We start from the raw sequence: 55,232 nt of genomic DNA, 5'->3' as shown, positions 1-55,232 counted from the left end.
CGGCCGAGGCCCCGACCGCGGTGAACGACAGGGCGGCGACGTCGACGGCGGCTGCGAGCAGGAGACGCAGGCGATGGCAGGCGATCGCGGCGTCCGCCAGGGTGGCTGCCCCTGAGCTGATGAACGGCAAGGCGTCGCCCGAGGTGAGGGGATAGCGGGGAGCCGGCGCCGCCTCGCTGACTCCTCCGGCCTGCACGGCGCGGCCTGCCCGGCCCTGCCGGTCACCGTGCGCCGGGGTTTCCTCGCGCTCTCCCGGCGTGGGCTCGTGGTGCCACGGGAGTTCGCCGAGGAGGCACAGCGCGGTGGTGGCCAGGGCCGTGAGGTCGCCGGTGCCGATGGCGCCGTACGTGCGGATCGGCGGCGTGAAGCCGTGGTTCACCGCGTCGGCCAGCACCGGCAGCACGGCCGGATCGATGCCGGAGCCGCCCGCGAGCAGTTGGTTGAGGCGGACGACGAGCATCGCCCGGGCGCGGGCGGGCTCGACCGGCGGCCCGGCGCCGCACGCGTGGCTGCGCAGCAGGCCCAGGCCGGGGGCCTCGATCGTGACGTTCTTGCCGGCGCCGACGCCGGTGCTGCGGCCGTACACCGGACCCGTCAGCTCCTGGGCGGTGACCCACGCGGCACGGGCCCGATCGAGGGAGGCGATCGTGACCCGGGCCCGGCCGTACGCGGCCTCGTGGACCTGCGCGCAGGTCAGCCCGGCGCCGTCGAGCAGCACCATGGCAAGGTCAGTCGTTGTCGGGGATGAACAGCCCCAGCAGCCAGCTCACCACGCTGACGATGATCGCGCCCCAGAACGCGGCCGGGTAGAAGTTGTCGACTTGGAAGGGGATGTCGAACTGGCCCGCGATCCAACTGGTCAGCAGCAGCATCGCCGCGTTGATCACGAGCAGGAACAGGCCGAGCGTCAAGACGATGATCGCGCAGCCCAGTGCCTTGACGATGGGCTTGACGATCGCGTTGACGATGCCGAAGATCAGCGCCACGAGGAGCAGGACGCCCCAGTAGGTGGCGGAGTTGGAGGGGGCGTTGACGTCGATGCCGTCGATGACTTGCACGGCCACCCAGAGCGCCACTGCAGCCGCGAGGGTTCTGATGATGAATCTCACGCTGGTTGATCCTCCCACTTCAGATCGGCGCCGCGGTAGAGGCGCAGTCAGAACGATGCCCGCTCGTCACTGTTCGTAGTCGCCGGTTATCGCCACCCGAACGCGGGGAAGAGGCGTGCAGGGGAGGGAGCGAGATGGACACGAACGGGCTCGAGTCGTTGCCGGCGAACGAGTTGCACGATCGTGCGGTGCGGTACGCCGTACGCCATGGCGACCTGGGGTTCCTTTGGGACTTGCTGAGGGTGATCCCGGCCGCCGAGGCCGCCACCGGTCACGAGACCGACGCCGACCTCACCAAGGTGTCCGCGTTGCTGAGCGACGCCATAGCGGCGGGGGAGGGCGAGTTGGGGGAGGCGCTGCGCCCCGTCTATATCGAATACCTGCGTAAACATCCTGACGCCTAGCCCGCCATGCGGGCCTCCGCGCCGCTGTACACCGCGAAGCCGGGCGTGCTGATCTCCTGGCCGTCACGGCCCACGATCAGCGTCTGGTACGGGGTGGACGCGGCGAGGTCGGCCGCGTAGCGGCGGGCCAGAAGCGGGCCCATGGCGTAGATCGCCGTGGCGTACGCGTCGGCCAGGCCCAGGTCGGGGCCGATCACGGTGACGGAGCCGAGGCCTTCCTGGACCTCACCCGTGCGCGGGTTGACGATGGGCACGCCGCCCGAGGTGGCGATGCCGAGGTCGTGGGCGAAGACGACCTTGCGGACGATGTCCCTGCGCGGGTCCCGGACGCCGATGCGCCAGCGTTTGCCGGGGGCGGCCGAGCCGCGTACCCGGATGTCGTTGCCGGCGGTGATGCGGTGGTCACCCGCGCCCGCGTTGGACAGGGCACGCGACAGCCGCTCCAGCGCCCATCCCTTGATGTATCCCGACGGGTCGATCACACCGTTGATGCGGGGTTCGAACCACCCGTCCGTGGCCTCGCTGAGCTCCTCGCAGCGGTGCAGGACCTCGATGAGCTCCGGGATCTGCTTGATCGTCTGGCCGCGGTTGAGCCGGCCGATCTGGCTGTCTTCCTTGACCGGGCTGAAGGTGTCGTCCACCCACCTCAACCAGGCGAATGCGTCGTCCAGCAGGGGCGTCAGCTCGCGTGCCGGGAGGGCGGTGCGGATGTCCACGCTGACGGGCATGCCCATGATCATTTCGACACGTGCGCTTCCGGGGAAAGTCGTCACCTTGCCTCCTTGTCCGCAGACCACCGTTGCAGACGATGCGTAATGTGGAGCTAAACCCTTTGCCGGAACTTGAAACAAATTTGTGACTTCGGGATGGCAAGGCGTGACAATGCGCCGCTGACGTACCGGTTGAACTGCCGCGGACCGGCCACCACCACGTCGCGCTCGGCGATGTCGGGAATCTCGCGACTCAGGCCGGAAGCGCTCAGTCGCTCCTTCGCCCTGGGGTCGTGCTCCTTGCCGACGACGAGGATGAGGCCGTACCTGGCCTCCAGGTCCCGGAGCTCATCGGTGGGGTGCTCGGTGCGGTAGATCGCGACCGTGTCCGTGGCGCCGGACAGGCGGGCGCGCAGCGCGGCCGGGTCCATGTCCGTCGCGATCAGCAGGGAACCTCTGGTCGTGTGCGGGACCTGGTGGCTCCAGACCGCCATCACGGCCGCGGCCGCGTACAGGATGAGGGAGCCCGCACGGCTGAGGTCCGTCACGTACGCGGTCGAGCTGAACTGGTGTGCCACCAGCAGCGCCCCCGCCAGGTAACCGCCGAGCCGCAGCCGCTGCCGCGCCTCCTCGGTGCGGAGATAGTCGGCGGCCTTGACGGTGACGATGCCGAGCGCCACCAGCAATGCTGCGGCGGCGTAGGCGGTCGGGGTCCACGGGTAGCCGAAGCCCGGCTGGATCGCGCCGAACTCCGCTACCGCGACACCGCTCCAGAAGAGGATCGGGCCGTGATGCGTATTCGCCTGGCTTGCCATGCTGACCACCTTCCTGAAGGAACATGAAAGGTTGCTGAGTAAGGTCTGAAACATGGCTAATGTGCGAGTTGAGCGGACCGACGATGGCGGGTTCCGGGCTGTGAACGGCCGCGGCGCCGAGGTGAAGATCGGCGGTGCGAAGGACGACGGCGTCTTCTCGCCGGTGGAGTTGTTGCTGGCGGCGGTGGGCGGCTGCAACATCGTGACCGTGGAGCCGCTCACCGCCCAGCGGGGGCACCGGCTGCTGCGGCTGGCGATGACCGTCGAGTCCGAGAAGGTGGAATCGAACAAGCTGGGTCCGGTGACGGTCACGTACGACGTCGAAGTGCCGTCGGAGAAGGCCGATGAGGTGTTCCGTGCCGTGGCGGAGCGCGTGCACGAGAAGTACTGCACGGTGAGCAGGTCACTGAGCGATGGCACCGAGGTCAAGCTGGAGCTGTCCCAGCCAGACGAAACAGAGTCGGATTAAACAGATATTCGACCCCGTTATGACGCGACCGTTGCATTCGTCTCGGTAACGTTGTAGCAGGTCAGGAGCACCGCGACTGACCGAGGACCTTCACCGAAGCGGACGCGGAGGGGGACCGCGGGCCGCTAGTGCGGGACCGCCGACGTTTTTGGGGGAAGACGTCGGCCTGGACCGCCGTCGGATCGGGCCGGGCAGCTTTGGGGGAACTGCCCGGCCCGATCTATGCGTATCCTCCGGTTCCGTGAAGAGAATTCTCATTGACTGCGACCCCGGCATTGACGACGCGCTCGCGCTGGCCCTGGCCGCCGGATCCCGTGACACCCTTGACGTGGTGGGCGTCACCACGGTGGGCGGCAACGTCGACCTCCCTCTGACCACGGCGAACGCGCTGGCGCTCAGGGAGTTCCTTGACCTCGGCGACGTGCCCGTCACGCCCGGCAGCGCGGGCGCACTGCTGCGGCACACGGTACGCGCCACCGCCGTCCACGGCGTCACCGGACTCGGCAACGCGGTGTTGCCCGCGCCGCGGCGCGGCCCGTCCGAGGGGCACGCGGTCGACTTCATCGTGGACACGCTGCGGGCCGCGCCCGGCGAGATCACGCTGGTGGCGGTGGGGCCGCTGACGAACGTCGCCCTCGCCGTCCGGCGTGACCCGCGCGTCGTCGAGTGGGCCCGCGACCTGGTCATCATGGGCGGCTCGTACTCGCGTGGCAACCACAACCCGGCCGCCGAGTTCAACATCCTGGCCGACCCGGAGGCGGCCGCGATCGTCTTCGACGCCGGGTGGACGGTCAAGCAGCTGGGGCTCGACGTGACGCTGTCCGCCGTGGTGACCTCGGACGTGCTGGACCGCATGCGGCCGCTCGGGCGGCTGGGTGCCGAGCTGCTGGTGCCGGCCGCGCAGTCGTACATGGCCGTGACGGCCGAGGGCGGGCCGGCCATTCACGACGCGTGCGCGGTGGCGTACGTGCTTGATCCTTCCCTCTTCACGTGCGTTCCGGCCGTGGTGAACGTGGAGACGAACGGGACCTACACGCGCGGGATGACCGTGACGGACTTCGAGGTCGGGGACCGGCAGGCGAACGCGCTGGTGGCGACCTCGCTGGACGTGAAGAGGTTCTGGGATCTGGTTTTGGGAGCGTATGAGCGGCTGGCCGCCCGGCTCGATTGATGGACGGGGCACTGGCTGGTGGCTGATACAGTTACACCTGTTGCGCCGCTAGCTCAGTTGGTCAGAGCAGCTGACTCTTAATCAGCGGGTCCGGGGTTCGAGTCCCTGGCGGCGCACCATCTCGGGCACTCTCCACACTGTGGAGGGTGCCCGAAGTCGTTTCCAAGGCCCGCCCGAGGCCCTTCAGCGTTGCGTGCACGCTGCGGCCCTGGGCGGTCGCCTCCAGCTCGAAGACGCTGACGGAGGTCGGCGGGTAGCCGATGAGCTCGATGGCGCGGCTGACCCGGGGCGGGCCGTCCAACTGCGCGGCCGCATCCCACAGGTAGACGGCGCCCCACACCTGGCGGGCGGAGTTGGAGAACCACGCCTTCAACGGCATGCCGTCCACCTCGGTGTACGCGTCGACCGCGTAGTCCCGCAGGTAGTCGCGCAGGCTTTCGACGGTTTGGGCGGAGCGGCTGAGGTCCCAGGCAATGATGGACAGGTACATGCGTCCTCACGGGAAGGGGTGGGGATGGGGATTGATCTCGCTCGGATCGAGCGGGCGGTCCCGGTAGCCGAGCCGCCACGGCACCTCGCGCAACCGGGGCAGCCCGTCGGTCCTGCGATGGTCGTGGCCGAACGTCATGGGCAGAGTGCCCGGGATGATGACCTTCGTGCAGGCCAGCCGGGCGGTCCGGTGCTCCGGCGTGGTCTGGTCCACCACGATGACGTCCAGGCCGGTGTCCAGGTAACGGCTGACCGCTTCCATAAGGTCGTCGGTGAGGTCGTGGTTGCCGAACCCGGTCGTCCGGCCGACGTCCTCCAGCCGGCGCGACGGCGCGGTCCCGAGCAGGAAGCCGAAGCGAGAGAAGGCGTCGGCGCAGCCGTACAGAGTCGCATGGTCGGCCATCGCACGCACCCGTGACGGGTCCTCCACCATGCGCCGGGCCTCCTCCCGCTGCTCCGGATAGCGGCGGACGAGATCGGCGAGAACCGAGCTGAGCTCGCTCAGCGCGTTCTCCAGCGCACGCTCCGGCGACAGGGGCGACCTGCCGCTGATCCATTTCTCCAGCTCGTCGAAGAGGGCTGGGCTCGCCTGCGAGAGCGCGCGCAGGAAGGCGGGATCCTCCGCGGCCTTGCGTAACTCGTCCAGCTTGCCGCCTGTCTCCTCCGACAGTGTGCGCGGCAGGTCGGCGGTCAGCAGCCGGTGGGCCTCCCAGCGGGTCGCCCACTCGCCGACACCCTCCCTGAGAGTCTCCGGCAGCAGCGCCGCCATCCGCTCGTTCCACTCTCCTGCGCTCGGCCTGCGGCACTGGTGCAACGCACGACGCAGCCCCACGAGCGCGGGTCTGGCCGGTCGGCCGGCCGCGCCGATGACGTCGTACAGCGCGGCCGAGAGCTCCGCGCCACGGACCGCGAGCCAACGCCGCGACTCGGCCAGCTCGTCCAGGACGGCCGACGTCGCGTCGAAACGGAGGCGCGCCAGCGTGGACGCCGGCAGCCCGGCCGTCCGCACCACGAGCACGGGCTCGACCTGAGCACCGCTGGACAGCCTGAGGTCGGCGGTCATGGTGTTCCCTTCGACGTCGGTACGGGGATGCGCGGGAGGGGCGCCGCCGGGGTCACTCCGGCGGCGCCGCGTCACCCGATCAGCTGCTGCAGCTGCAGCTGCACAGGGCACTGCAGGTGCAGGAGCCGCACAGCGAAGCGCCGATCTCGGCCATGCCGTGACCGGCCGTCAGCGACTCCACGGTGAGGCCGCTGTCCGCGAGGTCGAACACGTCCACCGGCAGGTTCTCGAGGCTGAAGTCGAGCCCTTGGGAGACACTCACTTGTTGCTCCTTCCGTCGGGAATGGTGTGCGTGACGAAGGTGCGCCGCCCGTCTCGTGTGCCGCTCGAGACCGGCTGACACGGCGATCACAGGCGCACCGGCTCGAGGACGGGCGCCTCCGGCCGCCGCGCTGGATGGAGGACCCTCAACAGCGGTCCCGACATGGCCGTCGTCACCAACGCCATGAGGACCATGAGCGAGTACAGGTCCTGGTCGAGCAGGTGGAGCTGCAGCCCGACGCTCAGGATGATCAACTCAGTGAGCCCTCGGGTGTTCATCAGCGTGGCCAGCGCGGCGGACTGCCGTGACGGCAACCCGTGGACGCGCGCGCCGAGGAACGCCCCCATGAACTTCCCACCGATCGCCACCATCAGGATCAGGCCGAGCTCGACCAGGCCCGGCACGCCGATCCTGGACAGGTCCACGCTGAGCCCGCCCACGACGAAGAAGATCGGCAGCAGGATCACCGCGGTGAACTGCCCCACCCCCTCAAGGATCTCCTGCCGTATCCGCTCCGTCCCCTGCCGTGGTACGACGGCCCCGAAGAGGAACGCGCCGAAGACGGCGTGCAGGCCGATCCACTCGGTCAGAGACGCCGACAGCAGCAGGCCGACGAGAACGACGCTGAGCCTGACCGGGGTGAGCCCGCCCTTTGCGGCCAGCCGCCCCAGCAGCGGGCGCACCGCCGCGAACATGACCACGAGGTACGGCGCCACGAGCAGCAGCCGCCACGGGTCGTCGCCCGTGTTGACCAGGGCCGCGATGACGGCGAGCATCGTCCAGGCCAGTACGTCGTCCGCCGCCGCACAGGTCAGGGCCAGCGCACCCAGCGCCGTCCGGTGCATGTTCCGGTCCTTGAGTATCCGGGCCAGGACAGGAAAGGCGGTCACCGACATGGCGGCGCCCATGAAGAGGGCGAAGGCCAGCCGATCAGGGCCTGGATGGCGGTCGGCCAGCTGCACGGCCAGCGCCGCACCCAGCCCGAACGGCACCAGGATCGAACCGATCGACACGGTGGCCGCCACTCCGGCCTTGCCCCGGAGGCCACCGTGGTCCACCTCCAGCCCGACCAGGAACATGAACACCACCACTCCCACGCTCGCCAGGCCGGCGAGGAACGGGCGAATGTCCGTGGGGAAGAGCGTCTGCGACACCACGCCGCCGAAGAGCGTAGGTCCGAGCAGGATCCCGGCGAAGACCTCGCCGATCACCGCCGGCTGATCGAAACGCCTGGCCAGCATGCCGAGCAGGCAGGACAGAGTGATGATCGCCGCTATGCCGCAGAGCAGCGCGGTCAAGGAATGCATCGCTTCTCTCCAAACGTCGGGCTCCTGGCGCAGGGTCGTCCCGGTGGCTCGAGACCGGCTTGACGTGGGCTGGGGCGTCGTCGTCCTCCGAGCCGGGTTCGAGCCGGTCTCCAGCAGCCGTGGTGAGACTGGCCGCACCGCTGATGGAGACCCACAGGAGGTCACGGTGCATCGCACGCTGATAGTGGCGAGACTGAAGACGGACGATCCTGGACAGATCGCCGACGTCTTCGCCGAATCCGACTCGACCGGCCTGCCGCACATGATCGGTGTGTCACGCCGTTCGCTGTTCGCCTTCCACGACCTGTACTTCCACCTGGTGGAGGCCGACGACGACATCTCGCCGCGTCTCTACCAGGCCCGTAGCCACCCGCTGTACCAGGACATCAACACCAAGCTCACCGAGTTCGTCTCGCCGTATGACCCCGGCTGGAAGGAGCCGAAGGACGCCATGGCGACCTCGTTCTACGTGTGGACCGCGGAAGAGGGGAGAGTCCAGTGACCGCCGCACCGCTGGTGAGCGTGGAGGACGTCGAGGCCAACCGCCGGCGCGGCGGGGACATCAGGGTGACGCTCAGCCCGAAGACCGTCGGCTGCACGTCGGGGTTCGGCGGCGTGCTGCGGCTGGGCCCCGGCGAGTTCGTCACCGAGCATTACCACCCCCACTCGGAGGAGTTCCTCCATGTGATCTCCGGGGAGCTGGAGATGGACATGGACGGGCAGCCGGTGAAACTGCGCGGTGGAGATTCGCTGCTCGTGCCGATCGGCGTCCGCCACCGGCTGCGCAACGTCGCCACGGAGACCGCTCAGGTGGTCTTCCACCTGTCCCCGCTGGCGCCCAGGCCCGAGCTGGGACACGTCGACACCGAGACGCTGCCCCGGCCGGACCTGGCCAATCCGGCCGTCGGAGGGGTGTGATGGGCGTCGCCATCACCGGGATCGGCACGGTGGCGCCCGGCGGGGTCGGGCGGGAGGCCTTCTGGGACCTGCTCACGGCCGGGCGTACCGCCACGCGCAGGATCTCGTTGTTCGACCCCTCGGGGTTCCGCTCCCAGATCGCCGCCGAGGTGGACTTCGACCCGCGGGCGGCCGGGCTGACCGGGCGGGAGATTCGCCGGATGGACCGGGCAGCGCAGTTCGCCGTGGTCTGTGCGCGCGAGGCGATCGCCGACAGCGGCGTGGACCTGGCCGCCTGCGACCCGGGCCGGGTGGCGGTGAGCGTCGGCAGCGCGGTCGGCTGCACCATGGGCCTCGAGACCGAGTACGCGGTGCTCTCCGACGAGGGACGCGAGTGGCTGGTGGACCACCGGCACGGCGTCCCGCACCTGTACGGCTACATGGTCCCCAGCACGCTGGCTGTGGAGGTCGCGTGGGAGACCGGGGCCGAGGGTCCGACGGCGTTGATCTCCACGGGCTGCACGTCCGGGCTTGACGCGGTGGGCCACGGGGTCGAGCTGATCAGAGAGGGCTCGGCGGACATCGTCATCGCCGGGGCGACCGATGCCCCGATCTCGCCCATCACCTCGGCGTGCTTCGACGCGATCAAGGCTACGTCGCCGGACAACGACGACCCCGAGCACGCCTCCAAGCCCTTCGACGCCCGCAGGAACGGGTTCGTCCTCGGCGAGGGGGCCGCGATCATGGTGCTGGAGGACGCCGAGCGGGCGCGGCGTCGTGGCGCGAGTATCTACGCCGAGATCGTCGGGTTCGCCAGCCGGAGCAACGCGTTCCACATGACCGGGCTCAAGCCGGACGGCAGGGAGATGGCCGAGGCCATCAGGGTCGCCCTGGACCAGGGCCGGGTCGATCCCTCCGAGATCGACTACATCAACGCGCACGGTTCGGGGACCAAGCAGAACGACAGGCACGAGACGGCAGCGTTCAAGCGCAGCCTGGGCGCCAGGGCGTACGAAGTGCCGGTGAGCTCGATCAAGTCGATGATCGGCCACTCGCTCGGCGCCATCGGCTCGATCGAGGTGGCCGCATGCGCGCTGGCGCTCAAGCGGCAGGTCGTCCCGCCCACCGCGAACCTGCGTGACGCCGACCCCGAGTGCGACCTGGACTATGTGCCCGTCACCGCGCGCGAGCACGCGATGGACGCCGTGCTCAGCGTGGGCAGCGGGTTCGGCGGCTTCCAGAGCGCCATGGTGCTCGCCCGGGCGTGAGCCGGCTCAGTCGTGGGTCCACGCCTCCGGCCAGCGCTCGGCCAGCTCCGACAGGTCGTCGGGCACGGTCATGGGCTCCTGAGGCTGGGGCACGGTGTACAGCGTCTCGCCGTACACCGCCAGTGCTCGCAGCAGCCGGCCGCCCGCCCGGGCCGCCCACCTACGCAATGACATGATCCGAACCCTCCGTGGCTCGCGGTCGTCCTTCACGGAGGATGCCCGCCGCCACTCGACGGCCGGTCGAGGGAACCCTTCCGAGCCGCTCTCCAGCGGCATCCGAGCCGCCGTCACCACAGTGAGTCACGGGCGAGGACTCGCCCACCGGATGACACCGGCCGGCCCGCCCTGGGCGGTCGAGATTCTCGATGGTCAGGAGTGCCAAAGATGGAACAGTGGAGTGGCGCGATGGGTCCAGGGGGCCGGACTCCTCTGGACGAGTTGCTCGAAACGCTCACGCAGCAGGAGTCGGCCGGCGTCAAGGCCTGGCTCGGCAGCGGCCCCAGCTGGCCGGGCGCGCCGGCGGGGGTGTCCCCCAAGGCGCTGACCGAGCATCACGAGAAGGTCGAGGGAGACCGGTTCCGGCCGTCCGACGACGACCCCCGCGCCATCAGGAGCGTCGGTGTGATCGGCGGCGGCACCGCCGGATACATGACGGCGCTCGCACTGAAGACGAAGCGGCCCTGGCTCGACGTCACCCTTGTCGAGTCGAAGGAGATTCCGATCATCGGCGTGGGCGAGGCCACGGTCTCGTACATGGTGATGTTCATGCACCACTTCCTCGGCATCGACCCGATGGAGCTCTACCGCAAGGTGGAGCCGACGTGGAAGCTCGGCATCAAGTTCGACTGGGGGCCCGACCCGGACGGGTTCATGGCCACCTTCGACTGGCACCACCACTCGATCGGCGCGCTCGGGGCGCTGGAAGAGGACAACACGGTCAACGGCTTCACCGTGCAGTCGCTGATGATGATGGCCGACCGCGCCGCCGTCTACAAGATCGGCGACAAGAACGTGTCGCTGATGAAGTACCTGCCCTTCGCCTACCATCTCGACAACGCCCGCTTCGTGGCCTTCCTCACCGAGCTGGCCGCCGAGCGGGGCGTCAAGCACGTCGAGGCGCGGCTCGAGGACGTCGTGCTCAATGGTGAGGAGTGGGTCGACCACGTACGCACCTCGGACGGCCGGCAGCTCAGCTACGACTTCTACGTCGACTGCACCGGCTTCCGCTCCATGCTGCTGGGCAAGGCGCTCGGCACGGGTTTCCACAGCTACGCGGACACCCTGTTCACGGACTCGGCCGTGACCGGGAACCTGGAGCACGGCGGCCACCTCAAGCCGTACACCACCGCCACCACCATGAACGCGGGCTGGACGTGGAACATCCCCACCCCGCAGAGCGACCACCTCGGCTACGTCTACGCCTCCGGCGCCCTGTCGGACGAAGAGGCCGCCAAGGAACTGACGGAGAAGTTCCCGGGCATCGAGGGGCTGCGGCAGGTGCGCTTCCGCAGTGGCAGGCACGACAAGGCCTGGCGCGGCAACGTGATGGCGATCGGCAACTCCTACGCCTTCGTGGAGCCGCTGGAGTCCACCGGCCTGCTGATGATCGCCCTCGCCGTGCAGACGCTGACGAGCGTGCTGCCCGCCTCCTGGGAAGACCAGGCGGTCAGGGAGGTGGTCAACCGCGGGCTCGGGCAGCGCTGGGACGCGATCCGCTGGTTCCTGGGCATCCACTACAAGTTCAACACCAGGCTCGACACGGAGTTCTGGAAGGACGTACGCGACCGGTGCGACGTCTCCGGCTTCCAGCCGCTGATGGAGCTTTACCAGAACGGCGCGCCGCTCACCCGGCGCGACCCGTACATCCTGGACCTCGCCCTTGGCGCGGCGCCCACGTTCTTCGGGCTGGCCGGGATCGACAACATCCTGCTGGGCCAGAAGGTCCCCGCCCGACTGCTCAAGCGGGCCGAGCCGATCGAGGACTGGCGGGCCCGCAGGAAGGCCGCCGACGCGCTGGTCGCCAAGGCGATGACGCAGGCCGAGGCGCTGCACGCCTTCACGACCGACCCTGAACTGAACACCCAGCTTCTCAACGACTTCGACAGCTGGGCGGGCCGCCACATCGCCGGCTACATCGGAATGCTCTGACCCGTCGTGACGCACGGCCCCGGCGTGGCCCCGCGCGCCGGGCCATCACGGCACCAGGAGGTGCGCTGTGATCGATTCTTCCGCCCAGTCCGCCGTGCGCGCCGGCTCCACGGTCACGCCGGCGGAATTCCGCTCGCTGATGGCGGGCTTCCCCACTGGCGTCGCGATCCTGACGACGTTCGGCCCCGATGGCGAGGCCAGGGGGATGACTTGCTCGTCCGTCTGCAGCGTGACGCTCACCCCGCCGGTCCTGCTGGTGTGCGTTCGTTGCGGGAGCCCCACCCTGGAGGCGATCACGCAGCGGGGGGCGTTCGCGGTCAACCTCCTGCATGAGGGCGCGGCGGACACCGCCGGGCTGTTCGCCTCGGGCGACCCGGACCGGTTTGACCGGATCCACTGGCAGGCCGGATCCGAGGCCGCCGGACCCCACCTGGTCGACGACGCGCACGCGGTCGCGCACTGCCGCGTCGCCGGCACGCAGACGGTCGGCGACCACGTGATCGTGCTGGGTGAGGCCTACCTCATCCGGCAGGCCACCCAGCCGGAACCGCTGCTGTACGGACTGCGCCGCTACGCAGCGTGGCCGGCCACGGTCAGCGCGGAACGCTGAGCGTACGGAAGACGCCGCCCCGGTCAGCAGGTGACCGGGGCGGCGTCTTCGCGTTCAGGAGTAGGAGGCCACCGTGTGCAGCAGTTCGTACGGCCGCCCGCGCCCACGGTCCTGGTAGGTCCTGAGCGGTGCGGTCGAGTCCCGGTGGCTGGGACCCTGCTCCCACGCGGTGAAGGCGTCCATGCTCTCCCACTCGCTCATGACCGCGAACACGTCGGGTTCGACGGCCGAGCGCAGCAGTGCGTTGCCGAGGAGCCCGGGAGTGCCCGACAAAGTCCTGCTGACCTGGTGGTAGGCCGCTTCGACGGCCTCCACGTCGGCCTCGCCCACCCGGCACCAGAGCAGCACCCGGACCATCAGATACCCCCGTCCACGACGATGGTCTCCCCGGTGACGAACCGCGATGCGTCGCCCGCGAGGAAGAGCACCACTCCGGCCACCTCGCCGGGCGTGCCGGGCCGCCCGAGGGCGATGAGATGCCGGTAGCGGCTCAGCGCGGCCTCGTCGGCCTCCGCGGTCTCGACCGGGCCGGGCGCGACCAGGTTGACCCGGATGCCCGCGGGCCCCAGCTCCTTGGCCAGAGAGCGGGTCAGACCGATCATCCCGGCCTTGGCCGCGGTGTAGTGCGCCCGCCCGGGTAGCCCGCGCAGCGCGGCCGCGGCTCCGATGTTGACGACCGAGGCGCCCCGGCCGAGCAGCGGCAGGGCCTTCTGGGTGACCAGGAAGCAGCCGGTGAGGCTGGTGTCCACCACCCTTCGCCAGTCCTCCATGGAGAGCTCCGCGAACGGCGTGTGGGTGATCGCGCCGGCGTTGTTGACGATCACGTCGAGACCGCCGAGCTCCGACCGGGCGACGTCGACCAGCCGATCCACGTCGCCGGGGTCGGTGACGTCGGCTGCGACCAGGTGGTGTTCGCCACCCAGCTCTTTGAGCTCCAAGCGCAACGACTCGGCGTCGTGCCCCTCGCGGCGGAAGCAGGTCACCGTGGTGGCGCCGGCGCCGGCCAGGGCGAGAACCGTGGCCCGCCCGATCCCCTTCGTGCCGCCGGTGAGCAGGACTCTCTTTCCGTGCATGATCAGGCCCTCGCGCATTCGATGACGGCCCACTGGCCGGGGACGGGGTCGTTGACGATCCGGAAACCTGCGGATTCCAGCAGTCCGCGCCACTCGGGCAGGTCCCGTTCGCGACCGCCGAAGCGCAGCATCATGTCGATGTCGAGCACCTTGCCGTGGTCCCAGACGTTCGCGGATGCCAGCACGTGCTCGAGCACGAGCAGCCGGCTGCCTGGGTGGTCGCCCATGGCGTCCCTGACCTGGGACAGAATGGCTGTCGCGTCGGCGTCGGCCCAGTCGTGCAGGACCGCCTTGAGCACGTAGGCGGCGTGCCCGGAGGGCAGCTCGGCGAAGAAGTCGCCGGGCGTCAGCCGCACGCGGTCCGCCACGCCGTGCTCGGCCATCACGGCCGCGGCCTCGCTGATCACCTGCGGCTGGTCGATCAGAGTCCCATGCACGTGTGGGTGCCGCTGGAGCAGCCCGGCCAGGAAGTAGCCGCGACCGCCGCCGACGTCGGCCACGTCGGCGAACCTCCCGAAGTCGTAGGCGTCGAGGAAGCGCCGGGTCGTGGTGGCGCTCATCCTGGTCATGGCCCGGTCGAACAGGGCGCCGGCCTCGGGGTTCGCCCGCAGGTGGTCGAAGAACTCCGCGCCGAAGATGTCGGGGAACACCGGCCGTCCCGTACGAAGGCCTGACACGATCTCCCCGTACGGGAACCACAGCAGGTCCGAGCCGTTGAACAGCACCATGTCCCGCTGGCTGTCCGGTACGTCGGAGCGCAGCGGCTCGGCCGTCTCCGTCAACGCGAAGACGCCCGGCTCGCGCTCCGCGAAGACGCCCACTGCGGCGGCGCAACGCAGCAGGCGGCGCAGCGCGTCCGGGTCCGTGGCGGTCCGCTCGGCGATCTCCTCGACCGGCAGCGGCCCGTCCGCGAGCACGTCCGCCACCCTCACCTCCGCCAGCGCGTAGATGACCTGCGAGATCCGCTTGCCGCTGGTCAGCAGAAGCAGCCGGGCATGGGCGGGTAGTCGCACCTGGGGAGGCACCCCCGTCAGTGTGCGTGCGCCGTTCCAATCGCTGTCCATCTCAGTCTCCCCTTCAGGCCGATTCGTCCTGTCAACGGTGGCGTGAGCTGCTCAAAGGCGGCTCAAGCCGTGGCCGAGTCACCCTCCACCGCGCGGCGTGAGCATGGCTGCGCTGAACCGGGTGGAGAAGAGGAGTGAGACGTGATCCCGGAACTACTTGAGGTCATCGCACTGGTCACCAGCGGGGTGGTCGCCGGCGTACTGTTCGCCGTGGCCGTCAGCGTGCTCCCGGCCCTGTTCGCGCTGCCCGCGGGGCGCTACATCGAGACGCACCGCCTCCTCGGCAAGGGCTACCACCCGACGATGCCCATCGTGGTCAACGTGGCGATGGTCGCCGACCTCTGGCTCGGCCTGGTGGCCGAAGACTCGGCGTCGAGAGCCCTTTTCGTGGTGGCCGGCGTACTGCTGCTGGCCAGCCAGTTCGTCTCGCACCTGGGCAACGTGCCCATCAACCGCCGGGTGAAGGCCGTCGATCCCGAGGCCGTGCCCGAGGGCTGGCAGGATCCCCGGCCACTGTGGCGGGGCTGGCACCTGCTGCGCACGACCCTCGCCCTGGTCGCGCTGGCCGCGAACGCCGTGGGCGTCGTGCTGTCCTGACCGGTCGCCCACGACATCACCAAGGAGGACTCAATGCCTTTCGCAGCGATCAACTACGGCGTCAAGCCCGGGCACGAGGACGAGATCGCCGAGATCTTCGCGCCCGGCTCCTTCACCCGGGCCGAGTCGCCCGTCATGCGCGACGAGACGGGAACGGAAGTCGGGCGGCTCCTCGCCACCGGGCTGTTCATCCAGGACACCGACATGGTCCGGGTCATTCAGTACGAGGGCGATCTGGCCGCCGTGGGACGCCACATGGCGACGCAGCAGGGGGTCCACGAGGCCGAGCGGCGGATCGCCCCACTCCTGGCCACCCCGCGGGACACGGCCACCGCGGCCGGCTTCCAGGCGCATTTCGGTCGCTCGATCATGACGCTGGTCCACGAGCACGTCAGGCGCGCCGACGTGGCGACCGCGATGATCGCGGTGCGGTACGCATTGCGTACGGACTCGGTGCCGGCCGTCGGCGAGCTGCTGGCGGCGGCGCCATCGCCATCCGAGCAGGACGGGCCGATCGTGGCCACCGCGAGCTTCCTGCGCGGCTCCACGCTGGTCCGGGTCTACCAGTGCGAAGGAGACGTCGCCGCGGCTGCCGAGCATCTTTTGGCGGCGGAGGAGCCGGCGGCCCTCGCCGGAGCCCGCGCCGAGCAGGCGATGCGGTGCATCTCCCAACTGTCCGTCCTGAGCCTGCCGGAGTCCGCGCGGCGCTAGCCAGGACGGCGGAAGGGGGCGGTGGCAGCCCGGCTGCCACCGCCCCCTTCGGCGTCGCTAGGAGGCCGTGAGGAGTGATGTCAGCCGCCGTCCGCGGGCGAGCAGGGCGGCGCCCACGAGGATCGCCAGCCCACCGAGACCGATGTAGTACAGGTGGGCGGGTACGGCCCCGGCGAGCTGTCCGACGCGGCCGCCGAGCGCGGCGCCGACGGCAGCCGACACCCACCACAGGCCCATCATCTGGCTGGTGTAAAAGGCGGGCGCTGTGCTGCCTGCCGCGCCGATTCCCACCGGCGCCAGCGCCAGCTCACCGCACGCCTGCAGGAAGAAGACCGTCAGCAGCCACAGCGGCGACACCTTGCCGCCGGTCGTGGCGTACACGCTGACCACCGCCATCAGCAGATAGCTCAGCCCGACGAGCCCGAGCCCGAGCGCGAACTTGGCGGGCACGTCGACCCGCCGTCCCAGCCGCACCCACGCGTAGGCGAAGAGCGGAGCCACGGCGATGATGAACAGCGGGTGCGCGGACTGGAACCAGCTCGCGGGGATCTCGAAGCCGAGGACATCTCGATCGACCGATTCCCGCGCGAACAGACTCAGCACGGACCCCGACTGCGTGAAGATCATCCAGAAGACCGCCGACGACAGGAAGAGCCGTACGAAGCCCAGCACCCGCATCCGCTCAGGAACCGTCAGCAGGGCGTGGCGCAGCAGCCGGCGGAACAGGATCACGGGCACCACGAGCACCAGCAGGCCGACCGGGATGAGGACGTGCTCGACCGTGAGCGTGCCGGCCAGCCCGTCGGCCAGCACGGCGGCGGCCGCTACCCCGGCCACGATCAGGGATCGGTGGAAGACCCTGTGGCGCTCGGCCGGAGTGGCCGGGTTGACCGGACGGGCGCCGACCTCGCCGAAATGCCGGCTGCCGGCCGCGAACTGGATCACCCCGAACGCCATGCCCAGGGCCGCCGCGCCGAAGCCGAGGTGCCAGTCGACGGTCTCGCCGAGAAAACCCGTGACGATTGGCGCGACCAGGGCGCTGACCTGGATGCTCATGTAGAAGATGGAGAACGCCGCCTCCCGGCGTATGCCGTCGCCGGGGCCGTAGAAGCTGCTGAGCAACGCGCTCATGTTCGGCTTGAGCAGCCCGGTCCCCGCGATGATCAGCGCCAGGCCTGCCCACACCGTCCATCCGGCCGGCACGGCCATGCAGGCGTGGCCCGCGGCGATCACCATGCCGCTGACCAGCGTGGCCCGGCGCGCGCCGAGCACCCGGTCGCCCAGCCAGGCGCCGGGCACCGCGGCGATGAACACCAGCGCCATGTACAGGCCGAACATGGCCGTCGCCGTGGCGGGGGACAGGCCGAGCCCGCCCTGCGCGGTGGGCGAGACCGCGAACAGGAAGAGGATCGCCTGCATGCCGTAGAAGCTGAAGCGCTCCCACATGTCGGTCAGGAACAGAACCCGGAACCAGCGTGGCTGCCCGAAGATCCTCCGGGCGGGGGGCGACGCCGGGCGGGCCGGCTGCGTGGTGGCCATGGCAGGCTCCCTCCAGTCCGTGGGCGCGATGCGAAGGCGCACGCGCATGTCACGGCGAAGGGTCCCAAGAGCGCCTCGGCAGCGGCTTGGCCAGCGCTCGAAGGGGGGACTAGGTGCCGGTCGCGCGCCGGATCCGCACCAGCGCCTCGCCCAGGGCCTGCCGGCACTCCTCCATCGCGCGGCCGTCCACGACGCCCTCCCTGAGCGCATTGCGGGCGTCGTTCCTGAACCGGTCGAGCATCTTCTCCATCTGCCGGACCGTCTTGCCGGAGGCGAAGTAGGAGTCCCACTCGTGATGCCACTCCGCGCCCCAGGAGAGAGCCTCACGCCACTCGCGGGGGCCCCACTGCTCGGGGGTGATGGCGCGGGGGGCCTCTTCGGTCTGTTCGACCGCCTCTTCCGCGGTGGCGGGCGGCTGATGCTCGCGGGCCACCGCGGGCGCATGCCTGGCCTCGTCACGTACGCGCTGCGCCGACCGGCGGACCTCGTCGCTGATCCGGCGGATCGTCTGGTTCAGCTCCTCCAGCTCGGGGGCTCGGCGGCGCAGCTCCTCCTTGCCGTCGGGGGTGATGCGGTAGATCTTGCGCCCGCTCTCGTCGGGTGCGCTGACGATGAAGCCCTCGTTCTCAAGCTTGGAGAGCCGGGGGTAGACCGATCCGGCCGAGGGCGCGTACGTGCCCAGGAACGTCTCCTCGACCAGCTTGATCGCCTCGTAGCCGTAGCGTGGCTGATCCGACAGCAGGGCCAGGAGGTAGAGCTTGAACTGTCCGTGCCCGAACGGGGATGCCACCGCTTTCACGCGCCGTCCTCCGCGCCCGCCCTGAGCGGCTCACCATCGGAGCGGCCGGTTCCGAGCGGCCCGGCGCCGGCCTTGTCGTCCGCGCGGACCACCAGCGCCACCTTCCCGGAGACGGTGAATCCGCGGACCTGCACCTGTGAGCCGCCGTCGCAGGGCTCCCGCAACATCACCCCGATGGCCTTCTTGCCCGCTGGGCTGAAGGGGAGGGGGACCGGGCCTGGACGGCCGTCTTCCGGCGGATTGGCGACCACCTTGCCGCTCGCCGTGGACAGCTCCACGTCCAGCCCCGCCTTGTCCCGCTCGCCCTCGAGTCCCAGCGTGATCGCGCCGGAGACCGAGCTGAGCACGGCGTCCACTGCCTCCATGTCGGTGATCATGGTGATCTCGCCGGAGACGGTCTCGAGCTGGACCTCGCCGTGGCAACGGCTGGCGATGATCTCTCCCGAGACCGTCTTGGCCGTCACCCGCGGACCGGCTCCCTCCATGACTATCTCCCCGTTCAACGTGGCGAGGCTGATCTCCGTGCCCGGCCCCGCCATGGTGATCCCCCCGCTCACCGTTTCCACGCGGACCGGCGTGCCCGCGGGGAGGCGCAGGCTCAGGTCGGTCTTGCGGAGGAAGGCTGGGGGGAGATCACGGTACCACTTGCGATGCAGGCCGAGGTCGTGCCTGATCTCCAGCACCCCGTCGCAGATGCCGACTCGCAGCGGAGCGCCCTTCACCCGCCCGATCTCGAGCTTCGACGGCCCCTCGCCGGCGACCACGGCCACGTCGCCGTCGATGATCCGAACGATGGCGCGGGTCACCCCGGCCAGCTCGATCTCGTATGGCCCGTCCACATTCCATTCCGCCATCGCGAGTCTCCTCATCCAGGCCGCGCGGTGCGACCATCAGTATCACGCTATATCGCGATTATGCGGAACGCTACTCGAAGTTGACTCGGAACTTAACCGATGCGATACATATCGCGATTGGGATCGCTGAAACCCATGCTATTGGGCTGACTCCCACACGCTCCACTCGAAGCGAGCGCCACGGGCGAACAGGGACGCCATGGCAGCACGCTCGTCCTCCGCCAGGGTCTCCTCCAGCGCGTCCACCCGGGAGAGCGTCGACTCGACCACGGACAGGTAGTCCTTGTGCAGGTGAAGGGCGATGAACGAGCGGTAGACCGGATCGGGGGAGGAACGGCGCTGCATTTCCTTGCCCAGCTCGGCGTGGAACCACAGGCGAGGCAGCACCGCCGCCAGCGCCTCCGGGTAGCCGAGGTCGCGGCCCGCCGCAATGAGGAAGTCACCGTACGGCCGCTCGCCCTCGGGCGCGGCCGGGTCCTCTCTCAGCAGGTCGAGCATCGCCTTGCGCTTGGGTCCTGCGGATCTGGCGGCGCCCAGCGCGATGCCCGCATAGTGGGCCAGATCATCCAGGGTGGGGGCCTTGGCGGCGATCAGCGACAGCGCGCGGGCGAAGTCGACGAGGTGCAGGCTGTCGATCGCCACGAGCCGGGCGAGCGTGACCTTGGGCAGTTCGCCGTACCAGATGCCCCTGGGGATCGGATGGTCGGCGATCGCGGCGAAGCTCTCCTCGCCGGCCGTCCAGAGTTCCTTGCGAAGGCTCATCACATACCTCTCTCAGGTGTCAGGGGATGTCCAGTCGGACGCCGTAGTGCTGCAGCCACGCATTGAACGTGAGCACCATTTCGATGTGGGTTCGGTTCACCCAGGCGATGGGGCCGTTCTCCAGCTTTTCCGGCGCGGCCAGCACCGATCTGGCCGCGCCGATGTCGATCAGCTCATGGGCCGGTTGGGTGGGGTCGTCGAGGATCTCGGTCAGCGACCGGCTCAGGTAGCGGGTGTAGAGCGGGTCCTGGGTCACGGGGAATGGGCTTTTCTGCCTGCTCAGGACGTCTTCCGGGAGCAGGTCGGCGCCCGCGGCGCGCAGCAGCGCCTTTTCCCTGCCGTCGTGGCTCTTCATCGACCACGGCGTGTTGAAGACGTACTCGACCAGCTTCGGATCCACGTAAGGCACGCGTACCTCCAGCCCGACCGCCATGCTGATGCGGTCGTCGCGGGTCAGCAGGTGCTGCATCCATCTGGTCAGATGCAGGTGTGTGATCTCCCGCATGCGGCGCTCGCGGGCGGGCTCGCCTGCCAGCCTGGGCACCTCGGCCACGGCCTCCCTGTACCGGTCGGCGCTGTAGCCCTCCAGGTCGAGCTGCTTGAGCAGCCCTTCGTCGAGCAGGCCGCTGCCGAGTCCTGCGCCGGGGCAGAAGTACTGGTAGAAGGCGATCCACGGGAACGCCTCCACGTCGATGAGCTCCGGCACCCACGCCCAGTGGTAGCCGCCGAACACCTCGTCGGCGCCCTCGCCACAGAGTGCGACCGTGCTGTGCTCGCGTACCTGCGCGAACAGCTCGTAGAGGGAGGCGTCCATATCGCCAAGCGGGCTCGGGCGGTCCTGGGCCAGCACCGTGGCCCGCCGGATACCGGGCTCGGCGAGCCGCTCGGGCGTGATGACCACGGGCGTGTGCAGCGACTTCACATGCTGGGCGACCATGCGGGCGAACGGCGCGTCGGGGGTGTCGCGGACCTCGTCGGCACGGAAGCGCTCGGTGTACCGGGTGAACGTGACCGAGAAGGACCGAATGGGCTCCTCGCCCCTGGCGCCGCGGTGCCGGGCGGCCAGAGCGGTCATCACGCTTGAGTCGAGCCCGCCGGACAGCAGGGACCCGACGGGCACGTCGGCGACGAGCTGGGCGCCGATGATCTCCTCCAGCATGCCGCGGATGGTGTCCACCGTGGTCGGCAGGTCGTCGGTGTGCGGCCGGGATTCGAGCGCCCAGTAGCGGCGGTGGCGCAGGCCTGAGCGGGTCACGCGGACGATATGTCCCGGGCGTACCTCTTCGATGCCGGCGAACACGGTCCGCCCCGGCGTCCAGACCTGGCTGAAAGCCTCGCGAAGGCTGTCGGCGTCGGCCCTGGCCTCGATCCGGCCGGTGGCCATCAGGGCCTTCGGCTCCGAGGCGAAGTACAGCTCGCCGTCGGGGCCCCGGCCGTAGAAGAGCGGCTTGACCCCGAAGTGGTCGCGCACCAGCAGCAGTGACTGGTCGCGCGGGTCCCAGACGGCGAAGGCGAAGATGCCGTTCAGATGGTTCGCGACGTCGTCGCCCCACTCGAGATAGGCCCGGAGGACGACCTCGGTGTCGCCTTCCGTGCGGAACCGGTGGCCACGTGCCCGCAACTCGGCGCGTAGCTCGCGGTAGTTGTAGATCTCACCGTTGTAGGTCAGGGCGGCCAGTCGCCTGCCGTCCTCCTCGACCACCATCGGCTGGGCGCTGCCCGCCAGATCGATCACCGCGAGCCGCCGGTGGGCCAGGGCGGCGTGCCCCTGGGCCCACAGCCCGCCGGCGTCGGGGCCGCGGCAGGTCATCGTCTCCGCCATGGCCGCCGCGGTGTCCCGCAGGCCGGTCAGGTCTCGCTCAAAGTCAACATGACCCGCGATACCGCACATAGAGCACCTCTCCGTCCGTCGCGCTCGTTGGGAGCGAGCATCGCGAAGGCCGCTCGAGAGGGGCTTGGAACGGGATGGAGGAGGGCTTGCTCGAGGCGGCGTCGAGTCGCCCACCAGTGAGGCGGGCGACCATCAGGTTGCGATACGGCAGTCGCGATACGACGCGATGCCATATCGCGATACTTCATCCGCTATCTTGACTCATCTGAGTGTCGCGATATAGCGTGACGCCTGATCGAAATATATCGCGATTGCCTCTCACTTCCAAGGTCTCAAGGAGCAGTGATGTCCGAAAACGATGGGAGTCAGCCGCTGCGGCTCGCTGACGAAGCGGCTTCTCCCCCCAAGCGCCGGTGGGCCGTGCTGGCGATCATCCTGGTCGCCACGTTCATGGACCTGCTCGACGTGTCCATCGTCGCCATCGCGATCCCCTCGATCCAGGAGGACCTGCAGGCGACGTACACCTCGGCCCAGTGGATGCTGGCCGGGTACTCCCTGGCCTTCGCCCTGCTGCTGATCACCGGCGGGCGGCTGGGAGACATCGCCGGTCGCAAGCGCATCTTCTTGATCGGCATGGGCGGCTTCACGGTCGCCTCGGCACTGTGCGGCTTCGCCACGTCGCCCGAGATGCTGGTCGCGTCCCGGGTGATCCAGGGTGCGATGGCCGCGATGATGGTTCCGCAGGTCATCTCGACGATCCAGGTGATCTTCCCGCCGAAGGAGCGCGGCAACGCCTTCGCGATCTACGGCGGCATCGCCGGCCTGGCCACCATCAGCGGCCCGCTGCTCGGCGGCCTGCTGCTCAACGCCGATCTCTTCGGCAGCGGCTGGCGCTCGATCTTCCTGATCAACCTGCCGCTCGGCGTGGCCGCGTTCGTGGCGGCCATCGCGATCATGCCCGAGGTACGGGTGCCGCTGGCCCACACCCTCCGGCTCGACCTGGTCGGCAGCTTCCTGATCACTGTCACGATGCTGCTGCTGATGTTCCCGCTGATCCAGGGCCGCGACCTGGACTGGCCGGTGTGGGCGCTGGTCATGATGGGCGCTTCCGTCATCGGCCTGCTGATCTTCGGCGCCCACCAGCGCGCCCGGGCGGCGAAGAACGCCTCCCCGCTGGTCCCGCCGTCATTGTTCAGGAAGGTGTCCTTCACCGGCGGTCTCTTCGTGAACCTCGCCTTCTTCGCCGGCATCGTCTCGTTCTTCCTCGTGTTCATCATTTACCTGCAGGCAGGCCGCGGCGAGTCCGTCCTGTCGGCGGCGCTGACGTTGCTGCCGTGGTCCGTCGGCATCGCGGTGGCCAGCGGCATGGGCTTCCAGCTCGCGCCCAAGCTGGGCCGCAGCGTCCTGCAGATCGGCGCCACGCTGATGACCGTGGCCATGGGCGGCGTCATCCTGACCATCCAGATGGGTGGTGCGGACGCCTCCCTGTGGTGGTACGTCCCCAGCATGCTCATCGGCGGCGTCGGCATGGGCCTGGTGGCTCCGCTGCTGGTCGACGCCGTGGTCTCCGACATCCCGCACACCGAGGCGGGCTCGGCGTCGGGCGTGCTCAGCGCCATTCAGCAGGCCGGCGGCGCGCTCGGCATCGCCCTCGTCGGCCTGATCTTCTTCGGTTCGGTGAGCGGCGGCGCCCAGAGCGTCGCCGAGTCGGTGACCCCGCAGATCCGCACGGCGCTGGAGGCAGCGGGCGCGCCCGGGCCGTCGATCGACGAGGCCACCCGGGGCTTCGTCCGCTGCTTCGTCGACCGGGCCGAGGAGAAGGACCCGACCGCGGTGCCCGCTAGCTGCAAGGAGGCGCAGTCGCCTCAGCAGGGCGTGCCGGCCGCCGTGGAGCAGGCGTTCACCAAGGCGGCAGACGACGGCAGGGCCGACCTGTTCAACCAGGCCATGACCAACGCGGCCCTGTACAACGGGGGCATCTTCGTCCTGACCTTCCTCCTGGTCTTCCTCCTGCCGCGCAGGATCAACGTCCACGCCGAGGCCGACGCGGGCGCGCCGGAGGAGACTCCCGAGCCCGCCCCGCTGAGCTGATCCGCATACATCGGCGTCGCGAATAGCCGGCACACCGGTGAACGCGGCGCCGATCCGCTTCCTTTGAGAGGTGCCCCGTGTTCGAGCCGTCGATCGCGCTCTACGACGATCAGGTCAACAATGACGTCACCGTCGCCATCCTCCTACTGGCCCTCTGGGCGGTCCTGGCTCGTGGCCTGTACCGCCTCCCCTTCAGAAAGACCGCGCACAAGCTCCGGCGCGCCAGCCGATGGCTGTTCGCCGGCACGGTGCTGGCCGTGTTGCTCGTGCCGACGCGCTTGGTCACCATCCTCGTCCTGGGTGGCTACGGCTCCCATTTCGCGATGGACCGGCTGTGGATCGGCATGCCGCTGGCCGGGGTGCCGGCGATCTTCGCGCTCGTGCTGACCTTGCCGCGGCTGAAGCGGTTCGCGGTCGAGGAGGTTCCGGACCGCACGGCCGCCCCGACCGACGAGCAGCGGCTCAGGGCGGCCGCGCCGGCGATCTCCCTGCCGGCGCGGGCAGCGGCCATCGGATCGCTCGTCACCCTCGTCCGGTTGATCTTCGCGCCCGCGCCCCCGCTGTTCGTCCCGGTCCTGGTCACCCTCGCCGTCGTCGGCGCGTGGGTGCTGGTGCTCAGCCGCCGGCACCGGGCGCGCACGACGGGCGGGACCGTACGCCCGATGCTGCACGGCCGGGCCCGCACCCGCCGCAACCTCCTCGGCACGGTCACCGTGCTGGCGCTGGTCGCCGCCTATGCCGCCTGGGATTGGCAGGCCAGCAGACTGCCCGACAGCTACAGCATGATGGACCACACCATGACGTACGGCTCGGGCCCCGCGGCTGGGCACGGCCACCTCGCCGCCGGCTCCACCCGGACCACGGCCGAATCGATCTCCGTGGCCGACCTCACGGGGCCGCGCACCGGCACCCCCGACAAGCGCTTCACACTCACCGCCACCGAGGCCAAGATGAACCTCAGCTCGGGAGCCGTCATCGACGCGGTGGTCTTCAACGGTCAGCTGCCCGGCCCCGAACTGCGGGTCCGCGAGGGCGACCTGGTCGAGGTGACGCTCGTCAACAAGACCCGCAACGTGCCCACCACAATCCACTGGCACGGCATCGATGTGCCGAACGCCGAGGACGGCGTGGCCGGCGTCACGCAGGACGCCGTGGCGCCCGGCAAGAGCCACACCTACCGGTGGGTCGCGGGCCAGACGGGAACGTATTGGTACCACTCCCACCAGCAGTCCTCGACCCAGGTCCGCCGCGGGCTCTTCGGCCCTCTGGTGATCGAGAAGAAGGACGCCCCGCAGCCTGCGAACGTCAAGGAGTTCATGCTCTCCTCGCATGTCTGGGACACCGACAAGGGCGAGGTCACCTCGCTGAACGCGGACGACACCCTGCGCAGGGAGGCGGTGGCACCCGGCACCCCGGTGCGCATCAGGCTCGTCAATTCCGACAACTTCCTCAAGACCTTCACGTTGACCGGGGCGCCGTACAAGGTGACCGCGCTGGACGGCAATGACGTGAACGCGCCCACCGACCTGAGCCGGGTGAAGCTGCCGCTCGGCGGTGGCGGGCGGTACGACCTGGAGTTCGTCATGCCCGACGGTCCCGTGAGGTTCGCCGACCTGGCCGCCCCGCAGGCCGGGCTGCTCCTGTCGCCCGACGGGAAGGGCGAACTGGCCCCGCTCACGGAGGTGCCCGAGTTCGACCCGACCCGCTACGGAACGGCGCTGCCCACCGAGTTCGGGCCCGACAGCACGTTCGACCGCTCGTACGAGCTGATCCTGGACAACAAACCCGGATTCTTCGACGGCAACCCGTACTACCTGTGGACGATCAACGGGTCGGTCTTCCCCGACGTGCCCATGCTGATGGTGCGGGAAGGGGAACTGGTGAAGATGACCATCGTGAACCGCAGTTTCCTCGAACATCCCATGCACCTGCACGGCCACCGCGTGCTCGTGCTCAGTCGCAACGGCAAACGCGTCACCGGCAGCCCGGTCTGGCTGGACACGATCACGATCGTGGACGGGGAGACGTACGAGGTGGCCTTCAAAGCGGACAACCCGGGCCTGTGGATGGACCACTGCCACAATCTCACGCACGCGGCCATGGGCATGACCGTCCATCTGGGCTACGAGAACGTGCACACGCCCTACCGCGCTGGCCGGGCTACCGGAAACGTCCCGGAATAGGGCGAGCCGAGCCTCTCTCGAGGCATCCCCCAGCGGTACGAGCCACCCTGTGATCGGACGCGGGAAGCCCCCGCGACCGACACAGGAGGGTTCGACAGATGAGCAGCGCATCAGCGGACGCCCGGGGCGGCGCCGTGGTGACCGGTCTCGGTGTCGTGGCACCTACGGGAATCGGCGTCGAGGCGCACTGGCAGGCCGTGCTGGCCGGCAAGTCCGGGATCGAAAGGATCACCCGCTTCGACCCCACGCCGTATCCGGTGCGGCTGGCCGGCGAAGTGCCGGGATTCACGGCGAAAGAGCGGGTGCCGGGCAGGCTGATCCCGCAGACCGATCACTGGACGCACATGGCCCTGGCAGCGGCCGAGGCCGCGCTCGCCGATGCCGGGGCCGAGCCTGCCGGGTTGCCCGAATACGAGATGGCCGTGGTGACGTCCAGCTCGTCGGGTGGCACCGAGTTCGGCCAGCACGAGATGGAACGCCTCTACACGAAGGGGTCGTCGTGGGTGAGCGCGTACCAGTCGATCGGCTGGTTCTACGCGGCGACCACGGGACAGGTGTCCATCAGGCACGGCATGCGCGGCCCGTGCGGTGTCCTGTGCACCGAGCAGGCCGGTGGCCTCGACGCGCTCGGCCAGGCGCGCCGGCTGCTGAGGTCGGACGCCAGGCTGGTGGTCAGCGGCGGGACCGACGCCTCGCTGTGCCCCTACGGCCTCACCGCGCAGCTCGCCACGGGCCTGCTCTCCACCGAGCAGGATCCGGGCCGCGCCTACCTTCCCTTCGACGCCGCCGCCTGCGGGTACCTGCCCGGTGAGGGCGGCGCCATCCTCGTCGTGGAGCGCGACTCCGAAGACGGCTACGGCGTCATCGCCGGCTATGCCGCCGGATTCGACCCTCGCCCCGGCTCGTCCCGGCCGCCCGCGCTGCGCGGCGTCATCGAGCGCGCGCTGGCCGATGCCGGGCTCACCCCGCGAGACGTCGACGTCGTGTTCGCCGACGCGGCCGGCGTGCCCGAGCTGGACCTGACCGAGGCCAGAGCTGTCTGCGAGGTGTTCGGCGACCGCGGGACGCCGGTCACCGCCCCCAAGACCCTCACCGGCCGCCTCTACGGCGGTGGCGCCGCGCTCGACGTCGCAACCGCGCTGCTCGCCATCAGGGACGACGTCATCCCGCACACGGCGGGCCCGACCCGCCTCGCCGCGGGCTGCGACATCGACCTGGTGCTCGGCGAGCCGAGGGACACACCGGTGCGCAACGCACTCGTTCTCGCCCGCGGCCACGGCGGTTTCGCCGCGGCCATGGTGCTGTCCGACATCAACTACCGAAAGTGAGCTCACGATGCAGGAATTCACCCTGGAGGACCTCAAGCAGACCCTGCGCGCGATCGCGGGCCAGGACGAGCAGGTCGACCTGGACGGTGACATCCACGACACCCCGCTGGCCGACCTCGGCTACGACTCGCTGGCGCTGCTCGAGCTGGCCAGCCACCTCGAGAAGCGCTACTCCGTCGCCATCCCTGACGACGCGGTGCACGAGATGGAGACGCCGCGGGCGGCCATCGCCTACATCAACGCCCGCCTCGCCGAGTCCGCCGAGGCGGCCTGACATGGCCGAGCACACCGACAACCACATCGTCATCGACGCGCCCATGGAGGTCGTGTGGCGGATGACGAACGACATCGAGTCGTGGACCGAGCTGTTCAGCGAGTATTCGGAGGCCACGATCCTCGAGCGCAGCGGCGACTCGATCCTGTTCAGGCTCGCGCTGCACCCCGACGAGAACGGCAAGGTGTGGAGCTGGGTCTCCCTGCGCACGCCCGACCCCTTGACCCGCACGGTGCGCTCGCACCGAGTCGAGACGGGTCCGTTCAAGTACATGTCCCTCTTTTGGGAGTACACCGAGACGGACCAGGGCGTGCGCATGCGGTGGGTGCAGGACTTCGAGATGAGACCCGAGGCCCCGGTGGACGACGCGGCCATGCGTGACCGGCTCAACCGCAACACGCTGGTGCAGCTCCAGCTCATCAAGGACAAGGTCGAAGCGGCCGCCCGCGCGGCGGCGTGACAGCAGGGACGGGAAATGGATCTCGGACTCAGTGGGAAGAAGGCCCTGGTCACCGGTGGGACCAGGGGCATCGGCAGGGGGATCGTGCTGGAGCTGGCACGTCACGGCGTCGACGTCGTCACCTGCTACCGGCAGGCCGGCGAGGCCGTCGCGTCCCTGGAGCGTGAGCTCAAGGAGATCGGCGGAGACCATCACGTCCTGCGGGCGGACCTCGGCGATCCGGCGGAGGTCGCGGCGCTGCTCGACGCGTGCGAACAAAGGTTCGGCCGACTGGACCTCGTGGTGAACAACGCCGCGACGATCAGCCACGTGCCGTACGAGCAACTCGGCGCCGAGCAGTGGCGAGAGATCGTCGACGTCAACCTCACCTCCGTGCACCTGGTCATCCAGGGCGCGCTGCGGCTGATGACGGCCGGCGCCTCGGTGGTCAGCATCGGGTCGAAGTCGGCAGAGGTGGGCATCCCGCTGCGGGCCCACTACACGGCGACCAAGGCCGCGCTGGTGGGGTTGTCGCGCTCGCTGGCCAAGGAGTATGGCTCGCGGGGGATCAGGTTCAACGTACTCTCCCTCGGCGTCATCCGTACGGAGGCGCTGGAGGCGCTCCCCGACGACCAGCGGGAGCTCATGGTGAAGCGCTATAGCGAGAAGACGGCCCTGGGGCGCCTCGGCACTCCCGCGGAGATCGCCGGCGGCGTGCTCTGGCTGGCCAGCGACCTCGCCCGGTATGTCACGGGCGCTGTCATCCCGGTGGACGGAGGGATCTCCTGATGAGTGCGGCGACGTTCAGAGTCATGCTGCGCATGCAGATCAACCCCGGTATGGGCCCCGATTTCGAGCAGACGTGGCTGAAGGTCGGCGACTCCGTCACCTCACATCCCGCCAATCGAGGGCAGTGGTTGTCGCGGAGCGAAGACGAGGAGGACATCTACTACATCGTCAGCGACTGGGCCGACGAGCCGAGCTTCCGCCAGTTCGAGACGAGCGACCGGCACGTGGAGCACCGCAAGCAGCTCCACCCGTACCGGTCGGGCGGGTCGATGACGACCATGACGATCCTCGCCCACCTCGCGGGCGCCGGCTGAGTGCCTCGGGGAGTCCAGATGACCAGCATGACGTTTCGATCTCCAGGCTCGCCGACGGCGTCCGAGGAAGCGGACTGGATGAGCTGCCGTCGCTGCCGCGTGCTGCTGTATCGCAAGAGGTTCGACCGGGCGGGCGGCGTGTGTCCCGAGTGCGGGTGGCACAGCCCGCTCACGGCAGGTCGGCGCCTGGCGACACTCGTCGACCGGGAGACGGCCGTGCCGGTCAGGCTCCCCGACACCGTGCACGACCCGCTGTCGTTCGTCGATCTCGAGCCGTACGCGGGCCGACTGGCCAAGGCTCGCGCGCAGACCGGGCTCGACGACGCGGTTCAGGTGGTGCGCGGCACCATCCAGGACCGGCCCGTCGTGGCCGCCGTCATGGACTTCCGGTTCCTCGGCGGCAGCCTGGGCACGGCAGCGGGCGAGGCCGTCGCCGTGGCGGCCGAGACCGCACTCGCCGACGGGGTCCCTCTCCTGCTGGTCACCGCCTCCGGTGGCGCCCGCATGCAGGAGGGGACCCTGTCTCTCATGCAGATGGCCAAGACCGCCAACGGCATGGCCGAACTGGATGAGGCCGGGCTGCTGACCGTCTCCCTGATCACCGATCCGACGTACGGCGGGGTCGCCGCGTCCTTCGCGACGCTGTCCGACATCCTGATCGCGGAGCCGGGCGCCAGGATGGGCTTCGCCGGGCCACGGGTGATCGAGCAGACGATCCGCGAGAAGCTGCCGCAGGGCTTCCAGACGGCCGAGTTCCTACTGGAGCACGGGCTCATCGACGGCGTCAGGCCCAGGGCGGAGCTGCCGTACCTGCTCGGCACGCTGCTGTCGGCAGCGGCGCCACCGGCCGGCGACCGGGGCGGCGCGGCGCCGGACGTCGCGGTGCGCGATCCGGCCGACCTGGCCGGGCGTCCCGTCGAGCAGACGGTACGGCTGGCGCGCGAGCTGGGCCGGCCCACCACGCTGGACCACGTGGCGGAATGGACCGACAGGTTCGTCGAGCTGCGCGGCGACCGGATGGGCGGCGATTGCCCGGCCATCGTCGGTGGTCTGGCCGTGCTCGACGGGCTGCCCCTGATGGTCATCGGCCACCAGAAGGGGCACACGACGGATGAGCTGATCCGCCGTAACTTCGGCATGCCGACGCCGGCCGGCTACCGCAAGGCCATGCGTCTCATGAGGCTCGCCGCGAAGCTGCGGATCCCGGTGGTGACCCTGATCGACACGCCGGGCGCGTATCCGGGGCTGGAGGCGGAGGAGCGCGGCCAAGCCGGCACCATCGCCGAATGCATCCGTCTCATGGGAAGCCTGCCGGTGCCCGTGGTCAGCGTGGTCACCGGCGAGGGCGGCAGCGGCGGCGCGCTCGCGCTCGGCGTCGCGAACGAGGTGCTGATGTGCGAGAACAGCATCTATTCCGTGATCAGTCCTGAGGGATGCGCGGCGATCCTGTGGCGCAGTCCCGAGGCGGCCCATACGGCTGCCGCCGCCCTGAAGGTCGATGCCGGCTCCACCCTCGAGCTCGGCATCGTCGACGGCGTGATCCCGGAACCCGACGGCGGGGCGCACCGCGACCCGGCCGCCGCCAGTCGGCTGGTCCGCCTGGCGGTCACCCGGGCACTGCGGGACCTGCGCGGGCGTGACGGCACGGAGCTGGTGGCCCAGCGCCGCCTGCGCTATCGGCGCTTCGGATCGGCCGACACCTCACTCCAGGTGAAAGGAATCCTTCCGTGACAGAGAGCCTGCCCTCGACTGCCCCCGGCACCGATCCCGCCACGGATGTCAGCACGGTGTGGCGCACTGTGCTCGACATGGTCGGTGGGACCACCAGGCCACCCAGCCGGATCAGCGTTCAGCTCGGCTCGGCCAGCATCGAGATGGAGTGGGCGCATCTCGCGGACGCTGCCGCGCCTGGCGTCGCGCCCTCTGCACCCGGCGTCGCCCCTCCAGCGCTGGAGGAGGCTGGCGAGCCACTATGGGAGCCTGTGCGCACGCCGCTGGTCGGCACGTTCTATCGCGCTCCCGAACCGGGTGCCAAGCCCTACGTGGACGTGGGCGACATCGTCGAGCCGGGAGACCAGATAGGGATCGTGGAGGCGATGAAACTGATGAACCCGATCCTGGCCGACATCACCGGCCGCGTGGTGGAGATCTGCGTGAGCGATGGTCAGCCCGTCCAGTACGACCAGCCGCTGCTGCTGCTCGAGCCATGGGAGGGGGAGTGACCTTCGACACGGTGCTCGTGGCGAATCGCGGGGAGATAGCGCTACGGGTCGTTCGCACCTGCCGGGAGATGGGGATCAGGACCGTGGCGGTCTACTCCACGGCGGACCAGGACTCCGCGGCCGTCAGGGCGGCGGACGAGGCCGTGCACATCGGTCCCGGGCCGGCCAAGCAGAGCTACCTCTACCCTCCGGCGATCATCGAGGCGGCGCTGCTCGCCGGGGCGCAGGCCGTCCACCCCGGCTACGGGTTCCTCTCCGAGGATCCGGACTTCGCCGAGATCTGCGCGAAGAACGATCTGGTCTTCATCGGCCCCCGTCCCGAGGTCATGGCCAAGCTGGGAGACAAGGCGCTGGCCAGGAGCCTGATGGCGGACGCGGGACTGCCGGTGCTCCCGGGCACGCGCGAGCCGGTCGGGACCGCGCAAGAGGTCTCGGCCACTGTAGAGCGCATCGGCCTGCCGGTGATCATCAAAGCGTCGGCCGGGGGAGGCGGCCGGGGCATGGCGGTGGTCAGGACCATGGAGGAGTTGCTGCCCGCGTACCGCTCGGTGCGGGCGGCGGCCCGGGCGGTCTTCGGCGACGACCGCGTCTACCTGGAGCGTTACGTGGAGCGGGCCCGCCACATCGAGGTGCAAGTGCTCGCTGACGAGCACGGCAACGTGCTCCACCTGGGCGAGCGCGACTGCTCGGTGCAGCGCCGCCACCAGAAACTGGTGGAGGAGAGCCCGGCGCCCCGCCTGGATCCGGCGACGTCGCGCGAGCTGTACGCGGCAGCCGTGCGTGGCGCCGAGGCGGTCGGGTTCACGGGTGCGGGCACCTTCGAGTTCCTGGTGGACGGCCGGGACATCGCGTTTCTCGAGGTGAACTCGCGCATCCAGGTGGAGCATCCGGTGACGGAGCTGGTGACCGGCATCGATCTGATCAGGGAACAGATCAGGATCGCCGCTGGGGAGCCTCTCTCGCTGCGCCAGGAGGACGTCCGTTTCTCCGGCGCGGCGGTGGAATGCCGGGTCAACGCGGAGGACCCGAGCAGGGACTTCGCGCCGTGTCCCGGCCGGCTGGCGGAGTTCGTGCCCCCGGGCGGTCCGTTCGTCCGCGTGGACACGCATGCCTTCCCCGGCTGGGAGATCTCTCCTTACTACGACTCGCTGCTGGCCAAGGTCGTCGTCTGGGCGCCCGACCGGGAGCAGGCGCTGGCCAGGATGGACCGCGCCCTGAGGGAGTTCAGGATCGGCGGCCCGAACGTCCACACGACAAAAGAGCTGTTACGCGAGGTGGTGGCCGATCCGGTGTTCGCCGCGGGCCGCCACACCACGGCCCTGCTCGACGGGCGGCCGGCGACCTGAGCGCGGCGGCCGGAAGTCGTTTCACGCTGACCGTTTGCCAACGGTCAGCGTTTCTTTTTGTGAAACAGAGATCGCTAAAACTTTTCTACATTCTTCAGGCCGTGCAGCAACAAGTTGAGACCGAACTCGAATCGTGTCTCGTCGCTGCCCGTAAGGAGGCTCCCGACCAGCGCCCTGGTGTGCGGGAAATGCTCCTCGGGCAGGCTCGCGTAATAGTCGCCCATGCGCTGCCAGTAGGCGTTGACTTCGGAAGGGGTGGTGCGGCCTCTGACGATGTGGTTGCTGACCTCAAGAGCGTCGGCGGTGACGTAGAGGGTCAGCCGGTCGACGGCCCAGCCGCAGGCCTGGTCGGGCAGGCCGGCCGCGCGCAGGATGGCCAGGAAGCCCTCCGCGACCCACAGGCCGTTCGGCCCGGAGGGGGCGTAGGCCAGGCCGATCCTCGCGATGTCGGCGTGGTCGGTCAGTGCCTTGCGCAGAGCGAAGGCGAGCTCCTTGATCTGCTCCTCCCAACGGGTGGGGTCGGCCTCGGGGACCGGCACCTCGCCGAAGACGTGATCGATGAGGAGTTCGAGCAGCTCATCCTTGTTGGCCACGTAGACGTACAGCGAGGCGGAGCCGGTCTTGAGCTCCTGGGCGACCCGCCGCATGCTGAGGGCGTCGAGCCCTTCCTGGTCCACGATCCGCAGGGCCGTCCGCACGATGAGGTCCTGAGTCAGCGGGGGCCTGGACGGCTCTGTCTTGGCGGGGGTGCGCCACGGGGGTCGTGGGGCGGCGGGCGGGCGGCGCTCTGCCATGTCCAGCTCCTCTAGCTCTTGCGGACAGTGTACTGGATCGGGACAATGGTCGTATGCCGAACACTGATCGTTAACCGATCGACGTTCGGACAATCGGGGGGCACGTTTTCATAGGCGGCCGAATTCTGTTCGGCGGGACGGCGCTTTTTGCAAAAGGGGAAAGCAATAGATGCTTGACTGCATACAGTCGCTATGATCGAATTACCACGCGATCTAATAGTGTCGGCTTCCCAATTGCAGAGCGCGCTTCCGTAACGCCGGACGTCGGCTAACGCAGCATGACCGCACAGGAAATGACGGGGGTTGATGACATTGCGTGTGAGCCTCTTAGGGCCCCTGCAGGTGATTCGCGGCGAAGAAATCGTCACACCTTCCGCGGGGAAACTGAGACAACTTCTCAGTCTGCTCGCTCTCTGCGCAAACAACATCGTCCTGATCGAACAGATCATCGAAGAGCTGTGGGAGCAATGCCCACCGGCCAGCGTCTCGACCACGCTGCAGACCTACATCTACCTCCTCCGCAAGGACCTGGGCCTAGGCCGGCCACAGTCCACCCGCGCTTCCGGCACCGTCGACCGGCGGCCCTCCTTGCAGACCTCTCCGTACGGATACCAACTGTGTCTCGACACCGAGCTGCTCGACTCCCTGCGGTTCGAGCAGCTCGCCGAACGCGGCAGGCTCGAACTGGAGGCCGGCAAGACGGCTACGGCCGCCGGCACGCTCGCCGAGGCCCTGCAGCACTGGCGGGGCCCGGCGCTGGTGGATGTGGCCTGCGGGCCGCTCCTCCAGGCTGAAGTCCTGCGGCTGGAGGAAAACCGCAAGAGCACGCTGGAAAACCGCATCGACGCGGATCTCGCGCTGGGCCGGCACATGGAGCTACTGGGGGAGCTCACTGCGCTGGTCGCCAAGCACCCCACGCACGAGGGCTTCCCCGCCAGGCTGATGAAGGCGTTGTACCGGGCGGGGCGCAGGTCCGACGCGCTGGGCGTCTACCAGCGCCTGCGCTACAACCTCGCCACCGAACTCGGCCTGGACCCCTCGACTGAGGTCGAGCGGCTGCACCAGAGCATTCTGAACGCCGACTCCGTGCTGGACCTGCCCGAGCCTGCCGAGAGCAGCACCGTGCTCCCCGTGACGAGCACGCCGCCGTCGCAGATACCCCACGCGGTTCCGGAGATCGTCGGCCGGTCGCAGCAGCTCGCGGAGATCTTCGACCTGCTGACCGCGCCTGCGCCGGAACGGCCGACCGTGGTGATGATCGCAGGCCCGCCGGGAGTGGGCGCGACGACCATCTGCGCGCATGTGTCGCACCAGGTGCGCGGTTGCTATCCCGGGGGCCAGTTCTTCGCCGCCATGATCGACCAAGACGGTCGGCGGGTCGGCGCCGCAAAGGTGCTGGAGAACTTCCTGAAGGCGATCGGCGTGCCCGAGGATCGGATGCCCCCGTCGCTCATGGAACGCGCGCAGGTGTTCCAGGACTGGGCGCGAACGAGGAAGATTCTCATCGTGCTCGACGACGTCGTCGACACCTGCCAGGTCAGCCCTCTGCTGCCGGTCAATCCGGACAGCGCACTTCTGGTCACGTGCCGACGCCGGCTGTCGATCCCCTCCGTGTCCACACTCGTCAACATCCCCCCGCTGACCGTGGACGAGGGGGTGCGACTCCTGATGGACCTGCTGGGCAAGAACCGCGTAGAGCGGGAGCTCGCCGCCGCCCGGCGGCTGGTCGACCTGTACGACGGCCTGCCGGCCGCGCTGCAGGGCATCGCGGCCTGCCTGCTGGTGCGCCCGCACTGGACCCTCGAACGGCTGGCGGCGCGCAAGGACTACGAGCTGTCGGTCTCCGGCGCCGTCGCGCCCGAGCGGTCCGACGATCCAGCGGGGAGCATCCTGGCCAGCGTCCAGCGGACCTACCAGCTCGCGCCGCGCCGCTCGCAGATCGCGCTGGGCCAGCTCGCGAAGTTGTCGGCCTCCGTGGTCTCGTTGTCTGTCGCGGCCTCGGCTCTGGGGGTGGACGAACACCTGGCCGAGTCGATCCTGGAGGAGCTGGTGGAGCTCAGGCTCTTGGAGACAGAGGCGGTCGCCCATCAGGAGAAGGGCCCGCACTACTGGTTTCTGCCCACGTTCCGCCGCATGGGCACGCATCTCGCGGGCTTCCGGCATCGCCTGCACTGGACCGAGGGCGGCTTCCCCGCCACGACGGGTGCCGAAGCTCTTGCCGGAGCACAGGGTCTGCCCCGGGTGTCGTGACGCCCGCCACAGCGGAAACCGCCCAGCTCACTGGGCGGTTTCGCAGTTCTGCGTGGGTCAGTCCTTCACGGCGCCGCCGAGTCCTGACACCAGCCGTCGCTGCACCGCCACGAAGAAGATCAGCACCGGGATCGTCATCAGCGTCGAGGCCGCCATGATCCCGCCCCAGTCGTTCTCGTCCGGCTTGAAGAAGACGAGCAGCGCCGCGGGCAGGGTCTGGTTGTCCTTGGCGGAGATGATGAAGGTCCTGGCGAAGATGAAGTCGTTCCAGGCCGTGATGAAGGAGAAGACGCTGGTCGCCACGAGGCCGGGGGCGACCAGCGGGAACAGGATCCGCCACAACACGGTCGCGCGACCGGCGCCGTCGATCATCGCCGCTTCCTCCAGCGCCTCGGGCACGCCGGCGACGAAGCCGCGCATCATCCAGATCGCGAACGGCAGCGTGAAAGCCAGCTGCACCAGCACCAGCGAGGCCAGCGTGTTGAGCAGCCCGAGGTCCCTGACCACGAAGAACAGCGGGATCGTCAGCGCCTCCACGGGCACCATCTGCGCGATCAGGAACATGATCAGCACAGTGGTCCTGAATCTGAACGTGAACCGGGTCACCGCCACGGCGGCCAGGAACGCCACCCCGGCCGACAACACGACCACGGTCAGCGCCACGCCCGCGCTGTTGAGCAGGTAACGGCCGAAGCCCTCCCCTGTCAGCACCCGGACGAAGTTGTCCAGCGTCGGGTGCAGGGTCCATGGCTTGACGTCGAGCGACTGGATCTCGCCGGCGGGCTTGAGCGCCGACAACACCATCCAATAGAGCGGGAACGCGGTCAGGAACGCCACGACCAGCGCCACGATGTTGGGGATCAGACGTCTCTTCATAGCCGCTCCCCACCGCGATGAAGGGCCCGGATGTACAACAGGGTGACCGCGAGCAGGATCAGCGTCATGACGACCGCGATGGCCGAGCCCAGGCCGTACTCCGAAGAGCCGAAGGCGGTCTGGTACGCGTAGACGTTCAGCACGGTGTTCTGCCCGGCCACCCCGCCCCCGTTGGTCATGACGTAGATCTGCGTGAACACCTTGAAGTCCCAGATCACCGACTGGATGACGACGATGGCGATCAGCGGCCGGAGCATCGGCACGATGATCTTCCAGAACGACTGCCACACCGACGCCCCGTCGATCCCGGCCGCCTCCAGCACCGACCCCGGGATGGCCTGGATGCCCGCGTACAGCGTCACCATGACCAGTGGGAACGAGTGCCACACGATCGTGGCCCCGACCACCCCGAACGTCACCCACCGGTCGTAGAACCAGTTGAACCCGTCCAGCCCGAGCACCTGGTTGACCAGCCCGAGATCGGCGTCGAACAGGAACATCCACACCGTCGAGCCGGTCATCGCGGGCGCCGCCCACGCGCCCAGCGCGGCCAGCGACAGCGCCGTGCGCGGCACGGGGCCGACCCTGGTCAGCAGCACCGCCAGCGCCGCGCCGACGGCCAGGGTGGCGACCACGAGCGCCGCCGCGAACCCGACCGTCTGCGCCAGCACCTCCCAGAACCGGGCGTCGCCGAAGATCGTCGCATAGTTCCCGAACCCCACGAATGTGCTCGGCTGCCCGCCACTGACCTGGGCCTGCCGGTAGTCGAAGACCGACAGCAGGCCCAGCATGTAGACGGGGTAGCCGAACATCGGCACGAGCACGGCCGCCGCCGGCAGCAGGTAGAGCCAGGGGCGGGGCCGGCCCCGCCCGGCTCGTGCCCGCACGTGGCGCCCGGTCAGGGCCACCGCCGTCACGAGCGTCCGAAGGCCGCCTTGACGGCCGTGGCCGCCTCGGCGGTGGCGGTGTCCACGTCGGCCTGGCCGGTGGCGATCTTCTGCAGCATCGTGGGGATGACCTTGCCGTTGTCGATCTTCACCCAGGCGGGGTCGATCGGCACGAACTTCGTCCCGCTCGCCACCGTCTCCAGGAACGGCTTCAGGAACGGGTCCTTGGCCGCCAGTTCCTCGCGTGCCGCGGTCAGCGTCGGCAGGTTGCCCATGGCCTCGTACATCTTGACCTGGTATGCCTTGCTTCCGAGCAGCTTGACGAAGTCCACGGCGAGCGTCCGATGCTGGGCGTTCTTCATGACGCCCAGGTTGTTGCCGCCGGCGAAGGCCGGCGCGATCGAGCCCTTGGCGGAGCCGGGCAGCGGCACCACCGCGTACTTGCCGGCCACCGCGCCCGCGTCCATCGCGGAGCGGTTGAAGTTGCCCCCGATGCCCATTCCCGCCTTGCCGCTGGCGAACAACTCGACCGTCTTGCCGCCGGTGAGCGACACGCACGCCTGCGGCGGGCAGATCTCGTCCGTCAGCAGGTCCGTGTACGCCTTGACGCCCTTGCGGGACTGGGCCGAGTCCAGCGAGGTGATGTCGCCGCCGGCGTCCCAGATGAAGGGCAGGGCGCCGAAGGTGTTCTCGCCGCCGACGGCCATGCCGTACAGGTCGGGCTTCTTCTCGCGGATCGTGCGGGCGGTCTCCGTCAGCTCGACGATCGAGGCCGGAGGCTTCAGCCCCAGCTCGTCGAAGACGTCGGTGCGGTAGTAGAGGGCCCGGACGCCGATGAACCACGGCAGGCCGTACTGCTTGCCGTCCACGGAGGCCGACTGGAGGAGGTCGGGCGTCATGTCCTGGCCCTTGAGCTCCGCCGTGAGGTCGGCGAACCCGCCGGCGGCCGCGTACTCGGCGAGGTCGGTGTTGCCGTACTCGGCGACGTCCGGCGAGCTGGCCGGATCGTTGAAGGCCCCCTTGAACTTCTCGTGCCGGGCCGGCGTGGTGGGAATGTAGGTGATCTCTACCTTCACATCGGCGTGGGCGGCGGTGAACTCCTTGATCGCCTCATTGACGACCTTGTCTTTGGGCGCGCGGTTGGGCTCGTCGAAGAGCCACACGCGCAGCGTGCCGGTCTTCTCATCGGCGCCGCCTCCTGCCGGGGCGGTCGACGGAGCGCAGGCGGCCAGCGCGAGCGTTCCGGCCGCGACCAAGTAAAGAAACTTCACTTTTACCTCCTCTGGCCGCAGACACTAAGAACGCCCGCAGGTCGCGGGAAGGTTCGTAATTGGTTGTTCTGCATAGCAAAACGTCGTGTTGCATATGTGCTTCGCGAGGTATGTTGACCCTCGTGCCCGAACGCAACCATTCCTCCTCGCTCCGGCGGGCACTCGCCGTGCTCGATGAGGTCCGGGAGCACTCGGGCCTGTCACTCACCCAGCTCGCCGAGGCGGTCGAGCTGCCCAAGAGCACCGTGCTGCGGCTGGCCGCGCCGCTCGTCGAGGCCAAGCTGCTGGAACGTGACCGCAGGACCGGCGCGTACCGGCTGGGCCACGGCACGCTCCGGCTCGGCCAGGCCTACCTGGCCACGCTGGACCTGCGGGTGGTGGCGGCCGAGGAGTCGCACCGGCTGATGAGCGAGGTACGCGAGACCGTCCACCTGGTCGTGTACGACCCTCCGCACGTCGTCTACATCGACAAGGTCGAGAACGAGGCCAACGTCCGCATGGCCTCGCGCATCGGCAGCCGCGGCCCGGTGCACGCCACCGCGGTCGGCAAAGCGATCCTGGCCTGGCAACCCGAGGACGCCATCGCCGGGCTGGCGCTGGAGCCGCGGACCAAGCACACGATCATCGACCACGAGCGGCTGCGCGCCGAGCTTGCGGCCATCAGGCGCCGCGGTTACGCCGTGGACGACCGCGAGAACGAACCCGAGGTGCGCTGCGTCGCGGCGCCGATCTTCAACCACAACGACGCGGTCGCCGCCGCCATCTCCGTCTCCGGCCTCACCTCGCGGATCACCGCCGTGCGGGTACGCGAGCTGGGGCCGCTGGTGGCCGGGGCGGCGGCCCGGATCTCGAGAAAGCTGGGCAGTCCGAGCAGATGACCGATCTGGTGACCTTCGGTGAGACCATGGCGTTGTTCGCCGCCCGCCGCACGGGTCCGTTGCGCTTCGCCCGCGACTTCGACCTGGGCTTCGGCGGGGCCGAGTCCAACGTCGCGATCGGCGTGCGCCGGCTCGGGCACACCGCGGCCTGGCTCGGCAGATTGGGGGCCGACGAGTTCGGCGACCTGATCTGGTCGGCCCTGGCCGGGGAGGGCGTGGACGTGCGCGCCGTCCGCGACCCGGATGCGCCCACCGGACTGATGATCAAGGGCAGGCGCACGGCCGACCTGATCGACGTGCGCTACTACCGCAAGGACAGCGCGGGCTCCCGGCTGTCGGCCGCCGACCTCGATTCCGGCCTCATCGGCTCGGCCCGCGTGCTGCACGTCTCCGCGATCACGCCCGCATTGTCCGCCTCCGCGCGCGAGGCGGTGCGCCACGCGATCGCCGTCGCCCGCTCCTCGGAGGCGCTCGTCTCGCTCGACGTCAACTTCCGCCGGGCGTTGTGGACGCCCGAGGAGGCGGGGGAATGGTTGCGGGAGACGGTCGGCGACGTGGACGTGTTGTTCGCGACCGAGGCCGAGGGCCGGCTGATCGCCGATGCCGAGGGGCCGGCCGAACTGGCCAAGGCGCTGGCGGCGTACGGTCCGCGGCACGTGCTGGTCAAGCTCGGCGCCCAGGGCGCACTGGAGTTGTCCGACGGCGTCGTACGGCGGGCGGAGCCGTACCAGGTGACCGAGGTGGACGCGGTGGGCGCCGGGGACGCGTTCGCGGCGGGGTGGCTGGCGGACTGGCTGGCCGGCGCCGAGCCGGAGCAGCGGCTCAGCACGGCGTGCGCGGCGGGCGCGTTCGCGGTCACCTCTCAGGGCGACTGGGAGAGCCTGCCGCGGCGGGCCGACCTGGACCTGTTGGGGCGGCCGGCCGACGGCGTACAGAGATGATCGACTGAACTGCAACCGGACCGACCACTGCCCGTCACCGTCTTTACGCCCAAAGAGCGCCGCGCGTAACCCGGAATGTCATAACCTGCCGCAATGCTCGATCAACTTCTCGACGACCTGGCCCAGGCCGCGGAGGACCGGGACTCCGCACGCTTCTTCGACGTCATGCCGCGGCTCTTCGCCGCGACCGAAGGCGCCGACCGGCAGACACTGTCCGCCGCGCTGGCGCGGCTCAGCGGGCTCTTCGAGCGGGTCCCGTCCGGGATCGGCGCCCGCCTGGGCGTGTTGTGCGGCGCGCTGGCCGAACGCGGCGCCGACCCGTCGCTGGTGGCCGAGCCACTGGTCAACGGTCTGAGCGACTGCCTGGAGCTGGCCGGTACGTTCGCCGCGGCGTGGCGTACGGCGACGGGTGAGGATCCGCCGGAGCCCGTGGACGACGACTACGACTGGATCCCGGCGACGGCGGAGCGGTTGACGGGGGCGGCGCTCACCCGCGAGCAGGCGATCGTGCTGACCGACGCGTGGGCGCTCGCGCATCTGTGGGCCATGCCCGTCATGTCGATCCTGCAGGTGTCGCCGCGGGTCAGGGCGGCGCTGCCGGGCCGTGAACGGCTGATCGCGGCCCTGGGGTCGGTGCTCGATGAGCGCGACGACCTGGAGTTCCTCGCCGGGCTGCTGCGGGTGCTCGACGGCGAGCGGCTGGTGGTGCTGCACCGGGAGAGCGGGCGCGGCTACGAGGTGGTGATCAGCGGGATCGGCGACAACTTCCAGCTGCACACGCTGCTGGCCGGCGCGCTGGGCGGCCCGGCCGCCGACGGGCTGCTCGAAGGGGTGCGGCCCGACCCGGCATGGGTGCGTGCCGCCGCTGACGGGCCCGTGGAGCCGGACGCCGAGCCGGTGCGGGGCCAGTTCAACCTGGTGGACGCGAACGGCAAGTGGATCTGGAACGAGGGCCGCCCGGCCGACATCCCGCGGCTGGACGGGGTACGCGTCGTCGTGCTGGACCCGCCGCCGTACGCGCGGTCGTGGAGCCCCGGCCGGATGTACCCGATGATGCGCGGCGACGTGCGCCTGCGGCGCATCCTGCCGCCGGAGGAGGCCGCGGCGTGGCTGGCCAAGGTCGCGCCGGGTGGCGGTTTCGGCAGGTGACTTTACTCCCACGCCTCTGGGTAGGAGGGTCGGAATAGGAGGTGGTCGTTATGGAGTACAAGCAGTGGAACATACAGATCTGGATCAGCGAGGACGACGCCGACGCTCTGACCACGGCCACGGCGGTGTTGTTCACTCCGGACGGCAAGCGGCACGAGAGCGTGGCGCACGCCCGCCGCAACCCGATCGACCGGCCCGTGCCCGGGATCGGGGACGAGCTGGCCGCCGGGCGGGCGCTGTCCGAGCTCGCCTCGAAGCTGATCGAGGACGGCGCGAAGGACGTCGCCCAGATGGCCGGCACGGCCGGACGGGCCGGCGCGCTCTGATCTGCGGCCCCGGCCGGGGCCGCCTGCGCTAGAGCAGCCCGGCCCCGGCCAGGAGCTTGCCGATCTGGCCGATCTCGTCGTCGTTGAGCGGGATCTGCGGGAGCGCGGTGATCGGGCAGTCGATGACGCCGCGCAGGTGGAGGGCGGCCTTGAACGCCCCGAGACCCGACGAGCTGCCGCCCATGCGCGTGCCACCGACCCGGACGATCTCGAACAGCCTGACCAGGCGCTCCTGCTCCGCCCTGGCCGCCTGCCAGTCGCCGCGCACGGCGTGGTGGTAGAGCTCGACGTAGCCGTGCGGGTCCACGTTCCCGAGCCCTGGCACGACACCGTCGGCGCCCATCCAGAGAGCCGAGTCGACGGTCACTTCCGACCCGGTCAGCACGCTGAACGGCGCCTCCCGCCCCATGATCACCTGCCGCAGGCCGCCGTCGTCGCCGCTGGAGTCCTTCACCCCGGCCAGCGCCCCCTCGGCGGCCAGCTCGAGCAGCAGCTCGGCGCCCAGCTTGGTGTGCACGGAGACCGGCAGGTCGTAGGCGTAGACCGGCAGGCCAGTGCGGGCGGCGATCGTACGGAAGTGGGTGCGGATCTCCTCCGGATGGGTGCGCGTGTAGAACGGCGCGGTGGCCACCAGCCCGGACGCCCCGGCCTCGACGGCGACCTGCACGTGGTCGAGCACGCGTGGCGTCGTCATGTCGATCACCCCGGCGAGCACCGGCACCTGCCCCGCCACGTGACCGATCACGGTGTCCAGCACCACCCGCCGCTGCGCGTCCGTCAGGTACGCCACCTCCGACGACGAGCCGAGCACGAACAGCGCATCCACCCCGCCCACCAGCAGATGGTCGACCAGCCGCGTGAGTGACGCGGCGTCCACCGAGTAGTCGGGGGCCATAGGGGTGCATACCGGAGGGATGACACCGGACAAACTCATACGCGCTCCTGGATCAGCTCTACATCTGTGGCTCCCGCAGCCACCGGATGGTGGCAGTGGAAGAGGTGGTCGTCGTCGGTCTGCGCGGCGGGCATCTCCGCCGCGCAGAGGTCGTCCGCCCGCCAGCACCGCGTGCGGAACGGGCACCCGCTCGGCGGCCGCGTCGCCGACGGCACGGCGCCCACCAGCGGGATCGGGTTGATGGGCGAGATCAGCCCGGGCGTCGCGGAGAACAGCGCCCGCGTGTACGGATGCCGCGCCCCCAGCGGCACGGCCTGCGCCGGCGCCTGCTCGACGATCCTGCCCAGATACATGGTCACCACACGGTCGCTCATCCTGCGCACGGTCTGGATGTCGTGCGAGACGAACACCAGCGCCAGCCCGAGCCGTTCCTTCAGATCCAACAGCAGGTTGAGGATCTGCGCCCGGACCGACACGTCGAGCGCGCTGGTGGGCTCATCGGCGATCAGCAGGTCGGGTTCGAGCGCGAGCGCCCTGGCCACGGCGACCCGCTGGCGCTGCCCGCCGGACAGCTGCCCCGGCAGCGCGTCGGCGGCGCTCCTGGGCAGGCCGACGAGTTCGAGCAGCTCGCGGACGCGGGCGTCCCGCTGGGCCGGGGTGCCGCGTCCATGGACGTTGAGCGGGTCGCGCAGCACGTGCCTGACGGGCAGGCGCCGGTTGAGCGCCGTGGACGGGTCCTGGAAGACCATGCCGACGCTGGAGCCGATCAGCGCCCGCCGCTCGGGCTCCTTCAAAGCCCACAGATCCTGGCCGCGGAAGACGACGGTGCCCGCCGTCGGCCGCTGCAGCCCCACCAGGACCTTGGCCAGCGTGGACTTGCCGCACCCCGACTCGCCGACGACGCCGACGGTCTCGCCCGGGTTGACCGTGAGGTTCGCGGCGGTCAGCGCGTAGACGCGGTCGCGCGCGAACAGCCCGCCCGAGCGGGCCTTGTGCACGACGTGCACGTCCGTCAGCTCAAGCACGCTGCTCACTCCTCACGAGGGTCACGGCCGGATGGTGGCAGGCCACCACATGCGTGGCGTCTCCCTCCAGCACCGGGGTCTCGGTACGGCACACGTCCGTGGCCATCGGGCACCGGTCGGCGAAGCGGCAGCCGGCCGGGAAGTCGGCCGGGGACGGCACCACGCCGCGGATCTGCGTGAGCCGCTCGGCCCCCGACTCCAGCGACAGGACCGAGCCGAGCAGGCCGCGGGCGTAGTGGTGGGCGGGCGCGCCGACCAGGGTCGCGGTGGCGCCGGCCTCGACGATCTGGCCGCCGTACATGACGACGACGCGGTCGGTGACGTCGGCGACCAGCGCGAGGTCGTGCGAGACGAGGATCAGCGCGAACCCCAGCTCCTCGCGCAGCCGCAGCAGCAGCTCGATGACCTGCGCCTGGACGGTCACGTCGAGCGCGGTGGTGGGCTCGTCGGCGACGATCAGCTTCGGCTCGCGCGACAGCGCCATGGCGATCAGCACCCGCTGCCGCTGCCCGCCCGACAACTCGTGCGGGTATGACGGCAGCGTACGGCGGGCGTCGAGGCCGACGAGCTCCAGCAGCTCGGCGGGGCTGCGCCGGCCGCCGCGCCGGGTCACCTGCTTGAGCTGGGCCTTGATGGTCATGGCCGGGTTCAGCGAGGACAGCGCGTCCTGGTAGATCATCGCCATCTCGTGGCCGAGCAGGCGGCGGCGGGCCCGGCGCGGCAGGGCGAGCAGCTCCTTCTGGTCGAAGCGCACGTGGCCGCTGACGCGGGCGTCGCGGGGCTGCAGGCCCATGATGGTGAGCGCGGTCAGCGACTTGCCGCAGCCGGACTCGCCCACCAGGCCGAGCACCTCGCCCGGGCGTACTTCGAAGCCGATGCCGTCCACGATGTCCACGCCGTCGCCGAACCCGATGCGCAGCCGCTCCACGGCGAGGATCGGCGGGCCCTGCGGGAGCGGGCGGGCGCGTTCGGCCAGCCGGCGGGCGGCCTCGGCCAGGCCGGGCAGCTCGACGATCTCGCCGGAGCCGGGGCGGGCCTGCTCGAAGGCGTCATCCTTGCGGACGATGGCCTTGGTGGCGGCGGGCGCGGCCCAGGCGTCGGAGATGCCCTCGGACAGGATGTTCAGCGCCAGCACGGTGATGAGGATCAGCAGGCCGGGGAAGACCGTGGCCCACCAGCCGCCGAGCAGGACCAGGTTCTTGCCGTCGGCGATGACGCTGCCCCAGGATGGGTTCGGGGGGCGTACGCCGGCGCCGATGAACGACAGCGACGCCTCGAACACGATCGCGTCGGCCACCATCACCGTGCAGAACACCAGCACCGGCGCCGCGCAGTTGATCGCGACGTGGCGGATGAGGATGTGCGGGGTGCGGGCGCCGATGATGCGCTCGGCGGCCACGTAGTCCTCGCCGTACTGGGCGAGGACGTTGGCCCGCACGACCCGGGCCACGGACGGCATGTAGAGGAAGGCCATGGCCATGACCAGCACCGGGATGCTGCCGCCGAACACGGCCACCAGCACCGCGGCCAGCGCGATGCCGGGGAATGCCATGATCACGTCGAGCAGGCGCATGACGGTCTCGTCGACCGCGCGGCGCGAGGTGGCCGCGACCGAGCCGATGATCGCCCCGGCCACCAGGGCGAGCCCGGTCGCGCCGAGGCCGATGAGCAGCGACCAGCGGGCCCCGTACAGGAGTCTGGACAGGATGTCGCGGTTGGCGCTGTCGAGGCCCATCCAGTGCTCGGCGGAGGGGCCGCCGCCGGCGGCCTCCTGGAAGTACGGCGAGTGCGGCGCGATCCAGGGCGCGAGCAGCGCGGCCAGCACGACGACGGCCATGATGCCGACCGCCACCCAGGACAAGGGCTTCAGCCGGTGGAACCGCATCCCGGGCCGGGCCAGGCGCTCCGTCAATCCACGTCTCATGCGGCGCTCCTGAGTCGGGGGTTGACCAGCAGGTAGAGGACGTCGACGACCAGGTTGACGACCATGAAGCCGACCGCGATGGTCAGCACCACGCCCTGGACGACGGCCGGATCGCCGTCACGCACCGCGTTGATCATGAGCTGGCCCATCCCGGGCAGGCCGTAGATCGTCTCGATGACCACGGTGCCGCCGATCAGGTAGCCGATACGCAGGCCGAGCACGGTGAGCGGATTGATCAGGGCGTTACGCAGCACGTTCCGGCCGACGACCACGATGGGCGGCAGACCACTCCCGACCGCGGTGCGCACGTAGTCGCGGTCCAGCTCCTCGACCATGGAGGTGCGGATGATACGGGTGAGCTGGGCCGCGATCGGCAACGACAGTGACAGAGCAGGCAGCGTCATCGACTGCAACCAACCGGTGACGGAGTCGGCCGGGTTGATGTATCCGCCGGTGGGGAACAGTCCCTCGCCGACCGCCAGCCACTGGATCATGAGCAGCGCCAGCCAGAAGGCCGGGGCCGCCACCCCGATCAGCGACACCATGCGGATGACCTGGTCCGGCCAGCGGTCGCGGAACAGCGCGGCGGTCACGCCGAACACCAGCGACAACACCACCGCCGCGGCCAGGCCGAGGAAGGTCAGCTGCAGCGTGAGCGGCAGCGCGGTGGTCACGGACTCCAGCACCGGCTTCTTGGTCAGCACGCTCGTCCCCATGTCGCCCTGCGCCAGGTCCGCGACGAAGCGGACATAACGCAGCGGCAGCGGGTCGAGCAGGCCGTTCTCCAGCTGGAACTGGTGGATCTGCTCGGGGGTCGGGTTCGCGCCCTGGAAGTAGGCGTACTCCGGCTTGCTGTTGGAGAAACGCATCACGATGAACACGAACGCGATCACCCCGAGCAGGACGGGGATGAGGATGAGGAGCCGCCGCAGCAGCATCCGGGCGACGAGCGTCATGTCCTCTTGGCCTGCAGCAGGTTGATGCCGGGGTACGGCTGGGCGCGGATGCCGGACAACTTCTTCGGGTCCCAGGCGGTCATCAGCTCGTTGTGCACGACCGGGTAGAGAATGGCCTGCTCAGCCACGAAGTCCAGATATTTGTGGATGAGCTCGGTCCTCTTGGCCTTGTCCGTCTCCTTGCTGGCCTCGTCCATCATCGCGAAGAGCTTCTTGGCGTCGTCGCTGCCGTCCCATTTGGCGTACTTCATCCACAGGCCGCCGGGCACGTAGTTGTAGTGCAGGATCAGGTCGGCGTCCATGCCGAACTGGTTGGGGTTCGAGGCCGCGGCGACCACCTGGTAGTCCTGGAACTGGTCCATCTTGGTGAACAACGCGGCCGTGTCCTGCGGCTCCAGCGTGGTCTTGATGCCGATGGCCTCCCAGGAGGAGGCGATGGTCGGCAGGCAGTCGGCGATCCAGCTCACGTTGACGGCCATGAGGTTGATCGTCAGGTTGCTGACGCCGGCCTCCTTGAGCAGCGCCTTGGCCTTCTCCGGGTCGTAGTCGTAGACGACCGAGGCCCGCTTGTGGTCCGGGTGGCCCTCGTTGAGGAAGGAACTGGAGGCCGTGCCGTGGCCCTTCAGCGCCACGTCGATCATCTTCTGCTTGTCGATCGCGTAGTGCAGCGCCTGGCGCACGCGTACGTCGTCGAACGGCTTGGCGCCCGTGTTGAACATCAGGAACATGTGGTTCATGCCCTTGCCGCCCTCGACGGTCAGGCCCTGCTGCTTGAGCTGCTCGACGTTGGCGTACGGGATGTTGTCGGCGATCTGGGCCTCGGCCGAGCCGCCGGAGATCTTGGCGACGCGGGCCGCGGCGTCCACGATCGTCAGCCAGTTCATCTTCTTGACCGTGGCCGGGCGCGGGCCGTTGTAGCCGTCGAACGCCTCGAAGGAGGTGTTGGACTTCGGGTTGTGCTGGACCTGCTTGTACGGCCCCGAGCCCACGGCCTTGCCGCTCTTGGCCTGGTCCCACGCCCCCGCCTGGCTGAAGACGTGCTTCGGCATGATCTTGGCGATCGTCAGCCGGGGCGCGGCGTCCGGGAACGGGAACTTGAAGACCAGCTCGACGTTCTTGTCGTCGACCTTCTTCACCTCCTGCAGCCAGGATTTGAAGAAGTTGCCGACCAGCACGTTCGCCTCGGGGTCGAGCACGCGCTCGAAGGTGAAGACCACGTCGTCGGCCGTGACCGGCTGCCCGTCGTGCCACTTGGCGCCGTCCCGCAGGGTGAACGTCCAGGTGGTGGCGTTGAGGTCGGACGGCAGCGCGGTGGCCAGCGCCGGGTACGGCTCGCGGGTGATCGGGTCGGTGTCGAGCAGCCCCTCGTAAATGTGGTTGATCCCGGCCATCGCGAACGCCGACGCCGTCTGCGTGGGGTCCCAGCTCTGGTCGTTGCCGTACCCGATGACGGCGGTGATCAGGTCTTTGTTGGATCCGGCGCCTACCGAGCCGGTCGAGGCCGGGCCTCCGGAACAGGCGGAGAGGGTGGCCGCGATGAACGCCGCCGCACCAGTCGCCCCGCTGTAACGCAGGAAGTCTCGGCGGCTGAACTCAGAGTTCACGGATGCCTCCTGGATCTGATGTAGAACGTGGGACATCCCATGTCCTATCTTGTGCGTAACGTGGACGCTAAATGCTGCACGCGCTTGAGGTCAACAGAACATTTCAGGATTGTTACCTACGACGAAAGGATCCTTCATGGCCGCAGTTCCGCGTCCGGCACGGCCAAGCCGTGCCGTCGAGGCCCAGGAGGGCGTCAAGGATTTGATCGTCCGGCGCGGTCTGGTGGCCGGGGATCCGTTGCCGACCGAGTCCGAGCTCATGGAGCAACTCCAGGTGAGCCGCAACTCGATCAGGGAGGCGCTCAAGGCGCTGCAGGCGGTCGGCATCGTCGAGATCCGCCACGGCTTCGGCATGTTCGTAGGCCGCATGTCGCTGGCCGGGCTCGTGGACGAGCTGGCCTTCCACAGCCGCATCACGCTGCAGAACGGCAAGAACCACCTCGCCCACCTGGTCGAGATCCGCGAGATCCTCGAGGTGGGCCTCGTCCAGCGCCTCATCGACCTGGGTTCGGAGGCAGATCTCACGCCGGCGGCCGACGTCATCGCGCGGATGGACGCCGAGGCCGAGCAGGGGCTGGTCTCGCCGGAGACCGACCGCCTCTTCCATGACCTGCTCTACCGGCCGCTCGGCAACCCGCTCGTGAGCCAGCTCCTGGGGGCGTTCTGGGACGTCTACTACCAGCTGCGCGACCACCTCGGCACGCCCGACGAACCGCCGGGGGACGTGGCCAAGCGGCATCGCGACATCTACACGGCCGTGCTGGCGGGCGACGGGCCGGCCGCGGCCGCCGCCGTGACCGCCCACTTCGACGGCGTACGCAACCGGCTGGCCCGGCTCAGGGGCTAGGGCCTGTTTCGAAGTGTTGATCAACGGCGTGTCGGAGCCGGACAAGCGAAGAGGCCTCCGATAAGGGTTCATCGACCAAGAAGAACCTGACACCGGAGACCTCGTGGCCACCTTAGCGGTGACACGACGGTTCGACCTCACCGATGCACAGTGGGCGCGGCTGGAGCCGCTCCTGCCCGCCCCCAAACGACCAGGTCGACCGTCGCGATGGAGCAAACGTCAGCTGATCGATGGGATCCGCTGGCGGGTAAGGGTCGGCGCACCGTGGCGGGACGTGCCGGAGTGCTACGGCTCCTGGCGGGCCGTCTACAGTCTGTTCCGCCGCTGGCAACGGGCCGGCATCTGGCAGCAGATCCTCACCCGGCTGCAAGCTCTGGCCGATGCCCAGGGCCTGATCGGCTGGCAGGTCGGCGTGGACTCCACCATCTGCCGTGCCCATCAGCACGCCGCCGGCGCCGCCCGGCATGGTGACCTCCAGGCCGAGCCACCCGGCGGGGTGCGAGCCGAGCCTGCCGATCACGCCCTCGGACGCTCCCGAGGCGGGCTGTCGACCAAGCTGCACCTGGCATGCGAGCAGGGCCAGAGGATGCTGGCCGTGGTGCTCACCGCCGGGCAGCGCGGTGATGCGCCGCAGTTCCCCGCGGTCATGGCCGCGATCCGGGTGCCCCGGATCGGGCCAGGCCGCCCGCGCACCCGGCCCGAGACCGTCCGCGCCGACAAGGCCTACTCCTCACGCGCGATCCGGCAACACCTACGCTCTCGCAAGATCCGATGCACGATTCCCGAGCCTGCCGACCGGATCGCCGCCCGGCAGCGGCGAGGCACCCGCGGTGGCCGTCCTCCAGCCTTCGACCCCGTCGACTACCGCGCCCGATCAGCTGTCGAGTGCGGCATCAACCGGCTCAAACGGCACCGCGGCATTGCTACCCGGTTCGACAAGCTCGCCGTCCGCTACGAAGCGGCCATTCACATCGCTGCCATCAACGACTGGCTCATCATCCTTTGAGACACGTCCTAGAGCTCTCAGGCGGGCCAGCGCTCCACGCGGCGCCAGTGCCGGCGCCACTCCGCGTACCACTGCGCGAACCACGGGTGGGCCCCGGCCAGCGGCATGATGGAGGCGACGGTCTCCATGTAGTAGCGCCGCTGGAAGCGCCACGACATCCGCTGCAGCTCCTGCACGTTGCTGACCCGGTCGGCCAGCTTCACGAGCACGGCCTGCGGGGGCGCCTTGACGAGCGAGCCCAGATAGTCGCCCTTGGCCGCGCCGCGCGGCTTGGTCACCCAGCGCACAAGCTCTCCGACCCGGTCGCCGAACCGCCGTGCGATCTCCTGCTCGGTGCACGTTGTGTCTTCCAGCACGTCGTGCAGCACGATCGCTACCAGAACGTCGCGGTCGTCGATCCCGGCGCCGGCCACCGCCACCTCCAGCGCCTCGAGCAAATGCTCCATGTACGGCCGACCGGTCGGCCGCTGCTGCGCCCCGTGCCACCGCCCGGCGAACGCGAACGCCTCCCGCAACGCGTCCACGGTGGTCGCCGGGAGCGCCCGGGTGAGCGGGACCTCCGCGTGCCTCCAGGACGGCCAGCTCGTGAAGATCTCCATCACGCTCCTCTCTGTCTTAGGGTGAGAATATGGCCGAGATCGCCGTCCCCGACGGCTCGTGGACGTTCAACGGCGAGATCCTCCGCATCGTGCCTGGCAGCGACAAGAACGTGCACGATCTGCGCAGGACGCTGGGCGAGGTGCTGGTTCCGCGCGACGCGATCGCGGGGGTGGCGTTCGAGCCGGCCCGCAAGGGCGGTCACCTGCGGTTGCGGCTGCGCAAGGGGGCCGATCCGCTGTCCGACGTGGTGGCGGGCGCACTGGGGGCGCCCGCGGACCCGTACCGGCTGGCCGTCCCCAAGAACCGCGTGGGCGCCGCCGAATACTTCGCCGACGAGGTCCGCGACACGCTGACGGTCTATCAGACGCCGACCGGTCCCTGTGAGGACTACTTGTTACCCGGCCCCGACGTGCCCATCACCGCCACGGCCGGCGACGGCACGGTGTTCTTCGACGGCGAGAGCGTGCGCCTGGAGTGGACCGGATTCGCTGACGACAAGAAGGAGAAGGCGGGGCCGCAGGAATACCCGCTGTCGGACATCTCCGGCGTGGAGTGGAAGCCGCAGGCCGGCATGGGCTACGGCACGCTGCGCTTCCGGATCAAGGGGGAGGGCCCGGCCAAGCCGCCGCAGAAGGACAAGCGCTGCGTGTCGTGGGGCGTCCAGCGCTATGGCGGCGCGACCGCCCTGGTGGCCGCGGCCGTGCTGGCCCGGCTGCCGCGTCATGTGCCCGAGCTCCCGCCTGCCCCTCCGCCGGGTGCCGACGACGTGCACGACGCGGTCCTGCGCCGCCTGGCCGAGCTGGGCGAGTTGCACCGCTCGGGCGTGCTGACGGACGAGGAGTTCGCGCTGGCCAAGCAGGCCATGATCCGCCGTCTGCAACAATCGTGACCGTCAGCGGAGTGAGTGCTTCAGAAGGGTGATAGCCGTGACCCGGGACGACGAGAATCTCCTGCGCCGCGCCATCGAGCTGGCGGCGGAGGCACGGGCGGGCGGCAACCCGCCGTTCGGCTCGCTGCTGGCCGGCCCGGACGGCACGATCCTGGCCGAGGAGCGCAACACCTCGCTCACCGACCGCGACATCACCGCGCACCCGGAGCTCAAGCTGGCCCGCTGGGCCGCTCGAGAGCTGGACCCGGCCACCGCGGCCGCCACCACCATGTACACCAGCTGCCAGCCCTGCGGGATGTGCGCGGGCGCGATCGCCCGCTCGGGCCTGGGCCGCGTCGTATACGCCCTGTCCGGCGAGCAACTCGACGCGCTCAAGCCCCCCGGCAGCGCCTTCGCCGATCCTCCCGCCGAGGGCCCGGCCCTTTACGCGGAGGCTCGCGTGCCCGTCGAGGGCTACTACCACTGAGCCAGGCACTATCCACGCCATTGACTCTTTGTAAAGAGCGACCTTCGGCGAACGCCGCCGAAAAATTGAGCACAATCTGCTTCTGCGTTTCCGCGCTTTTCGCTTCATCGTGAGGACGTCAGGCGAACCTTGCCATGACACGCACCCGCTCCCCGGCAGCGAAGCAGGTTACTCATGGTCAGAACGGTCAGACGCTCCCTCGCCATGCTCGCCGTCTCCCTGGGCACCGTACTCGGGTTCGCTTTACCCGCTCACGCGGTGACCCTGGAGCAGAAACTCGCCGCACTCTCGCAGTTCTCCCAGCCCACCTCCACCAGCGCCACCGCCTGGCGCTCCGCCTGGCAGAACCAGGCGGCCTGGGCCGACTACGCCTTCGACTGGTCGACCGACCTGTGCTCCAGCAGCCCTGACCAACCGCTCGGCTACGATTTCCGCATGCCGTGCCGGCGGCACGATTTCGGATACCGCAATTACAAGGCGGTCAACCAGTTCCCGGCCAACAAGTCACGTACAGACGACGCCTTCTACTTCGATATGAAGCAAGTGTGCGCCCGCTACTCGGGAATCTCCAAATCGACCTGTGACGGGATCGCCTGGACGTACTACCAGGCGGTCAAGCAGTTCGGCAACCTCGTCGTGACCGACGAGCAGATCCAGGAGGTCAAGCGGCAGACCGAGTTGCAGGCCGCCCAGAACGCCTGAGAGGTCCTGTCAGGGCTTGGAGGGGCTGTCGCGGAACGCGATCTCGTGCTTGTCGCCCGGCGCGAGGAACTCCAGCAGCCGCAGCCCCTCCTGCTCGACCTCGTCCAGCACGGAGATCGGCGTCCACTGGTGGATGGTGAGCGTCGAGACGCCCTTGGCCCGGGCGACCGTCCAGTCCCCGGCCGTGACGCCGTCCACCAGGATCGTGCGCGGCATCACGTTGGTGCCCATGAAGCCCTGCAGCGCCGCCATCCCCGTCTCCGTGATGACCCTGGACCGGTCGGCGTAGGACAGGAACAGGTTGTCGAAGTCGTACATCAGCCGCACCGGGGCCGGCACGTCCTCGCCGGGCCGCGGGGCGTCCGGCAGGTCGTACAGGGTGCGGCCGACCTCGTCCCTGAACCGCACCAGGTCCATCGACTCCACCACCTCGCCCAGCCGCGTCAGCCCGGACCATGTCTGCACGTCCATCACCGACGCGGGCCCGAACGCCGCCAGGTAACGCCGCACCAGCTCGGCCGGCGTCATCGGCGGCACCTCGAACCCCAGCCAGGACTCGGCGCTCGTGTGCGCGATCGGCCCGCTCTTGCCCCACACGCCGCGCGGCGGCACCTGCACCAGCGGCACCAGCCACCGCACCCCCTGGCCGAGCGCGTGCGGGTCGATCGTCGGCCACCGCTCCGCCAGCGCCCGCCCGAGCTCGGCGAACGTCATGGGCCGCGCCTCCAGCAACGCCCGCGCGGTGGCCGCCAGCTCGTCCAGGTCCACGCCCGCCAGGCGTTTGCCGTACGTCGTCCGGGTCCCGCGCTCGGTGACCACCTGCAGCAGAGGCCGCATGGCCAGGCAGTCGCGGGCGCTGACGAGGTGGATCGTGGAGCGCTGCAGCGCGATGCGGACGAGCTCGCGTGAGAGCAGCAGGTCGGCGGCGTCGGCCGGCTTGAAGCCGGCGATGCGGTTCCACAGGCCTGTGTACCAGGTGTGCGGGGTCTGCGCCTGCAGCCCGCCCAGTTGCTCCACGACCTCCACGACGCTCTTGCCGGTGCGGCGCAGCAGGAACTGGCGGTCGAGCGTGGCCCGGTTGAGCGCCCTGCGGGTGATGAGGGGATCCATGGCTCAACGGTAGGGGCAATTGCGGCCGGTCCCGCGCCGCAATAGCCCACTCGGGTTATCCCCGCCGCCCGCCGTCCGCCGCCCGCCGTCCGCTGCGCGGACCGGCAAGACGGACAATTCCGTCTGATGACGTGGACGGCGGCTCGGCCCTACGCTGCTCTGCATGCACAATCGGGTGATCGACGGCCGCTTCGAGCTGATGGAGAGGCTCGGCGGCGGTGGCATGGGGCTGGTGTGGCGCGCCCGGGACGTGGCCCTGCACCGCGAGGTCGCACTCAAGGAGGTACGCCCGCCGGATCCCTCGATGGAGGAACACGATCCGACCCGCGCCCGTGAGCTGCGGGCCAGGGTGTTGCGCGAGGCCCGCGCCCTCGCCCGCCTGAACCACCCGCACGTGGCCACCATCCACCACATCGTCGACCCCGGCGAGCAGGGCTACCCGTGGATCGTCATGGAGCTGGTCACCGGCGGCTCGCTCCAGGACCGCCTGCAGCGCGGCCCGCTGACGCCGGCCGAGGCGGCCCGGCTGGGCCGTGAGGTCTTATCGGCCCTGCGGGCCGCGCACGCCGTCGGCATCCAGCACCGCGACGTCAAACCCGCCAACGTGCTGCTGCGCGAGGACGGCCGGTCGGTGCTCACCGACTTCGGCATCGCGGCGGTACGCGAGTCCACGAGCCTGACGGCCACCGGGTCGTTCATCGGCTCGCCCGAGTACATGGCGCCTGAACGCATCAACGGCCACGAAGGCGATCCGGCCTCCGATCTTTGGTCGCTCGGCATGCTCCTGTACGTGGCCGTGGAGGGACGGCACCCGCTGCGCCGGAGCACCACGCTGGCGACGCTGGCCGCCGTGCTCAACCAGGACGTGCCGCCGCCGGAGCGCGCCGGGCCCCTCGGC

Annotated in this window: 58 protein-coding genes and 1 tRNA gene (2 of these 59 running past the window's edge); 32 read left to right on the top strand and 27 right to left on the bottom strand. The window is 69.7% G+C overall.

Going from position 1 to position 55,232, the window contains the following annotated elements; all coding sequences use genetic code 11:
- Positions 1 to 721 carry the 5' portion of an aromatic amino acid lyase gene (locus EDD27_RS33775; protein WP_127935992.1) on the bottom strand. Its footprint begins 704 nt before the window's first position, so only the first 721 of its 1,425 coding nucleotides appear in the window; it begins with the start codon at positions 719 to 721; its stop codon lies beyond the left edge, outside the window.
- Positions 722 to 728: 7 nt separating this feature from the next.
- Positions 729 to 1,109, bottom strand: coding sequence for a phage holin family protein (locus EDD27_RS33770; protein ID WP_127935991.1), 381 nt, complete (start codon positions 1,107 to 1,109; stop codon positions 729 to 731).
- Positions 1,110 to 1,243: 134 nt separating this feature from the next.
- On the opposite strand from EDD27_RS33770, the gene EDD27_RS33765 reads away from it, so the two are divergent.
- Entirely contained in the window at positions 1,244 to 1,513 is a 270-nt protein-coding gene (locus tag EDD27_RS33765) for a hypothetical protein (protein WP_127935990.1), read from the top strand.
- Here EDD27_RS33765 and EDD27_RS33760 read toward each other — a convergent pair.
- Both EDD27_RS33760 and EDD27_RS33755 read right to left on the bottom strand, forming a co-directional pair.
- Positions 1,510 to 2,286 carry an FAD:protein FMN transferase gene (locus tag EDD27_RS33760; RefSeq protein WP_127935989.1) on the bottom strand — a complete coding sequence of 259 codons (777 nt, stop codon included), beginning with the start codon at positions 2,284 to 2,286 and terminating at the stop codon, positions 1,510 to 1,512. The two genes, EDD27_RS33765 and EDD27_RS33760, sit on opposite strands and share 4 nt — an antisense overlap.
- A gap of 50 nt (positions 2,287 to 2,336) precedes the next feature.
- The gene (locus EDD27_RS33755; RefSeq protein ID WP_127935988.1) at positions 2,337 to 3,038 is read right to left on the bottom strand and encodes a ferredoxin reductase domain-containing protein; all 702 of its coding nucleotides are present in this window, start codon (positions 3,036 to 3,038) and stop codon (positions 2,337 to 2,339) included.
- Between the two features lie 52 nt (positions 3,039 to 3,090).
- On the opposite strand from EDD27_RS33755, the gene EDD27_RS33750 reads away from it, so the two are divergent.
- The 3 genes from EDD27_RS33750 (at position 3,091) to EDD27_RS33740 (ending at position 4,797) form a co-directional block, all read left to right on the top strand.
- On the top strand, positions 3,091 to 3,507 hold the full coding sequence (locus EDD27_RS33750; protein WP_127935987.1) for an OsmC family protein: 417 nt from the start codon (positions 3,091 to 3,093) through the stop codon (positions 3,505 to 3,507).
- A gap of 241 nt (positions 3,508 to 3,748) precedes the next feature.
- A complete protein-coding gene (locus EDD27_RS33745; protein WP_127935986.1) occupies positions 3,749 to 4,678 on the top strand; it encodes a nucleoside hydrolase in 930 nt (309 codons plus the stop codon).
- Positions 4,679 to 4,720: 42 nt separating this feature from the next.
- Positions 4,721 to 4,797 (top strand) — tRNA-Lys (locus EDD27_RS33740).
- Between the two features lie 377 nt (positions 4,798 to 5,174).
- Here the strand turns inward: EDD27_RS33740 and EDD27_RS33730 are convergent.
- The 3 genes from EDD27_RS33730 to EDD27_RS33720 all read right to left on the bottom strand — a co-directional run bounded on the left by EDD27_RS33730 (position 5,175) and on the right by EDD27_RS33720 (position 7,799).
- Positions 5,175 to 6,230, bottom strand: coding sequence for a DUF5937 family protein (locus EDD27_RS33730; protein WP_127935985.1), 1,056 nt, complete (start codon positions 6,228 to 6,230; stop codon positions 5,175 to 5,177).
- A 79-nt stretch (positions 6,231 to 6,309) separates the two neighbouring features.
- Complete coding sequence (locus tag EDD27_RS33725; protein ID WP_127935984.1) at positions 6,310 to 6,492, bottom strand: thiomuracin/GE37468 family thiazolyl RiPP peptide; 183 nt, start codon at positions 6,490 to 6,492, stop codon at positions 6,310 to 6,312.
- Between the two features lie 86 nt (positions 6,493 to 6,578).
- Entirely contained in the window at positions 6,579 to 7,799 is a 1,221-nt protein-coding gene (locus EDD27_RS33720) for a cation:proton antiporter domain-containing protein (protein WP_127935983.1), read from the bottom strand.
- A gap of 166 nt (positions 7,800 to 7,965) precedes the next feature.
- On the opposite strand from EDD27_RS33720, the gene EDD27_RS33715 reads away from it, so the two are divergent.
- The 3 genes from EDD27_RS33715 to EDD27_RS33705 are packed head-to-tail and all read left to right on the top strand — an operon-like array spanning position 7,966 to position 9,964.
- A complete protein-coding gene (locus EDD27_RS33715) occupies positions 7,966 to 8,301 on the top strand; it encodes a TcmI family type II polyketide cyclase (protein ID WP_127935982.1) in 336 nt (111 codons plus the stop codon).
- The gene (locus tag EDD27_RS33710; protein ID WP_127935981.1) at positions 8,298 to 8,717 is read left to right on the top strand and encodes a cupin domain-containing protein; all 420 of its coding nucleotides are present in this window, start codon (positions 8,298 to 8,300) and stop codon (positions 8,715 to 8,717) included. The genes EDD27_RS33715 and EDD27_RS33710 overlap by 4 nt, the downstream gene beginning before the upstream one ends.
- Positions 8,717 to 9,964 carry a beta-ketoacyl-[acyl-carrier-protein] synthase family protein gene (locus EDD27_RS33705; RefSeq protein ID WP_127935980.1) on the top strand — a complete coding sequence of 416 codons (1,248 nt, stop codon included), beginning with the start codon at positions 8,717 to 8,719 and terminating at the stop codon, positions 9,962 to 9,964. Before EDD27_RS33710 ends, EDD27_RS33705 begins: the two co-directional genes overlap by 1 nt.
- 6 nt (positions 9,965 to 9,970) lie before the next feature.
- Here EDD27_RS33705 and EDD27_RS54730 read toward each other — a convergent pair whose 3' ends face one another.
- Complete coding sequence (locus EDD27_RS54730; protein ID WP_164903904.1) at positions 9,971 to 10,138, bottom strand: hypothetical protein; 168 nt, start codon at positions 10,136 to 10,138, stop codon at positions 9,971 to 9,973.
- A 210-nt stretch (positions 10,139 to 10,348) separates the two neighbouring features.
- Between EDD27_RS54730 and EDD27_RS33700 the strand changes: the two genes are divergently transcribed.
- Complete coding sequence (locus EDD27_RS33700) at positions 10,349 to 12,112, top strand: tryptophan halogenase family protein (protein WP_127935979.1); 1,764 nt, start codon at positions 10,349 to 10,351, stop codon at positions 12,110 to 12,112.
- Positions 12,113 to 12,179: 67 nt separating this feature from the next.
- Positions 12,180 to 12,722, top strand: a complete 543-nt coding sequence (locus EDD27_RS33695) for a flavin reductase family protein (RefSeq protein ID WP_206641783.1) — start codon at positions 12,180 to 12,182, stop codon at positions 12,720 to 12,722.
- A gap of 54 nt (positions 12,723 to 12,776) precedes the next feature.
- Here EDD27_RS33695 and EDD27_RS33690 read toward each other — a convergent pair whose 3' ends face one another.
- Genes EDD27_RS33690 through EDD27_RS33680 form a run of 3 tightly spaced genes read right to left on the bottom strand, consistent with a single transcriptional unit; the run spans position 12,777 to position 14,859 of the window.
- Complete coding sequence (locus EDD27_RS33690; protein ID WP_127935978.1) at positions 12,777 to 13,079, bottom strand: antibiotic biosynthesis monooxygenase family protein; 303 nt, start codon at positions 13,077 to 13,079, stop codon at positions 12,777 to 12,779.
- Positions 13,079 to 13,795 (bottom strand): SDR family NAD(P)-dependent oxidoreductase, encoded by a 717-nt coding sequence (locus EDD27_RS33685; RefSeq protein WP_241564398.1) that lies wholly within the window; start codon positions 13,793 to 13,795, stop codon positions 13,079 to 13,081. Before EDD27_RS33685 ends, EDD27_RS33690 begins: the two co-directional genes overlap by 1 nt.
- Before the next feature lie 2 nt (positions 13,796 to 13,797).
- A complete protein-coding gene (locus EDD27_RS33680; RefSeq protein WP_127935976.1) occupies positions 13,798 to 14,859 on the bottom strand; it encodes a methyltransferase in 1,062 nt (353 codons plus the stop codon).
- Positions 14,860 to 15,000: 141 nt separating this feature from the next.
- Between EDD27_RS33680 and EDD27_RS33675 the strand changes: the two genes are divergently transcribed.
- Together EDD27_RS33675 and EDD27_RS33670 are read left to right on the top strand one after the other, a co-directional pair.
- A complete protein-coding gene (locus tag EDD27_RS33675; protein ID WP_241564397.1) occupies positions 15,001 to 15,456 on the top strand; it encodes an anthrone oxygenase family protein in 456 nt (151 codons plus the stop codon).
- Positions 15,457 to 15,489: 33 nt separating this feature from the next.
- Positions 15,490 to 16,167: a SchA/CurD-like domain-containing protein gene (locus EDD27_RS33670; RefSeq protein ID WP_127935975.1), complete on the top strand. Its 678-nt coding sequence runs from the start codon at positions 15,490 to 15,492 to the stop codon at positions 16,165 to 16,167.
- Between the two features lie 57 nt (positions 16,168 to 16,224).
- On the opposite strand, the gene EDD27_RS33665 is transcribed toward EDD27_RS33670, so the two are convergent.
- The 5 genes from EDD27_RS33665 to asnB form a co-directional block, all read right to left on the bottom strand.
- On the bottom strand, positions 16,225 to 17,706 hold the full coding sequence (locus EDD27_RS33665) for a peptide MFS transporter (RefSeq protein ID WP_127935974.1): 1,482 nt from the start codon (positions 17,704 to 17,706) through the stop codon (positions 16,225 to 16,227).
- A gap of 109 nt (positions 17,707 to 17,815) precedes the next feature.
- The gene (locus tag EDD27_RS33660; protein WP_206641782.1) at positions 17,816 to 18,505 is read right to left on the bottom strand and encodes a PadR family transcriptional regulator; all 690 of its coding nucleotides are present in this window, start codon (positions 18,503 to 18,505) and stop codon (positions 17,816 to 17,818) included.
- Positions 18,502 to 19,359, bottom strand: a complete 858-nt coding sequence (locus EDD27_RS33655) for a DUF4097 family beta strand repeat-containing protein (protein WP_127935973.1) — start codon at positions 19,357 to 19,359, stop codon at positions 18,502 to 18,504. Before EDD27_RS33655 ends, EDD27_RS33660 begins: the two co-directional genes overlap by 4 nt.
- Before the next feature lie 138 nt (positions 19,360 to 19,497).
- Positions 19,498 to 20,121 carry a TenA family protein gene (locus EDD27_RS33650; protein WP_127935972.1) on the bottom strand — a complete coding sequence of 208 codons (624 nt, stop codon included), beginning with the start codon at positions 20,119 to 20,121 and terminating at the stop codon, positions 19,498 to 19,500.
- 19 nt (positions 20,122 to 20,140) lie between these two features.
- The gene (gene asnB, locus EDD27_RS33645) at positions 20,141 to 22,012 is read right to left on the bottom strand and encodes an asparagine synthase (glutamine-hydrolyzing) (RefSeq protein WP_127935971.1); all 1,872 of its coding nucleotides are present in this window, start codon (positions 22,010 to 22,012) and stop codon (positions 20,141 to 20,143) included.
- A 285-nt stretch (positions 22,013 to 22,297) separates the two neighbouring features.
- On the opposite strand from asnB, the gene EDD27_RS33640 reads away from it, so the two are divergent.
- The 10 genes from EDD27_RS33640 to EDD27_RS33595 all read left to right on the top strand — a co-directional run bounded on the left by EDD27_RS33640 (position 22,298) and on the right by EDD27_RS33595 (position 32,938).
- Positions 22,298 to 24,043, top strand: coding sequence for an MFS transporter (locus tag EDD27_RS33640; protein WP_127935970.1), 1,746 nt, complete (start codon positions 22,298 to 22,300; stop codon positions 24,041 to 24,043).
- A 77-nt stretch (positions 24,044 to 24,120) separates the two neighbouring features.
- On the top strand, positions 24,121 to 26,226 hold the full coding sequence (locus EDD27_RS33635) for a multicopper oxidase family protein (protein WP_206641781.1): 2,106 nt from the start codon (positions 24,121 to 24,123) through the stop codon (positions 26,224 to 26,226).
- 98 nt (positions 26,227 to 26,324) lie between these two features.
- Entirely contained in the window at positions 26,325 to 27,554 is a 1,230-nt protein-coding gene (locus tag EDD27_RS33630) for a ketosynthase chain-length factor (protein ID WP_127935969.1), read from the top strand.
- Between the two features lie 7 nt (positions 27,555 to 27,561).
- Positions 27,562 to 27,828, top strand: coding sequence for an acyl carrier protein (locus EDD27_RS33625; protein ID WP_127935968.1), 267 nt, complete (start codon positions 27,562 to 27,564; stop codon positions 27,826 to 27,828).
- A gap of 1 nt (position 27,829) precedes the next feature.
- Positions 27,830 to 28,288, top strand: coding sequence for an SRPBCC family protein (locus EDD27_RS33620; protein ID WP_127935967.1), 459 nt, complete (start codon positions 27,830 to 27,832; stop codon positions 28,286 to 28,288).
- Positions 28,289 to 28,303: 15 nt separating this feature from the next.
- Positions 28,304 to 29,056: an SDR family NAD(P)-dependent oxidoreductase gene (locus EDD27_RS33615; protein ID WP_127935966.1), complete on the top strand. Its 753-nt coding sequence runs from the start codon at positions 28,304 to 28,306 to the stop codon at positions 29,054 to 29,056.
- Entirely contained in the window at positions 29,056 to 29,370 is a 315-nt protein-coding gene (locus EDD27_RS33610) for an antibiotic biosynthesis monooxygenase family protein (RefSeq protein ID WP_127935965.1), read from the top strand. The genes EDD27_RS33615 and EDD27_RS33610 overlap by 1 nt, the downstream gene beginning before the upstream one ends.
- A gap of 78 nt (positions 29,371 to 29,448) precedes the next feature.
- A complete protein-coding gene (accA, locus tag EDD27_RS33605) occupies positions 29,449 to 31,101 on the top strand; it encodes an acetyl-CoA carboxylase carboxyl transferase subunit alpha (protein WP_241564396.1) in 1,653 nt (550 codons plus the stop codon).
- On the top strand, positions 31,098 to 31,592 hold the full coding sequence (accB, locus tag EDD27_RS33600) for an acetyl-CoA carboxylase biotin carboxyl carrier protein (protein ID WP_127935963.1): 495 nt from the start codon (positions 31,098 to 31,100) through the stop codon (positions 31,590 to 31,592). The genes accA and accB overlap by 4 nt, the downstream gene beginning before the upstream one ends.
- Positions 31,589 to 32,938, top strand: coding sequence for an acetyl-CoA carboxylase biotin carboxylase subunit (locus tag EDD27_RS33595; protein WP_241564395.1), 1,350 nt, complete (start codon positions 31,589 to 31,591; stop codon positions 32,936 to 32,938). Before accB ends, EDD27_RS33595 begins: the two co-directional genes overlap by 4 nt.
- A 74-nt stretch (positions 32,939 to 33,012) precedes the next feature.
- Here the strand turns inward: EDD27_RS33595 and EDD27_RS33590 are convergent, their stop codons facing one another.
- Positions 33,013 to 33,732 carry a TetR/AcrR family transcriptional regulator gene (locus EDD27_RS33590; protein ID WP_127935961.1) on the bottom strand — a complete coding sequence of 240 codons (720 nt, stop codon included), beginning with the start codon at positions 33,730 to 33,732 and terminating at the stop codon, positions 33,013 to 33,015.
- 306 nt (positions 33,733 to 34,038) lie between these two features.
- On the opposite strand from EDD27_RS33590, the gene EDD27_RS33585 reads away from it, so the two are divergent.
- Positions 34,039 to 35,982 (top strand): AfsR/SARP family transcriptional regulator, encoded by a 1,944-nt coding sequence (locus tag EDD27_RS33585; protein WP_127935960.1) that lies wholly within the window; start codon positions 34,039 to 34,041, stop codon positions 35,980 to 35,982.
- A gap of 57 nt (positions 35,983 to 36,039) precedes the next feature.
- On the opposite strand, the gene EDD27_RS33580 is transcribed toward EDD27_RS33585, so the two are convergent.
- Genes EDD27_RS33580 through EDD27_RS33570 form a run of 3 tightly spaced genes read right to left on the bottom strand, consistent with a single transcriptional unit; the run spans position 36,040 to position 39,016 of the window.
- The gene (locus EDD27_RS33580) at positions 36,040 to 36,858 is read right to left on the bottom strand and encodes a carbohydrate ABC transporter permease (RefSeq protein WP_127935959.1); all 819 of its coding nucleotides are present in this window, start codon (positions 36,856 to 36,858) and stop codon (positions 36,040 to 36,042) included.
- Positions 36,855 to 37,775 (bottom strand): carbohydrate ABC transporter permease, encoded by a 921-nt coding sequence (locus EDD27_RS33575; RefSeq protein ID WP_164903903.1) that lies wholly within the window; start codon positions 37,773 to 37,775, stop codon positions 36,855 to 36,857. The genes EDD27_RS33580 and EDD27_RS33575 overlap by 4 nt, the downstream gene beginning before the upstream one ends.
- The gene (locus EDD27_RS33570; protein ID WP_127935958.1) at positions 37,772 to 39,016 is read right to left on the bottom strand and encodes an extracellular solute-binding protein; all 1,245 of its coding nucleotides are present in this window, start codon (positions 39,014 to 39,016) and stop codon (positions 37,772 to 37,774) included. The genes EDD27_RS33575 and EDD27_RS33570 overlap by 4 nt, the downstream gene beginning before the upstream one ends.
- Positions 39,017 to 39,126: 110 nt before the next feature.
- Here EDD27_RS33570 and EDD27_RS33565 point away from each other — a divergent pair, with 110 nt between their 5' ends.
- From EDD27_RS33565 to EDD27_RS33550, 4 genes are all read left to right on the top strand, one after another.
- On the top strand, positions 39,127 to 39,894 hold the full coding sequence (locus tag EDD27_RS33565) for an IclR family transcriptional regulator (RefSeq protein ID WP_127935957.1): 768 nt from the start codon (positions 39,127 to 39,129) through the stop codon (positions 39,892 to 39,894).
- Positions 39,891 to 40,835 carry a sugar kinase gene (locus tag EDD27_RS33560; protein ID WP_127935956.1) on the top strand — a complete coding sequence of 315 codons (945 nt, stop codon included), beginning with the start codon at positions 39,891 to 39,893 and terminating at the stop codon, positions 40,833 to 40,835. The genes EDD27_RS33565 and EDD27_RS33560 overlap by 4 nt, the downstream gene beginning before the upstream one ends.
- A 93-nt stretch (positions 40,836 to 40,928) precedes the next feature.
- The gene (locus tag EDD27_RS33555; RefSeq protein ID WP_127935955.1) at positions 40,929 to 41,984 is read left to right on the top strand and encodes a hypothetical protein; all 1,056 of its coding nucleotides are present in this window, start codon (positions 40,929 to 40,931) and stop codon (positions 41,982 to 41,984) included.
- Positions 41,985 to 42,034: 50 nt separating this feature from the next.
- Complete coding sequence (locus tag EDD27_RS33550) at positions 42,035 to 42,310, top strand: DUF1876 domain-containing protein (protein WP_127935954.1); 276 nt, start codon at positions 42,035 to 42,037, stop codon at positions 42,308 to 42,310.
- A 28-nt stretch (positions 42,311 to 42,338) separates the two neighbouring features.
- Here EDD27_RS33550 and EDD27_RS33545 read toward each other — a convergent pair whose 3' ends face one another.
- Genes EDD27_RS33545 through EDD27_RS33525 form a run of 5 tightly spaced genes read right to left on the bottom strand, consistent with a single transcriptional unit; the run spans position 42,339 to position 48,714 of the window.
- Positions 42,339 to 43,244, bottom strand: a complete 906-nt coding sequence (locus tag EDD27_RS33545) for a dihydrodipicolinate synthase family protein (protein WP_127935953.1) — start codon at positions 43,242 to 43,244, stop codon at positions 42,339 to 42,341.
- Complete coding sequence (locus tag EDD27_RS33540) at positions 43,241 to 44,230, bottom strand: ABC transporter ATP-binding protein (RefSeq protein ID WP_241564394.1); 990 nt, start codon at positions 44,228 to 44,230, stop codon at positions 43,241 to 43,243. Before EDD27_RS33540 ends, EDD27_RS33545 begins: the two co-directional genes overlap by 4 nt.
- Complete coding sequence (locus tag EDD27_RS33535) at positions 44,223 to 46,154, bottom strand: dipeptide/oligopeptide/nickel ABC transporter permease/ATP-binding protein (RefSeq protein WP_127935951.1); 1,932 nt, start codon at positions 46,152 to 46,154, stop codon at positions 44,223 to 44,225. The genes EDD27_RS33540 and EDD27_RS33535 overlap by 8 nt, the downstream gene beginning before the upstream one ends.
- Positions 46,151 to 47,110, bottom strand: a complete 960-nt coding sequence (locus EDD27_RS33530) for an ABC transporter permease (RefSeq protein WP_127935950.1) — start codon at positions 47,108 to 47,110, stop codon at positions 46,151 to 46,153. Before EDD27_RS33530 ends, EDD27_RS33535 begins: the two co-directional genes overlap by 4 nt.
- A complete protein-coding gene (locus tag EDD27_RS33525; RefSeq protein ID WP_241564393.1) occupies positions 47,107 to 48,714 on the bottom strand; it encodes an ABC transporter substrate-binding protein in 1,608 nt (535 codons plus the stop codon). The genes EDD27_RS33530 and EDD27_RS33525 overlap by 4 nt, the downstream gene beginning before the upstream one ends.
- 136 nt (positions 48,715 to 48,850) lie before the next feature.
- Between EDD27_RS33525 and EDD27_RS33520 the strand changes: the two genes are divergently transcribed.
- Positions 48,851 to 49,561: a FadR/GntR family transcriptional regulator gene (locus EDD27_RS33520; protein WP_127935948.1), complete on the top strand. Its 711-nt coding sequence runs from the start codon at positions 48,851 to 48,853 to the stop codon at positions 49,559 to 49,561.
- 118 nt (positions 49,562 to 49,679) lie between these two features.
- Entirely contained in the window at positions 49,680 to 50,567 is an 888-nt protein-coding gene (locus tag EDD27_RS33515; protein WP_206642243.1) for an IS5 family transposase, read from the top strand.
- A 17-nt stretch (positions 50,568 to 50,584) separates the two neighbouring features.
- Here the strand turns inward: EDD27_RS33515 and EDD27_RS33510 are convergent, their stop codons facing one another.
- Positions 50,585 to 51,166, bottom strand: a complete 582-nt coding sequence (locus tag EDD27_RS33510) for an HD domain-containing protein (protein WP_127935946.1) — start codon at positions 51,164 to 51,166, stop codon at positions 50,585 to 50,587.
- Between the two features lie 29 nt (positions 51,167 to 51,195).
- On the opposite strand from EDD27_RS33510, the gene EDD27_RS33505 reads away from it, so the two are divergent.
- The 3 genes from EDD27_RS33505 (at position 51,196) to EDD27_RS33495 (ending at position 53,224) form a co-directional block, all read left to right on the top strand.
- Complete coding sequence (locus EDD27_RS33505; RefSeq protein ID WP_127935945.1) at positions 51,196 to 52,056, top strand: DUF4429 domain-containing protein; 861 nt, start codon at positions 51,196 to 51,198, stop codon at positions 52,054 to 52,056.
- 37 nt (positions 52,057 to 52,093) lie between these two features.
- The gene (locus EDD27_RS33500) at positions 52,094 to 52,522 is read left to right on the top strand and encodes a nucleoside deaminase (RefSeq protein ID WP_127935944.1); all 429 of its coding nucleotides are present in this window, start codon (positions 52,094 to 52,096) and stop codon (positions 52,520 to 52,522) included.
- 174 nt (positions 52,523 to 52,696) lie between these two features.
- Entirely contained in the window at positions 52,697 to 53,224 is a 528-nt protein-coding gene (locus tag EDD27_RS33495; protein WP_127935943.1) for a phospholipase, read from the top strand.
- Positions 53,225 to 53,233: 9 nt separating this feature from the next.
- On the opposite strand, the gene EDD27_RS33490 is transcribed toward EDD27_RS33495, so the two are convergent.
- Positions 53,234 to 54,334: a winged helix DNA-binding domain-containing protein gene (locus tag EDD27_RS33490; protein WP_127935942.1), complete on the bottom strand. Its 1,101-nt coding sequence runs from the start codon at positions 54,332 to 54,334 to the stop codon at positions 53,234 to 53,236.
- A 163-nt stretch (positions 54,335 to 54,497) separates the two neighbouring features.
- Between EDD27_RS33490 and EDD27_RS33485 the strand changes: the two genes are divergently transcribed.
- Positions 54,498 to 55,232, top strand: the beginning of a protein-coding gene (locus EDD27_RS33485) for a serine/threonine-protein kinase (RefSeq protein ID WP_206641780.1). 900 nt of this gene lie beyond the right edge of the window; only the first 735 of its 1,635 coding nucleotides appear in the window; its start codon is at positions 54,498 to 54,500; its stop codon lies off the right edge, out of view.

This window comes from Nonomuraea polychroma, from assembly GCF_004011505.1.
Classification (GTDB): domain Bacteria; phylum Actinomycetota; class Actinomycetes; order Streptosporangiales; family Streptosporangiaceae; genus Nonomuraea; species Nonomuraea polychroma.
This window is presented reverse-complemented; position numbering and strand designations above follow the sequence as displayed.

Coding starts and splice junctions, on each gene's coding strand:
- EDD27_RS33730 (WP_127935985.1), bottom strand. CDS start 6,230: ATGACCGCCGACCTCAGGCTGTCCAGCGGTGCTCAGGTCGAGCCCGTG.
- EDD27_RS33530 (WP_127935950.1), bottom strand. CDS start 47,110: ATGACGCTCGTCGCCCGGATGCTGCTGCGGCGGCTCCTCATCCTCATC.
- EDD27_RS33590 (WP_127935961.1), bottom strand. CDS start 33,732: ATGGCAGAGCGCCGCCCGCCCGCCGCCCCACGACCCCCGTGGCGCACC.
- EDD27_RS33670 (WP_127935975.1), top strand. CDS start 15,490: ATGCCTTTCGCAGCGATCAACTACGGCGTCAAGCCCGGGCACGAGGAC.
- EDD27_RS33585 (WP_127935960.1), top strand. CDS start 34,039: ATGACATTGCGTGTGAGCCTCTTAGGGCCCCTGCAGGTGATTCGCGGC.
- EDD27_RS33685 (WP_241564398.1), bottom strand. CDS start 13,795: ATGCACGGAAAGAGAGTCCTGCTCACCGGCGGCACGAAGGGGATCGGG.
- EDD27_RS33625 (WP_127935968.1), top strand. CDS start 27,562: ATGCAGGAATTCACCCTGGAGGACCTCAAGCAGACCCTGCGCGCGATC.
- EDD27_RS33615 (WP_127935966.1), top strand. CDS start 28,304: ATGGATCTCGGACTCAGTGGGAAGAAGGCCCTGGTCACCGGTGGGACC.
- EDD27_RS33610 (WP_127935965.1), top strand. CDS start 29,056: ATGAGTGCGGCGACGTTCAGAGTCATGCTGCGCATGCAGATCAACCCC.
- EDD27_RS33565 (WP_127935957.1), top strand. CDS start 39,127: ATGTTGACCCTCGTGCCCGAACGCAACCATTCCTCCTCGCTCCGGCGG.
- EDD27_RS33750 (WP_127935987.1), top strand. CDS start 3,091: ATGGCTAATGTGCGAGTTGAGCGGACCGACGATGGCGGGTTCCGGGCT.
- EDD27_RS33690 (WP_127935978.1), bottom strand. CDS start 13,079: ATGGTCCGGGTGCTGCTCTGGTGCCGGGTGGGCGAGGCCGACGTGGAG.
- EDD27_RS33765 (WP_127935990.1), top strand. CDS start 1,244: ATGGACACGAACGGGCTCGAGTCGTTGCCGGCGAACGAGTTGCACGAT.
- EDD27_RS33545 (WP_127935953.1), bottom strand. CDS start 43,244: ATGAGTTTGTCCGGTGTCATCCCTCCGGTATGCACCCCTATGGCCCCC.
- accA (WP_241564396.1), top strand. CDS start 29,449: ATGAGCTGCCGTCGCTGCCGCGTGCTGCTGTATCGCAAGAGGTTCGAC.
- EDD27_RS33510 (WP_127935946.1), bottom strand. CDS start 51,166: ATGGAGATCTTCACGAGCTGGCCGTCCTGGAGGCACGCGGAGGTCCCG.
- EDD27_RS33555 (WP_127935955.1), top strand. CDS start 40,929: ATGCTCGATCAACTTCTCGACGACCTGGCCCAGGCCGCGGAGGACCGG.
- EDD27_RS33560 (WP_127935956.1), top strand. CDS start 39,891: ATGACCGATCTGGTGACCTTCGGTGAGACCATGGCGTTGTTCGCCGCC.
- EDD27_RS33630 (WP_127935969.1), top strand. CDS start 26,325: ATGAGCAGCGCATCAGCGGACGCCCGGGGCGGCGCCGTGGTGACCGGT.
- EDD27_RS33505 (WP_127935945.1), top strand. CDS start 51,196: ATGGCCGAGATCGCCGTCCCCGACGGCTCGTGGACGTTCAACGGCGAG.
- EDD27_RS33650 (WP_127935972.1), bottom strand. CDS start 20,121: ATGAGCCTTCGCAAGGAACTCTGGACGGCCGGCGAGGAGAGCTTCGCC.
- EDD27_RS33755 (WP_127935988.1), bottom strand. CDS start 3,038: ATGGCAAGCCAGGCGAATACGCATCACGGCCCGATCCTCTTCTGGAGC.
- EDD27_RS33700 (WP_127935979.1), top strand. CDS start 10,349: ATGGAACAGTGGAGTGGCGCGATGGGTCCAGGGGGCCGGACTCCTCTG.
- EDD27_RS33655 (WP_127935973.1), bottom strand. CDS start 19,359: ATGGCGGAATGGAATGTGGACGGGCCATACGAGATCGAGCTGGCCGGG.
- asnB (WP_127935971.1), bottom strand. CDS start 22,012: ATGTGCGGTATCGCGGGTCATGTTGACTTTGAGCGAGACCTGACCGGC.
- EDD27_RS33720 (WP_127935983.1), bottom strand. CDS start 7,799: ATGCATTCCTTGACCGCGCTGCTCTGCGGCATAGCGGCGATCATCACT.
- EDD27_RS33705 (WP_127935980.1), top strand. CDS start 8,717: ATGGGCGTCGCCATCACCGGGATCGGCACGGTGGCGCCCGGCGGGGTC.
- EDD27_RS33520 (WP_127935948.1), top strand. CDS start 48,851: ATGGCCGCAGTTCCGCGTCCGGCACGGCCAAGCCGTGCCGTCGAGGCC.
- EDD27_RS33680 (WP_127935976.1), bottom strand. CDS start 14,859: ATGGACAGCGATTGGAACGGCGCACGCACACTGACGGGGGTGCCTCCC.
- EDD27_RS33550 (WP_127935954.1), top strand. CDS start 42,035: ATGGAGTACAAGCAGTGGAACATACAGATCTGGATCAGCGAGGACGAC.
- EDD27_RS54730 (WP_164903904.1), bottom strand. CDS start 10,138: ATGTCATTGCGTAGGTGGGCGGCCCGGGCGGGCGGCCGGCTGCTGCGA.
- EDD27_RS33535 (WP_127935951.1), bottom strand. CDS start 46,154: ATGAGACGTGGATTGACGGAGCGCCTGGCCCGGCCCGGGATGCGGTTC.
- EDD27_RS33640 (WP_127935970.1), top strand. CDS start 22,298: ATGTCCGAAAACGATGGGAGTCAGCCGCTGCGGCTCGCTGACGAAGCG.
- EDD27_RS33580 (WP_127935959.1), bottom strand. CDS start 36,858: ATGAAGAGACGTCTGATCCCCAACATCGTGGCGCTGGTCGTGGCGTTC.
- EDD27_RS33665 (WP_127935974.1), bottom strand. CDS start 17,706: ATGGCCACCACGCAGCCGGCCCGCCCGGCGTCGCCCCCCGCCCGGAGG.
- EDD27_RS33495 (WP_127935943.1), top strand. CDS start 52,697: ATGGTCAGAACGGTCAGACGCTCCCTCGCCATGCTCGCCGTCTCCCTG.
- EDD27_RS33620 (WP_127935967.1), top strand. CDS start 27,830: ATGGCCGAGCACACCGACAACCACATCGTCATCGACGCGCCCATGGAG.
- EDD27_RS33490 (WP_127935942.1), bottom strand. CDS start 54,334: ATGGATCCCCTCATCACCCGCAGGGCGCTCAACCGGGCCACGCTCGAC.